At 71.4% G+C, this 55,599-nt stretch carries 49 protein-coding genes and 3 pseudogenes (1 of these 52 cut by a window edge); 20 read left to right on the forward strand and 32 right to left on the reverse strand.

Going from position 1 to position 55,599, the window contains the following annotated elements; genetic code table 11:
- Positions 1-127: 127 nt before the first annotated feature.
- The 7 genes from ACZ45E_RS00020 to xylA form a co-directional block, all read right to left on the reverse strand.
- Positions 128-550, reverse strand: a complete 423-nt coding sequence (locus ACZ45E_RS00020) for a MerR family transcriptional regulator (RefSeq protein WP_468214521.1) — start codon at positions 548-550, stop codon at positions 128-130.
- A gap of 11 nt (positions 551-561) precedes the next feature.
- Complete coding sequence (locus tag ACZ45E_RS00025) at positions 562-1,569, reverse strand: MDR family NADP-dependent oxidoreductase (RefSeq protein WP_468214524.1); 1,008 nt, start codon at positions 1,567-1,569, stop codon at positions 562-564.
- Positions 1,570-1,714: 145 nt separating this feature from the next.
- A complete protein-coding gene (locus tag ACZ45E_RS00030) occupies positions 1,715-3,103 on the reverse strand; it encodes a GH1 family beta-glucosidase (protein WP_468214526.1) in 1,389 nt (462 codons plus the stop codon).
- 8 nt (positions 3,104-3,111) lie between these two features.
- Positions 3,112-3,951, reverse strand: coding sequence for a carbohydrate ABC transporter permease (locus ACZ45E_RS00035; protein ID WP_468214529.1), 840 nt, complete (start codon positions 3,949-3,951; stop codon positions 3,112-3,114).
- On the reverse strand, positions 3,948-4,892 hold the full coding sequence (locus ACZ45E_RS00040) for a carbohydrate ABC transporter permease (RefSeq protein ID WP_468214531.1): 945 nt from the start codon (positions 4,890-4,892) through the stop codon (positions 3,948-3,950). The genes ACZ45E_RS00035 and ACZ45E_RS00040 overlap by 4 nt, the downstream gene beginning before the upstream one ends.
- A 14-nt stretch (positions 4,893-4,906) precedes the next feature.
- Positions 4,907-6,109 (reverse strand): ABC transporter substrate-binding protein, encoded by a 1,203-nt coding sequence (locus ACZ45E_RS00045; protein WP_468215951.1) that lies wholly within the window; start codon positions 6,107-6,109, stop codon positions 4,907-4,909.
- Positions 6,110-6,300: 191 nt separating this feature from the next.
- A complete protein-coding gene (gene xylA, locus ACZ45E_RS00050) occupies positions 6,301-7,470 on the reverse strand; it encodes a xylose isomerase (protein WP_468214534.1) in 1,170 nt (389 codons plus the stop codon).
- Between the two features lie 324 nt (positions 7,471-7,794).
- Here xylA and yicI point away from each other — a divergent pair, with 324 nt between their 5' ends.
- From yicI to ACZ45E_RS00065, 3 genes are all read left to right on the forward strand, one after another.
- Positions 7,795-10,026: an alpha-xylosidase gene (yicI, locus tag ACZ45E_RS00055; protein ID WP_468214536.1), complete on the forward strand. Its 2,232-nt coding sequence runs from the start codon at positions 7,795-7,797 to the stop codon at positions 10,024-10,026.
- Positions 10,027-10,309: 283 nt separating this feature from the next.
- Positions 10,310-11,713 carry a phosphoribosyltransferase gene (locus ACZ45E_RS00060; RefSeq protein ID WP_468214538.1) on the forward strand — a complete coding sequence of 468 codons (1,404 nt, stop codon included), beginning with the start codon at positions 10,310-10,312 and terminating at the stop codon, positions 11,711-11,713.
- A gap of 913 nt (positions 11,714-12,626) precedes the next feature.
- Complete coding sequence (locus ACZ45E_RS00065; RefSeq protein ID WP_468214541.1) at positions 12,627-12,863, forward strand: hypothetical protein; 237 nt, start codon at positions 12,627-12,629, stop codon at positions 12,861-12,863.
- Positions 12,864-12,906: 43 nt separating this feature from the next.
- Here ACZ45E_RS00065 and ACZ45E_RS00070 read toward each other — a convergent pair whose 3' ends face one another.
- The 6 genes and pseudogenes from ACZ45E_RS00070 to ACZ45E_RS00095 all read right to left on the reverse strand — a co-directional run.
- Positions 12,907-13,758, reverse strand: a complete 852-nt coding sequence (locus ACZ45E_RS00070) for an aldo/keto reductase (RefSeq protein ID WP_468214543.1) — start codon at positions 13,756-13,758, stop codon at positions 12,907-12,909.
- 87 nt (positions 13,759-13,845) lie between these two features.
- Positions 13,846-14,832, reverse strand: a complete 987-nt coding sequence (locus ACZ45E_RS00075; RefSeq protein ID WP_468214545.1) for a quinone oxidoreductase family protein — start codon at positions 14,830-14,832, stop codon at positions 13,846-13,848.
- A gap of 199 nt (positions 14,833-15,031) precedes the next feature.
- A complete protein-coding gene (locus ACZ45E_RS00080; protein WP_468214548.1) occupies positions 15,032-16,009 on the reverse strand; it encodes an aldo/keto reductase in 978 nt (325 codons plus the stop codon).
- Between the two features lie 140 nt (positions 16,010-16,149).
- On the reverse strand, positions 16,150-16,989 hold the full coding sequence (locus tag ACZ45E_RS00085; protein ID WP_468214550.1) for an SDR family oxidoreductase: 840 nt from the start codon (positions 16,987-16,989) through the stop codon (positions 16,150-16,152).
- 71 nt (positions 16,990-17,060) lie between these two features.
- Positions 17,061-17,585, reverse strand: a pseudogene (locus ACZ45E_RS00090) (zinc-binding dehydrogenase); the annotation flags it as partial.
- A 15-nt stretch (positions 17,586-17,600) separates the two neighbouring features.
- Positions 17,601-17,750, reverse strand: a pseudogene (locus tag ACZ45E_RS00095) (DUF2255 family protein); the annotation flags it as partial.
- A 257-nt stretch (positions 17,751-18,007) separates the two neighbouring features.
- On the opposite strand from ACZ45E_RS00095, the gene ACZ45E_RS00100 reads away from it, so the two are divergent.
- The 7 genes and pseudogenes from ACZ45E_RS00100 to ppk2 all read left to right on the forward strand — a co-directional run bounded on the left by ACZ45E_RS00100 (position 18,008) and on the right by ppk2 (position 23,429).
- Positions 18,008-18,898, forward strand: coding sequence for a helix-turn-helix transcriptional regulator (locus ACZ45E_RS00100; protein ID WP_468214552.1), 891 nt, complete (start codon positions 18,008-18,010; stop codon positions 18,896-18,898).
- 91 nt (positions 18,899-18,989) lie between these two features.
- On the forward strand, positions 18,990-20,006 hold the full coding sequence (locus ACZ45E_RS00105; RefSeq protein ID WP_468214555.1) for a DNA polymerase Y family protein: 1,017 nt from the start codon (positions 18,990-18,992) through the stop codon (positions 20,004-20,006).
- Positions 20,007-20,182: 176 nt separating this feature from the next.
- Positions 20,183-20,479 carry a hypothetical protein gene (locus ACZ45E_RS00110; protein ID WP_468214557.1) on the forward strand — a complete coding sequence of 99 codons (297 nt, stop codon included), beginning with the start codon at positions 20,183-20,185 and terminating at the stop codon, positions 20,477-20,479.
- A gap of 250 nt (positions 20,480-20,729) precedes the next feature.
- Positions 20,730-21,293 carry a DUF2243 domain-containing protein gene (locus tag ACZ45E_RS00115; RefSeq protein WP_468214558.1) on the forward strand — a complete coding sequence of 188 codons (564 nt, stop codon included), beginning with the start codon at positions 20,730-20,732 and terminating at the stop codon, positions 21,291-21,293.
- 47 nt (positions 21,294-21,340) lie between these two features.
- Entirely contained in the window at positions 21,341-22,186 is an 846-nt protein-coding gene (locus ACZ45E_RS00120; RefSeq protein WP_468214561.1) for a cytochrome c oxidase assembly protein, read from the forward strand.
- 34 nt (positions 22,187-22,220) lie between these two features.
- Positions 22,221-22,346: pseudogene (locus tag ACZ45E_RS00125) on the forward strand (isochorismatase family protein); the annotation flags it as partial.
- A 123-nt stretch (positions 22,347-22,469) separates the two neighbouring features.
- On the forward strand, positions 22,470-23,429 hold the full coding sequence (gene ppk2, locus ACZ45E_RS00130) for a polyphosphate kinase 2 (protein WP_468214563.1): 960 nt from the start codon (positions 22,470-22,472) through the stop codon (positions 23,427-23,429).
- A 21-nt stretch (positions 23,430-23,450) separates the two neighbouring features.
- Here ppk2 and ACZ45E_RS00135 read toward each other — a convergent pair whose 3' ends face one another.
- A complete protein-coding gene (locus tag ACZ45E_RS00135; RefSeq protein WP_468214564.1) occupies positions 23,451-23,726 on the reverse strand; it encodes a DUF3253 domain-containing protein in 276 nt (91 codons plus the stop codon).
- Between the two features lie 217 nt (positions 23,727-23,943).
- Between ACZ45E_RS00135 and ACZ45E_RS00140 the strand changes: the two genes are divergently transcribed.
- Positions 23,944-25,002, forward strand: a complete 1,059-nt coding sequence (locus ACZ45E_RS00140; RefSeq protein ID WP_468214565.1) for a vWA domain-containing protein — start codon at positions 23,944-23,946, stop codon at positions 25,000-25,002.
- 195 nt (positions 25,003-25,197) lie between these two features.
- On the opposite strand, the gene ACZ45E_RS00145 is transcribed toward ACZ45E_RS00140, so the two are convergent.
- Positions 25,198-26,169 carry a TIGR03557 family F420-dependent LLM class oxidoreductase gene (locus ACZ45E_RS00145; RefSeq protein WP_468214568.1) on the reverse strand — a complete coding sequence of 324 codons (972 nt, stop codon included), beginning with the start codon at positions 26,167-26,169 and terminating at the stop codon, positions 25,198-25,200.
- A 374-nt stretch (positions 26,170-26,543) separates the two neighbouring features.
- Here ACZ45E_RS00145 and ACZ45E_RS00150 point away from each other — a divergent pair, with 374 nt between their 5' ends.
- Complete coding sequence (locus ACZ45E_RS00150; protein ID WP_468214570.1) at positions 26,544-27,575, forward strand: hypothetical protein; 1,032 nt, start codon at positions 26,544-26,546, stop codon at positions 27,573-27,575.
- A 36-nt stretch (positions 27,576-27,611) separates the two neighbouring features.
- Here the strand turns inward: ACZ45E_RS00150 and ACZ45E_RS00155 are convergent, their stop codons facing one another.
- On the reverse strand, positions 27,612-28,109 hold the full coding sequence (locus ACZ45E_RS00155) for a GNAT family N-acetyltransferase (RefSeq protein WP_468214572.1): 498 nt from the start codon (positions 28,107-28,109) through the stop codon (positions 27,612-27,614).
- Positions 28,110-28,435: 326 nt separating this feature from the next.
- Here ACZ45E_RS00155 and ACZ45E_RS00160 point away from each other — a divergent pair, with 326 nt between their 5' ends.
- Positions 28,436-29,455, forward strand: coding sequence for a LacI family DNA-binding transcriptional regulator (locus tag ACZ45E_RS00160; protein ID WP_468214575.1), 1,020 nt, complete (start codon positions 28,436-28,438; stop codon positions 29,453-29,455).
- Positions 29,456-29,501: 46 nt separating this feature from the next.
- Here ACZ45E_RS00160 and ACZ45E_RS00165 read toward each other — a convergent pair whose 3' ends face one another.
- Together ACZ45E_RS00165 and ACZ45E_RS00170 are read right to left on the reverse strand one after the other, a co-directional pair.
- Positions 29,502-30,533: a LacI family DNA-binding transcriptional regulator gene (locus ACZ45E_RS00165; RefSeq protein ID WP_468214577.1), complete on the reverse strand. Its 1,032-nt coding sequence runs from the start codon at positions 30,531-30,533 to the stop codon at positions 29,502-29,504.
- Complete coding sequence (locus tag ACZ45E_RS00170; protein WP_468214579.1) at positions 30,530-32,941, reverse strand: glycoside hydrolase family 2 protein; 2,412 nt, start codon at positions 32,939-32,941, stop codon at positions 30,530-30,532. Before ACZ45E_RS00170 ends, ACZ45E_RS00165 begins: the two co-directional genes overlap by 4 nt.
- A 270-nt stretch (positions 32,942-33,211) precedes the next feature.
- On the opposite strand from ACZ45E_RS00170, the gene ACZ45E_RS00175 reads away from it, so the two are divergent.
- The 3 genes from ACZ45E_RS00175 to ACZ45E_RS00185 all read left to right on the forward strand — a co-directional run bounded on the left by ACZ45E_RS00175 (position 33,212) and on the right by ACZ45E_RS00185 (position 36,464).
- The gene (locus ACZ45E_RS00175) at positions 33,212-34,531 is read left to right on the forward strand and encodes an ABC transporter substrate-binding protein (protein ID WP_468214582.1); all 1,320 of its coding nucleotides are present in this window, start codon (positions 33,212-33,214) and stop codon (positions 34,529-34,531) included.
- Between the two features lie 98 nt (positions 34,532-34,629).
- Positions 34,630-35,598: a carbohydrate ABC transporter permease gene (locus ACZ45E_RS00180; protein WP_468214584.1), complete on the forward strand. Its 969-nt coding sequence runs from the start codon at positions 34,630-34,632 to the stop codon at positions 35,596-35,598.
- Positions 35,595-36,464 (forward strand): carbohydrate ABC transporter permease, encoded by an 870-nt coding sequence (locus tag ACZ45E_RS00185; protein WP_468214586.1) that lies wholly within the window; start codon positions 35,595-35,597, stop codon positions 36,462-36,464. Before ACZ45E_RS00180 ends, ACZ45E_RS00185 begins: the two co-directional genes overlap by 4 nt.
- 56 nt (positions 36,465-36,520) lie before the next feature.
- Here the strand turns inward: ACZ45E_RS00185 and ACZ45E_RS00190 are convergent, their stop codons facing one another.
- Entirely contained in the window at positions 36,521-38,752 is a 2,232-nt protein-coding gene (locus ACZ45E_RS00190; RefSeq protein WP_468214589.1) for a penicillin acylase family protein, read from the reverse strand.
- Between the two features lie 271 nt (positions 38,753-39,023).
- Here ACZ45E_RS00190 and ACZ45E_RS00195 point away from each other — a divergent pair, with 271 nt between their 5' ends.
- The gene (locus ACZ45E_RS00195; RefSeq protein ID WP_468214592.1) at positions 39,024-39,680 is read left to right on the forward strand and encodes a SnoaL-like polyketide cyclase; all 657 of its coding nucleotides are present in this window, start codon (positions 39,024-39,026) and stop codon (positions 39,678-39,680) included.
- 62 nt (positions 39,681-39,742) lie between these two features.
- Here the strand turns inward: ACZ45E_RS00195 and ACZ45E_RS00200 are convergent, their stop codons facing one another.
- The 12 genes from ACZ45E_RS00200 to ACZ45E_RS00255 form a co-directional block, all read right to left on the reverse strand.
- Positions 39,743-41,827: an MMPL family transporter gene (locus ACZ45E_RS00200; RefSeq protein WP_468214594.1), complete on the reverse strand. Its 2,085-nt coding sequence runs from the start codon at positions 41,825-41,827 to the stop codon at positions 39,743-39,745.
- Positions 41,828-41,937: 110 nt separating this feature from the next.
- Entirely contained in the window at positions 41,938-42,420 is a 483-nt protein-coding gene (locus ACZ45E_RS00205) for a MarR family winged helix-turn-helix transcriptional regulator (RefSeq protein ID WP_468214597.1), read from the reverse strand.
- Between the two features lie 9 nt (positions 42,421-42,429).
- The gene (locus ACZ45E_RS00210; RefSeq protein WP_468214599.1) at positions 42,430-42,888 is read right to left on the reverse strand and encodes an STAS domain-containing protein; all 459 of its coding nucleotides are present in this window, start codon (positions 42,886-42,888) and stop codon (positions 42,430-42,432) included.
- Positions 42,885-43,994, reverse strand: coding sequence for a cobalamin B12-binding domain-containing protein (locus tag ACZ45E_RS00215; RefSeq protein WP_468214601.1), 1,110 nt, complete (start codon positions 43,992-43,994; stop codon positions 42,885-42,887). Before ACZ45E_RS00215 ends, ACZ45E_RS00210 begins: the two co-directional genes overlap by 4 nt.
- Positions 43,991-45,622, reverse strand: coding sequence for a PP2C family protein-serine/threonine phosphatase (locus ACZ45E_RS00220; protein WP_468214604.1), 1,632 nt, complete (start codon positions 45,620-45,622; stop codon positions 43,991-43,993). The genes ACZ45E_RS00215 and ACZ45E_RS00220 overlap by 4 nt, the downstream gene beginning before the upstream one ends.
- Before the next feature lie 180 nt (positions 45,623-45,802).
- Positions 45,803-46,975, reverse strand: coding sequence for a PP2C family protein-serine/threonine phosphatase (locus ACZ45E_RS00225; RefSeq protein ID WP_468214606.1), 1,173 nt, complete (start codon positions 46,973-46,975; stop codon positions 45,803-45,805).
- Positions 46,976-47,154: 179 nt separating this feature from the next.
- The gene (locus tag ACZ45E_RS00230) at positions 47,155-47,661 is read right to left on the reverse strand and encodes a MarR family winged helix-turn-helix transcriptional regulator (protein ID WP_468214607.1); all 507 of its coding nucleotides are present in this window, start codon (positions 47,659-47,661) and stop codon (positions 47,155-47,157) included.
- A gap of 104 nt (positions 47,662-47,765) precedes the next feature.
- A complete protein-coding gene (locus ACZ45E_RS00235; protein WP_468214610.1) occupies positions 47,766-48,668 on the reverse strand; it encodes an SDR family oxidoreductase in 903 nt (300 codons plus the stop codon).
- A 49-nt stretch (positions 48,669-48,717) separates the two neighbouring features.
- A complete protein-coding gene (locus ACZ45E_RS00240; RefSeq protein ID WP_468214612.1) occupies positions 48,718-50,340 on the reverse strand; it encodes a phytoene desaturase family protein in 1,623 nt (540 codons plus the stop codon).
- The gene (locus ACZ45E_RS00245) at positions 50,333-50,818 is read right to left on the reverse strand and encodes an SRPBCC family protein (protein WP_468214614.1); all 486 of its coding nucleotides are present in this window, start codon (positions 50,816-50,818) and stop codon (positions 50,333-50,335) included. The genes ACZ45E_RS00240 and ACZ45E_RS00245 overlap by 8 nt, the downstream gene beginning before the upstream one ends.
- 171 nt (positions 50,819-50,989) lie before the next feature.
- Positions 50,990-51,256: a DUF4235 domain-containing protein gene (locus ACZ45E_RS00250; RefSeq protein ID WP_468214616.1), complete on the reverse strand. Its 267-nt coding sequence runs from the start codon at positions 51,254-51,256 to the stop codon at positions 50,990-50,992.
- Positions 51,257-51,457: 201 nt separating this feature from the next.
- On the reverse strand, positions 51,458-51,814 hold the full coding sequence (locus ACZ45E_RS00255) for a PRC-barrel domain containing protein (RefSeq protein ID WP_468214619.1): 357 nt from the start codon (positions 51,812-51,814) through the stop codon (positions 51,458-51,460).
- A 262-nt stretch (positions 51,815-52,076) separates the two neighbouring features.
- Between ACZ45E_RS00255 and ACZ45E_RS00260 the strand changes: the two genes are divergently transcribed.
- A complete protein-coding gene (locus ACZ45E_RS00260) occupies positions 52,077-52,280 on the forward strand; it encodes a hypothetical protein (protein WP_468214621.1) in 204 nt (67 codons plus the stop codon).
- A gap of 211 nt (positions 52,281-52,491) precedes the next feature.
- The gene (locus ACZ45E_RS00265) at positions 52,492-53,334 is read left to right on the forward strand and encodes a sensor histidine kinase (protein WP_468214623.1); all 843 of its coding nucleotides are present in this window, start codon (positions 52,492-52,494) and stop codon (positions 53,332-53,334) included.
- A 15-nt stretch (positions 53,335-53,349) separates the two neighbouring features.
- Here ACZ45E_RS00265 and ACZ45E_RS00270 read toward each other — a convergent pair whose 3' ends face one another.
- Complete coding sequence (locus ACZ45E_RS00270; protein WP_468214625.1) at positions 53,350-53,691, reverse strand: GNAT family N-acetyltransferase; 342 nt, start codon at positions 53,689-53,691, stop codon at positions 53,350-53,352.
- Between the two features lie 450 nt (positions 53,692-54,141).
- On the opposite strand from ACZ45E_RS00270, the gene ACZ45E_RS00275 reads away from it, so the two are divergent.
- Positions 54,142-55,599: the 5' portion of a CASTOR/POLLUX-related putative ion channel gene (locus ACZ45E_RS00275; RefSeq protein ID WP_468214627.1), read on the forward strand. The gene runs 465 nt beyond the window's last position; the window shows 1,458 of its 1,923 coding nt (coding positions 1-1,458); its start codon is at positions 54,142-54,144; the stop codon falls past the right edge of the window.

A 55,599-nucleotide genomic window follows, 5' to 3' on the forward strand; every position in this document is an offset into this window, starting at 1 on the left:
GGCGGCGTGCGGCGTGCGGCGTGCGGCGTGCGGCGTGCGGCGTGCGGCGTGCGGCGTGCGGCGTGCGGCGTGCGGCGTGCGGCGTGCGGCGTGCGGCGTGCGGATGGTTGCACCGACCGGTCCCGAATCAGCCCTGCCGCTCGGGCGCACCGCCGTCCCGAGGAGGCGGCGAACCATCAGCCGCACGGGTTCCGCCCGCGGCTGTCGCGAGGCTCTGCCGGAGGCCGGTGAGGCGTGCGATCTCGGTGTCCAGGGTCGCCAGGCGATCGGCCACGACGTCACTGGGCCCGCCGGGGCGGCCGTCGCAGGCCGCCCCGGTCCTGGCCCGCACGAGGAGGTCCAGGTGGTCGGCGCGGCGGCGGATGTCCTCCAGGGTGAGGCCCAGCGCCAGGAGCTCCCGGACGACGCGGACGCGGGCCACGTCGGCGAGGTCGTAGACCCGTTGGCCCGACGTGCTGCGGGGCGGGGGCCGCAGCAGGCCGCGGGCCTCGTACAGGCGCAGGGCGCGCGGGGTCGTCCCGGCTGCCGCCGCCGCGTCACCGATGCGCATGTCCGCTCCGCTCAGTCCCGCAACTCCACGATGGCCGCCCCGAAGGAGCGACCGGCGATCAGTTCCGGCAACGCCGCGGGGGCGCGCTCCATTCCGCGGACCGGGGTGTACGGGAAGGAGATGGCGCCCGTTCGCAGCCACGCCCCGAACTGTGTCTCCCACTCCGCCTCGACGTCCGGGTGGTCCATGCCGCTGTAGCCGGCCAGGGTGATGCCACGGTTCAGCATGCGGTAGGTGTCGAGCACAGCCGGCGCGCTGCCGCCCGCGCGGTCCGGGGACAGCTGTCCGGCCAGCGCTCCCACCAGGGCGATCCGGGCGCCCCGGTTCGCTGTCCTGACGGCTGCCGCCAACTGCTCGCCGCCCACGGTGTCCAGGACGACGTCGATGCCGTCCGGTGCCGCCTTCGCGAGGTGTGCGTCGATCGGGGCCGGTTCGCGCAGCACGGTGGCGTCGTAGCCGAGCTCTCGCTCGAGTCGCCGGGCCTTGTCCGGTGAGCCGGTGCTGCCGATGACGCGGGCGGCGCCCAGCAGCCGGGCGATCTGCCCCGCCAGGGTGCCCACCGCTCCGGCGGCGCCGGTCACGAACACGGTGTCGCCCTCTTGGACCCGGGCCGTCCGGGTCAGCGCGCCGTACGCGGCGGCGCCTTGGGCGAGGTGGGCCACCGGGTCGGGCAGGGTGTCGTCCAGCGGCCGGCAGTCGGCGGCGGCCGGCGTCGCGTACTCCCGCCAGCCCTGGAGGTGCAGGACCTGTCGGCCCTTCTCCAGTGGCCCGTCGACCACCTCACCGATCGCGGGGCCGAACAGGGCGTCGCCGGGGTGCAGCGGCGGCAGCGGGACATCGCGGGTCTCCCCGCCGATGAGGGTGCGCAGGCCGGGGAAGACGAGGAAGTGGGTGTTGCGGACCAGTACCTGGCCGGCCTCGGGGCGGGGCACGGGGGCCTGGACCAGGGTGAAGTCGTCCGGGGTGGGCAGACCGGCGGGTCGGCGGACCAGGCGGACGAGGCGATGCGTCGTGTTCATGCGCGGACGCTAGGCCCTGCCCCATGGGTCAGGGGCAAGGCCCGGCGCGGGCGACGGCTCGGACCGGCCGGGCCGACGGTTCGGTCCTGCCGACGGCCCGGTTCGGCCCGGTTCGGTCCGGCCCGGGCCGTGGTCGGCCGGTGGGTCAGCCCCGGTGCGCCGCGATCATCTTCCGGTACCAGTGGTAGCTGTCCTTGGGCGTCCGCTGCTGGGTGTCGTAGTCGACGCGGATGATGCCGAACCGCTTGGCGTAGCCCAGCGCCCACTCGAAGTTGTCCAGGAGCGACCACACGTAGTAGCCACGTACGTCGACGCCCTTGTCCATGGCCGCGCGCAGCGCCGTGAGGTGACCGTGCAGGTAGGTGACGCGGTCGGTGTCGTGCACGGCGCCGTCCTCGGCGACCACGTCGTGTTCGGCGGAGCCGTTCTCGGTGATGTGGACGGGCGGCAGGGCGTCGCCGTACCTGGCCTTCAGGTCGGTCAGCAGGTCCGTGAAGGACTCGGGGACGACCGGCCAGCCCATGGCCGTGTGCCGCACGTCGGGGTACGCCACCTCCGTGTACCGGTTGTCGGTGGCGACGCGCGCCGCCGGGTCGGGCTCGCGGTGCGGGGCGTCGGCGACCACGATGGGCCGGTAGTAGTTGATGCCGAGGAAGTCCAGGGGCTGGGCGATCAGTTCGAGGTCGCCGTCGCGGCGGAAGTCCTGCCGCGTGATCAGTTCGCCCCAGGTGTCCTCGTCGGAGGCGGGGTAGCGGCCGGCCAGGATCGGTTCGGTCCAGACGAGGTTGTGCTGGGTGTCGGCGCGCAGCACTGCGGCGCGGTCGGCGGCCGAGTCGGTGGCGGGGATGTTGCGGTCGAGGTTGAGGGTGATGCCCGCCTCGCGCACCCCGGCGGCGCGCAGGGCCCGCATCGCCAGGCCGTGGCCGACGAGCAGGTGGTGCGCGGCGGCGAGGGCTCCGGTGCCTTCCTGCGCTCCGGGCGCGTGCCGGCCCACGGAGTAGCCGAGGAAGGCGCTGCACCACGGCTCGTTGAGGGTGATCCAGCGCGGCACCCGGTCGGCGAGGTGCTCGGCGACGATCGCCGTGTACTCGCCGAACCGCTCGGCGGTCTCGCGGACCCGCCAGCCGCCCTTGTCCTCCAGGGCCTGCGGCAGGTCCCAGTGGTAGAGGGTGGCGGCCGGTTCGATGCCGGCCTCCAGCAGTTCGTCGACCAGGCGGGAGTAGAAGTCGAGGCCCTTGCGGTTCGCGGGCCCCTCCCCCGTGGGCTGGATGCGCGGCCAGGCGATGGAGAAGCGGTAGGAGTCCACGCCCAGGTCGCGAAGGAGCGCCACGTCCTCGGGGTAGCGGTGGTAGTGGTCGCAGGCCACGTCACCGGTGTCGCCGCCGTCCGTGCGGCCCGGTGTGTGGCTGTAGGTGTCCCAGATGGAGAGGCCGCGGCCGTCCTCGCCGGCGGCGCCCTCGATCTGGTACGAGGCGGTGGCCGCGCCGAAGACGAAGCCTTCGGGGAACACGGGGAAGGGGTTCGAGTCGCTCATGAGTGGCCTTACTTGACGGATCCGCCGGTGATACCGGCGGCGATGTACTTCTGGGCGAGGACGAGCAGCACGGCCGCCGGGATCGCCGACAGGACGGACGCGGCCATGACGGAGCCCCAGTCGCCGACGTGGGCGCCGATGTACTGGTAGATGCCGAGGGTGACGGGCTTGACGTCGTCGGTCGTGTTGAGCGTGAGGGCGAACATGAAGTCGCTCCACGCGTACAGGAAGGAGAACAGGCCCGCCGTGATCAGGGAGTTGCGGCTCATCGGCAGCACGACCTGGACGAACGTGCGCAGCTTGCCCGCGCCGTCGACCTCGGCGGCCTCGATGACCTCCTTGGGGATGGCCAGCATGAACGAGCGCATGAGGACGATGGCGAACGGGATACCGAGCGAGGCGTCGGCGAGCATCAGGCCGAAGTAGGAGTTGACCAGGCCGAGATCGACGTACGCGCTGTACAGGGCGTTGGCGATGACGATGCCCGGCACCATCTGCGTGATGAGGGTGCCGAAGACGATGGCGCGGGCGGCGCGCAGCCGGAACTGGGCCAGTCCGTACGCGGCGGGCGCGGCGATCGCGAGGCAGATGACGACGGCGCCGAGCGCGACGGCGAACGAGGTCAGCAGGTGGCCGCCCTGTTCGCGGACGGCGGAGGTGAAGCCGGACAGGTCGAGCGAGTGCGGGACGGGCGAGACTTCCAGCAGCCCCGACTCGGGTTGCAGAGCCGTGTTGATCATCCAGTACAGCGGGAACAGCATCACGCACAGGATGACCAGGCCGGCGATGGTGGCGCCCCAGCGGCGCCCGGGCCTGGTGGTGGCGGAGACGGTCGCCATGCCGGTCACTTCCCCTCGGAGCGGTTGGCCCGCAGGTAGAACACCGCGAAGACGGCGGAGATCAGGATCAGGATGTTGCCGACGACGGCGCCCGCGCCGAAGTCGAGCTGGACGAACGAGTTCTGGTAGGTGAGGGTGCCGAGCGTCTGGGTGGAGTCGGCGGGGCCGCCGTCGGTGAGGGCCAGGATCAGGTCGAGGATCTTCACCGTCGACATGAAACCGAGGACGAGGACGACCGTGATCACGGGCTTGAGCAGCGGCAGCGTGACGGAGCGGAAGGAGCGCCAGGCCGAGGCGCCGTCCAGGGACGCGGCCTCGTACAGCTCCTTGGGGATCTCCTGGAGTCCGCCGTAGAGGATGACCATGTTGAACGGGATGCCGATCCAGATGTTCACCATGATCACGGAGAACAGGGCCATGCCGGGGCTGGTCAGCCACGGCGTGTGGCCGCCGAGGCCGAGGGTGTCGAAGAAGGAGTTGAGGACGCCCGTGTCCTGGTCGAGGATGCGGCGCCACACGATGCCGGAGACGACCATCGGCACCAGCCAGGGCAGCAGGATCAGCGAGCGCAGGACTCCATTGAGCGGGAACCTCTTCGTGAAGAAGACGGCGAGCGCGAGACCTATGCCGAACTGGCCCAGCAGGGACCCGACGGTGAAGACGATGGTGTGCCACAGCGCCTTGCCGAAGAGGTCGTCGTGGAAGACCTTGCTCCAGTTGTCGGTGCCGTTGAAGGGGGATTTGCCGTCGAAGAACGTGGACGGTGAGAAGTCCTGGAAGCTCATCACGACGTTGCGGACGAGCGGGTAGCCGAAGAACAGCAGCATGAAGAGGACGGCGGGGGCGATGAAGCCCCACTGGGAGAGCCGTCGGCGGCGGCGCGGGTCGCGCTGTTTCACGGTGGCGGCGGGCGCCGGGCGGGTGGTGGCGGAGGCCGTGGTGGTCGACATGGTGGTGAGTCCCCTCAGTTCCCGCTCGTGGCGCGGCTCTGCGCCTTCTTCAGCGCGGCCTCGCTGGACTGGCCGGTGAGGGCCGACTGGAAGGCGCTCTGCAGGGCCAGCGACACCGACGACCAGCGCGCCCCGACCTTCGCGGTGCGGGAGCGGGCGGTGGCCACCTGGTCGGCGAGGGCGTCGAGTTCGGGCACTTCCTTGCGCCAGATCGCGGCGGCCTTCTCGTTGGCCGGGACCATCCAGGAGTTGCGCGCGTAGGAGATCTGCTCCTTCTCGCTCGCCATGCAGTCGATGATCTTCGCGGCGGTCTTCTCGCGCGCGGTCTCACCGGTCTTCGGCACGGTCAGGACGGCGCCGCCGAGCGGACCGACCGACTTGTCGCCGGTCTCGGGGACCGGGATCTGCGCGATGCCCCAGTGCAGGTCCTTCTTGGTGTTGAGCGTCTCCACCTGCCAGGGACCGTTGATCATCATGGCGGCGTTGCCCGCCATGAACTGGTCGTTGACGTCGGCCTGGGTCCAGTTGACGGTCGACTTGGACAGCGAGCCGTCCTTGAGGAGGCTCTTCCAGTAGTCGAGGGCGTGGGCCACGTCGGGCGTGGCGAGGTTCGTCTCGTCGCCGCCGTTGGACCACATGAACGGGGTGAACTGGAAGACGCCGTCCTCGGCGCCGCCCGCGCTCAGGGCGATGCCGTACTGCTTGCCCCGCGTGAGCTTCTTCGCGGTCTCCTGCATCTCGGCCCAGGTGGTGGGGACTTCAAGGCCGGCCTTGTCGAGGATGTCCTTGTTGTAGAAGAGGGCGAGGGTGTTCACCGTGCGCGCGGCGCCGTAGTACGTCCCCTTGTACGAGCCGAAGTCGACGATGCCCTCGGGGATGTCCTTGGTGGACAGGCCCAGCGTGCGCAGGTCGACGAGGCCGCCCGCCTCGGCGAAGGTCGGCATCTCCGAGGCGTCGAACTGGATGACGTCCGGGAGCGACTTCGACGAGGCCATGCGCAGCGACTTGGTCATGACCTGCGCCGCGGGCACGCTCTGCTGCTCGATGGTGATGCCCAGTCGCTTGCTGCACCGGGTGAGCGTGGCCGCGTCCCAGCCGTGGTAGGAGTCGTCGGTCGAGGAGTTGAGGACGGTGTAGACGTCGTCGTCGCGCTGCCCGCCGCAGCCGGCGAGTGCCGCGGTCGCGACGAGTGCGGAGACAACGGTGAGCGGGACCATGGCCCGCCGGCCGGGGCGGCGGCGCCTGGTGCGCGTCGCGTCCGGTGGAAGAACTGGTGTCACGGTGGTTGCCCTTGCCTGGTGAGGGGTGGCCGGCCCGGCGGAACTCCGGTGTTCCGCGGGAGGGTTCGCGTGCCCCGGTACGGCTCCGGCCCGTGCCGTGGGGACTGCCGCGCGAAAGGTGCCGGGCGTCAGCCGACGCCGAGCAGGTGCTCCATGGCGAGCTGGTCCAGCCGCTCGAAGGCCATCCCGCGCTCGGCGGCGGCGTCGGCGTCGAACTCCTCGAACGCGGCCTTGTCGGCGAGGAGTTCGGCGAGGCCCCCGGCCGCGGTGGGCCGTGCGAGCTGGTCGAGCCGGGAGGCCCGCAGCGCCTCCTGAACCTCCGGGTCGGCGCGGAATGCGGCCGAACGCTCCTTGAGGATCAGGTAGTTGCGCATGCAGTTCTTCGCGGACTCCCACACGCCGTCGAAGCCGTCGGTGCGCACCGGCTTGAAGTCGAAGTGGCGCGGCCCCTCGTACCCGGCGCTCTCCAGCAGGTCGACGAGCCAGAACGCCTGGCGCAGGTCACCGGCGCCGAAGCGCAGGTCCTGGTCGTACTTGACGCCGGACTGGCCGTTGAGGTCGATGTGGAAGAGCTTGCCGGACCACAGGGCCTGCGCGACGCCGTGCGGGACGTTGAGCCCGGCCATCTGCTCGTGGCCGACCTCCGGGTTGACGCCGTACATCTCCGGGCGCTCCAGGCGCTCGATGAACGCGAGGGCGTGGCCGATGGTGGGCAGGAGGATGTCGCCGCGCGGCTCGTTCGGCTTGGGCTCGATGGCGAACCTGAGGTCGTAGCCCTGTTCCGTGACGTAGTCGCCGAGGAGGTCGAACGCCTCCTTCATGCGGTCCAGGGCGGCGCGGACGTCCTTGGCGCCGCCGGACTCGGCGCCTTCGCGGCCGCCCCACGCGACGTACGTCTTCGCGCCCAGTTCGGCGGCGAGGTCGATGTTGCGGATCGTCTTGCGCAGCGCGAAGCGGCGGACGTCACGGTCGTTGGCGGTGAAGCCGCCGTCCTTGAAGACCGGGTGGGTGAACAGGTTCGTCGTGGCCATCGGAACGACCAAGCCGGTCTCGTCGAGGGCGGCGCGGAACCGCTTGACGATCGCCTCGCGCTCGGTGTCGGACGCGCCGAAGGGGATCAGGTCGTCGTCGTGGAACGTCACTCCGTACGCGCCGAGCCCGGCCAGGCGCCGCACGGACTCGACCGGGTCGAGCGCAGGCCGGGTGGCGTCCCCGAACGGGTCGTTGCCCCGCCAGCCGACGGTCCACAGACCGAAGGTGAACTTTCCGTCAGGGGTGGGAGTGAAGCGATCGGACATGGTGCGGCCCTTTGCTGCTGCGCGACGACCCGGCGTCCACCGAGTGTTTGTTTTCTTCCTTGACTAATACGCCATGGCGCGTCGAAGCGCTAGACCTTTCGGCCCAGATCTCCCCCTCCGTACCCGCTGTGACCAGGTGGCAACAGCGTCGAAGCGCTTCGACAAATCACCCCCATGGGCCGCTTGCTCTTTTGTTTTCCGTGCGATCAAATGACGTCGGCAGCCCGCCCTCTTCCACCGGCGCCGCCGCACTCGCCGTCGACGTCCTCGGCCGGGCGACGTCCGCCCTGCTCATCTGAACCGCCTCTGCTCCCAGGGAAGATCATGAAGTTCACCGACGGCTTCTGGCTGATGCGCGACGGGGTCCACGCCTCGTACGCCACCGAGGTCCGCGACGTCCGTACGGGCGTCGGCCGCTTCACCGCGTACGCCGCCGTCAAGCGCGTCGAGCGTCGCGGCGACACCCTCAACTCCCCCCTGCTGACCACCGACTGCTTCTCCCCCGCCGAGGGAGTGATCGGCGTCCGGACGACCCACCTCGCGGGCGCCCGGCAGACCGGTCCGCACTTCGCGCTCACCGGCGCCACGGACGCCTCCGCCGCCCAGGTGCGGCGGGACGGCGACCTCGTCGAGCTGACGAGCGGCCCCCTGACCGTGCGCCTGGACGCGGCCGAGCCGTGGACGCTGTCCTTCCTCGACGCGGACGGGCGCGAGGTGACCCAGGCGGGCCGCAAGGGCACGGCCTTCTTCACCACCGGCGACGGCGCCCACCACATGGCCGGTCAGCTGCGGCTCGGCGTCGGAGAACAGGTCTACGGCCTCGGCGAGCGCTTCACCCCGTTCGTCAAGAACGGCCAGGTCGTCGACATGTGGCAGGCCGACGGCGGCACCAGCAGCGACCAGGCGTACAAGAACGTCCCGTTCAGCCTGCACATCTCCCCCGCCGGCGCGTACGGCGTGTTCGTCAACCACCCCGGCCGGGTCAGCTACGAGATCGGCTCCGAGGCCGTCGGCCAGATGCAGTTCAGCGTCGAGGACCAGGCGCTGGAGTACTACGTCGTCGCGGGCCCGACCCCCAAGGACGTACTGCGCCGCTACACCGCGCTCACCGGCCGCCCCGCGCTCCCGCCGGCCTGGTCGTTCGGCCTGTGGCTGACGACCTCGTTCACCACGCAGTACGACGAGGAGACCGTCACCTCGTTCGTCGACGGCATGGCCGAGCGGGACATCCCGCTGAGCGTCTTCCACTTCGACTGCTTCTGGATGCGCGAGTACCAGTGGTCGGACTTCACCTGGGACCCGGACGTCTTCCCCGACCCGGCCGGCATGCTGGCCCGGCTCAAGGAGCGCGGCCTGCGGATCTCCCTCTGGATCAATCCGTACATCGCCCAGAAGTCCGCCCTGTTCGACGAGGCCGCCGCCCGGGGTTACCTGGTGAGGAAGGCCGACGGCGACATCTGGCAGTGGGACCTGTGGCAGGCGGGCATGGGGCTCGTCGACTTCACGAACCCCGACGCCTGCGCCTGGTTCCAGGCCAAGCTGAAGGTCCTCCTCGACCAGGGTGTGGACTGTTTCAAGACCGACTTCGGCGAACGCATCCCCACCGATGTCGTCTGGCACGACGGCTCCGACCCGGAGCGCATGCACAACTACTACACGCACCTGTACAACCAGGTCGTCTTCGAGCTCCTGGAGAAGGAGCGCGCCATCGGCGAAGCCGTCCTGTTCGCCCGGTCGGCGACGGCGGGCGGCCAGCAGTTCCCCGTGCACTGGGGCGGCGACTGCTGGTCCTCGTTCGGCGCCATGGCCGAGTCGCTGCGCGGCGGACTCTCCCTCTCCCTGTCCGGCTTCGGCTTCTGGTCGCACGACATCGGCGGCTTCGAGGGCACACCCGACCCGGCCGTCTTCAAACGCTGGCTCGCCTTCGGCCTGCTCTCCTCGCACAGCCGGCTGCACGGTTCGAGCTCGTACCGGGTGCCGTGGGAGTTCGGTGACGAGGCGGTCGACGTGGCCCGCAGGTTCACCAAGCTCAAGCACCGCCTGATGCCGTACCTGTACGGGGCCGCGGCCGAGGCGCACGCCACCGGTGTGCCCCTGATGCGGCCGATGCTCCTGGAGTTCCCGGGCGATCCGACCGCCCGCGCCCTCGACCGGCAGTACATGCTCGGCCCCGACCTGCTGGTGGCGCCCGTCTTCACCGCCGAGGGCGACGTCGAGGTGTACCTGCCGGAAGGCACCTGGACCCACCTGCTGACCGGCGAACGGGTCCAGGGTCCTGCCTGGCGCCACGAGACACACGGGTACGACAGCCTGCCGCTGTACGTGCGCCCCGGCGCGGTGCTCCCCTTCGGCGCGGACGAGCAGCGACCCGACGGTGACTGGACCGACGGTCTGACCCTGCTGGTCGCCCCGGACGCGCACGACGTGACCGTCGGCGTCCCCGACCACCACGGCCGGCAGGCCGCCGCGTACCGGGTGACGCGGGACCCGGACAGAGGCGCCGTGACGGTGTCGGCCTCCGACGGGGCTCCGGAGCCGACGATCACGGAGCTGTGACTCCGGGTCTCCGTCTCCGAAGGGTGGGACCGGCTCCGGGCGGCGGCGACAGGGGTGGGTCGGCTTCGAGCGGCGGCGACAGGTGTGGGCTGCGTCGCCGTCGAAGGACTGCCACCGTCGGTCGTTTTCAGGGTCGGTCGGCCCCTGGCCAGGGGCCGACCGTCTCCTGTCCACCGGCACCCTGACGCGCTGGAATGAGAGGAGAGAACCACAACTCCCTTCCGTGCGGCGCTGGTTGGGGGCAAGCCGACTCCGCGGCGGGGCCGGGGGAAGGCGGTGTCCCGTGCGTTTCGACGACCGCAGGGCGGCCGGACGGCGTCTCGCCCGGCATCTGACGTCTCTGCGCGACCGGCACGCGGTCGTGCTGGGCCTGTCACGCGGTGGAGTGCCCGTGGCGTACGAGGTGGCGCGGGAGCTGGACGCGCCCCTGGACGTGCTCGTCGTGCGCACGCTGGGCGTTCCGTGGCGGCCGGAGTTGGGGTTCGGCGCGATCAGCGAGAACGGGGCGCGCGTTCTCGACGAGGACGTGGTCCGGCGCACGGGGTTGCCCTCCGCGACGCTTTCGGCCGTCGAACAGACCGAGCGGGCCGCGCTCGAACGCCAGGTGGACCGTTACCGCGCGGCCCGGTCCCCCGTCCCGTTGGCCGGGCGCTCGGTCGTGATCGTGGACGACGGGCCGGCCGGCGCGGCCGGTGCCGAGGCCGCCTGCGCCGCCGCCCGCCGCCGGGGCGCGGCCGGGGTCGTCCTGGCCATGCCTGTCGCCCCGGTCTCCGTGCTCGAACGGCTGCGCCCCGGGGTCGACGACCTTTTCTGTCTGCAGGCCGCACACGGGCTCGGCCCGGCCGGCTCCTGGTACGACGACTTCACCCGTACCTCCGACGACGAGGTCCTTGCCCTGCTCGGACGGTCCGCGCGTCCGGCCCCCGCGCCGCGGCCGTCCGACGCGTTCGTTCCCGCGCGGGCGGGCCGGGAGGTCTCCGTCCCGGCCGGCGGGGCACGTCTTGCGGCACACCTCGCGGTGCCCGTCGCCGCGACGGCCGTGGTGGCGTTCGCGCTGGCCGGCAGCGGCGGCAGGAACAGCCCCCGCAACCGCTACCTCGCGGCCACCCTGAACCGGGCCGGCATCGGCACGCTCCTGCTCGACCTGCTCACCGAGGACGAGGAGGCGCGACCCGGCGCCACCCTCGACATCGGCCTGCTCTCCCGGCGCCTGCACACGGCCTCCCTCTGGCTGCGCCGCGAGACCGCCCTGCCCCTCGCCTACTTCGGCGCCGAGACCGGGGCCGCGGCCGCCTTGGAGGCAGCGTCGGTATCCGGTGCCGATGTCCTCGCCGTCGTCGCCCGAAGTGGCCGCCCCGAGCTGGCGAGCCCTTCGAAGCTCGCCGGTGTGCGCGCCCCCGTCCTCTTCATCGTCGGCGGTCAGGACCACGAGGCGCTCGACACCGGCCGCCTCGCGACCGACGTACTGCGCGGCGAGTGCGGGCTCGCCATGGTCCCCGGCGCGTCACACCTGTTCACGGAGCCGGGAGCGCTGTCCGCGGCCGCCGAGCTGGCCAGGGACTGGTTCGCCGCGCAGCTCGCCCGGCCGGTCCTGGCGGCGCTGCCGCGGCGGCCGGCGTCGCACCGGCCGCAGAGCAGGGAACGAGCCGGCCAGCCGTCCTTCCGCCCGGCTCCGTCGCGGGGCTGAGGTCGTCGCTTCGCGACGGTGTCATCTCCCGTCACAGGTACGACGCCCGTGCACCTACGCGTACGGGGGCGGCGGGCGGCACACGTGTGTCAACCGTCCTTCGCGCGGAGGGCCGTGTCGCCCTCGCCGCCCGGTGTGCGCATCAGCACCGCCCACCCGACGCGCCCCGTTGAGCGGGCTCCGGTCATCCCCGCCCACGGCGGTCCAGCCGTCATGTCCGGCGGGATCCGGACCGGCGGCACATCCGCTCGCGCGCGGGCCTCGATGCCTGGCCGGAACCGGTCCTAGCGTCTCCGGTCAAGACCTTCGTCGAGGCGGTCCGCACCGGTGGATCGAGGCGGTCCCCACCGGCAGGCATAGGCGGCCCCCGCCGGTAATCGGAACCGAACTTCGGCGGGGGCCACCGAGGAGAACAGAAGCACGGCTCCCCTTCGCGCGCTTCGTCCTCCACTCCATCCGGCGGCATCCGGGGCACGCGGGAGTATGCCCCGATCAGCCGGCGCTGCGGATGGAGGACCGGAACCGCTTGTGTCGGCGATGCGGTTCCAGTCGACTGTGCATCGGCGGCCCAGGGGCTGGGGGGCACCGCGAGGGCGTCACCCCTCGTCCGGGTTGCCACGCTATGGCAATTGCCAGAACGGGCTCAAGTCCCTTTCTGGCCGCAACTTCCCAGCCTGAGCACACGCCAATGGCACATGCCCCGGGCGGTGCCCTCCTGGCGCAGGCGTGCACCGCGGTCGGAGCGGGGCCGCAGCTTCGTTCGCCTACGCAAGTGGCGAGATGCCGAGGGCGGAGCGGCGGCCCCGGGCGAAGAAGCCCCGCGGGTGTCCCCGCACCGTGGTCGTCGCCGTACGGCGGCGTCGAGCGTGGGCGGCGCCGCCTGTCCGGTTGCCCGCCGGGTAGCCGGTCCCGTATGAGCCGATGGAGAGGGTACGCGGGGCCGGCTGTCGTGTACGGCGGATGCATGGGCCTGGGCCGGGCCCTGTTCGAGGGGTGGAACCGGGACGCGGCGCTGTACGCCGTGATCGTCACCGGCGTCTGGCTACTGCTCGTCCCGTACCTGGACCGGCGCGGGCGGTTGACGTGGTCGCGCGCGGAGCAGGACCGGCGCCGCGCGTCCTACGAGGCGCGCGGCAAGGGGAGTACGTGATCCTCCCGGAGGTCCGCGACCCACGCTTGCGGCGGCGCGTGGTTCAGGCGTCGAGGCGGCGCTTGGCGAGCCAGCTGACCATCTCCGGGTCGCGGTGGTCGAAGAACAGTGACGCGCCGGTGTCCAGGGTGGCGATCTGCGCCATGTGCTCGGCGGTGAGCTCGAAGTCGAAGACGTCGAGGTTCTCCGCCATCCGCTCGGCGCGCACCGACTTGGGGATGGCGACGACGCCGCGCTGGGTCAGCCAGCGCAGGACGACCTGGGCCACCGACTTGCCGTACTCCTTGCCGACCTCGGTCAGGAGCGGGTTGGTGAACAGGTTGTTCCTGCCCTCGGCGAAGCCGCCCCAGGACTGGATCTGCACGCCGTGCTCGCGCATGAGGTCCTGGTAGTCGGCGCGCTGGAAGAAGGGGTGGGTCTCGATCTGGTTGACCGCAGGGGCGACCTCGTTGTTGATGATCAGGTCGAGGAGCCGGTCGGGGTAGAAGTTGGCGACGCCGATCGCCTTGGCGAGCCCTTCGCGGTTGGCCGCTTCCATGGCGCGCCACTGGCCGTAGACGTCACCGAAGGGCTGGTGCATCAGGTACAGGTCGAGGTGGTCGAGGCCGAGTTTGGCCAGCGAGGTCTCGAAGGCGCGCCGGGTGTTCTCCTCGGCCGGGGCGTCCTGGACCCACAGCTTGGTGGTGACGAACAGTTCCTCGCGGGCGATACCACTGGACTTGATCGCCCGGCCCACGGCTTCTTCGTTGCCGTAGGCGGCGGCCGTGTCCAGCAGCCGGTAACCGGCCGCGAGGGCGTCGGAGACGGCGCGCTCGGTGTCATCGGCGGGGATCTGGTAGACGCCGAAGCCGAGAATCGGCATCTCGACACCGTTGTTGAGGGTGACGTGCTGCATGAGAACGGTGTCCTTTGCTGGGTGCGGGTGAGGCGTTGCAGGTGAGGGGTGAGGGGTGAGGGGTGAGGGGTGAGGGGTGAGCGGGCGCTAGGGAACCGTGAGGACGATCTTTCCGTGGGCCTGGTGGGAGCGGAGCCGCTCAGCGGCCTGGGCCGCGGTGTCGAAGGACAGGGTGGTGTCGATCAGGGGCCGTGCCCGTCCGTCGGCCACGGCGGGCAGCAGCGCGTCCGCGGCGGCGGAGATGACGGCGCCCAGTTCGGCGGCGCGGGAGAAGCCGAAGGAGACACCGGCGACGCGCAGGTGCCGATAGGAGAGGGCGTCCAGGTCGATGGTGGCCTCGGCGGTGTCGAGGCGGCCGATGTTGACGAGCGCGCCGTCGGTGCGGGTGGCGGGCAGGCAGTCCGCGAAGGTCCGGCCGCCGACGTGGTCGAGGGCCACGTGCACGCCCTGGCCGTCGGTGGCGTCCAGCACGGCCCCGGTCAGGGCTTGTTCGGTGGTGACCACGACCGTGTCCGCCCCGGCCTGTTCGAGCAGGTCCCGCTTGGCGGCGCCGCGGGTGGTCGCGATGATCCGGCTCGCGCCGAGCACGCGGGCGATCTGGACGCCGATCAGGCCGATGCTGGAGGTGGCGCCGGTGATCAGCACCGACTCCCCGGCGCGGAACCCGGCCACGGTGAGGGCGCCGTGCTCGGTGAGCAGGCCCGTGGGCAGGGCGCACGCCTGCTCCGGTCCGAGCGCGTCGGGGACGGGCAGGACGTGCCGGTGATCGGCCAGGACGTACTGGGCGAAGCTGCCCGGGGTCGTGCCCATCACCCGCTCCCCCACGGCCGGCGCGGTGACACCGTCGCCGACGGCGTGGACCTCCCCGGCGAACTCGAAACCCGCCTGGTACTCCTTGCCGGTGCCGCCGGAGGTGGGGTCGGCGTCGGCGAGCATGGCGGCGTCGGCGTTGTTCAGGGCGACTGCCCGGGCCCGGACCACGATCTGCCCCGGGCCGGGCTCGGGGGCGGGGATGTCGCGGGGTGTCCAGTCGGGGCCGGTACCGCCGAACAGGGCGGTCATGGTTGCGGGCATGAGCGGTCTCCTTCGCCTTCGGGGTGGTCGGTCGGTGGGATCGGGTACGGGCCCCGGCGTATCGCGCGCCTATGACGTGCCCGAGCCAGGCCGTCCGGGACGAGCGGTGCCGGTCGGCCGCGCGGGGCCTGGCGGTGCGCGGGGCCTGGCGGTGTGCGGGGCCTGGCGGTGTGCGGGGCCTGGCGGTGTGCGGGGCGGGTCAGCGTTCGAGCATGCTGAGGCCGGCTTCGGTGTGGGTGTCTCCGGCGGCCGGGGGGAGGCTGGAGAGCTTCTCCAGGACGTCGGCGGACAGCTGGAGGCTGTCGGCGGCGGTGTTCTCCTCGACGCGGGTGACGCGCTTGGTGCCGGGGATGGGGGCGATGTCGTCGCCCTGGGCGAGCAGCCAGGCGATCGCGACCTGCGCGGGCGTGGCGCCCACCTCGGCGGCGATGGCCTGGACCTCGTCGGCGAGCGCCAGGTTCCGCCGGAAGTTCTCTCCGGTGAAGCGCGGGTTGCCGCGGCGGAAGTCGCCTTCCTCGAAGTCGTTCTCGCTGCGGACCGTGCCGGTGAGGAAGCCGTGCCCGAGCGGGGAGAACGGGACCAGGCCGATTCCGAGTTCACGCAGCACCGGCAGGACGCGGTCCTCGATGCCGCGCGTCCACAGGGAGTACTCGGACTGCACGGCGGTGACGGGCTGGACGGCGTGAGCGCGGTGGATGGTGTCCGGGCCGGCCTCGGACAGGCCGAAGTGGCGGACCTTGCCCTCCCTGATCAGTTCGGCGACGGCGCCCGCGGTCTCCTCGATGGGCGTGTTCGGGTCGACGCGGTGCTGGTAGTACAGGTCGATGTGATCGGTGCCGAGCCGCTTGAGGGAGCCCTCGACGGAGGTACGGATGTTGGCGGGGCTGGAGTTGAGGTTCCAGGGGCCGGCCCCGCCATGGTCGATCATGCCGAACTTGGTGGCGAGCACGACCTGGTCGCGGCGGCCCTTGAGCGCCTGGCCGACGAGGTCCTCGTTGACGTACGGGCCGTAGATCTCGGCGGTGTCGACGAGGGTGACGCCGAGTTCTATGGCGCGGTGGATGGTGCGGACGGATTCCGCGTCGTCGCTGCCGGCGCCGGTCAGGCCGTGGGACATGCCCATGGCGCCCAGGCCGATGCGGGAGACGTCGAGGTCGTTCAGCTTGATGTGCTTCATGGTGGGGGTGGTTCTCCTGTCGGGTGGTCGGGTTGCACGTGGGATGGTCGGGTTGCACGTGGGGTGGCCGGGTTGCCCGTGGGGTGCTCGGGTTGCACGTGGGGGGGTCGGCTCCGCCGAGCGTTTTCGGGCAGGGGCCGTCATTCACCTGCGGGGAAGTCGGTGGAGGCCGCCAGCTCGCGCTGTGTCTCGAAGTCGTCGACGCGCTTGCGCAGCACGCCGAGCGTGGACTCCAGCGCCTGGGAGCCGAGCACCATCCGCAGCGGGGCCGGGTCGGTGTCCGCGGACTCGATGATGCGGGCGGCCATGCGCCGCGGGTCGCCGGGGGCGAGGCCGTTCGCCGGGTCGAGCATGGCGTGGAAGGCGTGGGCGGGGTTGCCGTCGTAGGCGTCGATCGGGTCGGCGACCCGGGCGCTGCCGTAGCGGAACTCGGTGCGGGCCCCGCCGGGCTCGACGAGGGTCACCCCGATCCCGAACGGGGCGACTTCCTGGGCGACGGACTCGGCGAAGCCCTCGATGCCCCACTTGGTGGCGTGGTACATGGAGTTGCCGGGGAAGGCGACCTGCCCGCCGTAGGTCGACATCTGGACGATGCGTCCGCCGCCCTGGGCGCGCAGGTGCGGCAGCGCCGCGCGGATCAGGGTGATCGATCCGGTGAGGTTGGTGGCGATGATGTGGTCGACCTGGGCGTCGGTGATCTCCTCGGCTGCGCCGAACAGGCCGTAGCCGGCGTTGGAGACGATCACGTCGACGCGGCCCGCCGCGAACGCCTCGTCCACCGTCCTGCGGAGAGCGGCGGCGTCGGTGACGTCGAGGATCCGCGGGCGGAAGCTGTCGGGGTACGTCGCAGCCAGGTCGGCGACCTTGCCCAGGTCACGGACGGTGCCGATCACGCTGTCGCCGCGTTCCAGCAGCTGCGTGGTCAGGGCGTGGCCGAAGCCGCTGCTGACGCCGGTGATGAGCCAGGTCCGGGTCGTCATGGTGTGTCCTTCGTCGTCGAGGTGGCATGGAGGCGGACGCGCGGTGGGGTCCGGGGGTCAGAAGTGGGCGCTCAGGGGCGGACGAGGACCTTGAGGGCCTCGCGGTCGTTCATCGCGCGGTAGCCGTCGGCGACCTCCTCCAGCGCCACGGTGCGGTCGAGGACGCGGCCGGGGCGGATCGAGCCGTCGAGGATGTGCGGCATGAGTTCCTCGATGTGGGCGCGGGCGGGCGCGACGCCGCCGGTGAGGGTGATGTTGCGCAGGAAGTCGCCGAAGCCGAAGGGGACGTCGGGGTACTGCGGGGCGCCGACGCGGCTGATGGTGCCACCGTCGCGGACCACCCCGAAGCTCTGCACGAGGGCGTCCTTCAGCCCGACGCACTCCAGGACCTTGCGGGTGCCCTCGCCGCCGGTCAGCTCCCTGACGCGGGCCACGCCTTCCTCGCCGCGCTCGGCCACCACGTCGGTGGCGCCGAACTCCCGGCCCAGGTCGGTCCGTACGCTGTGGCGGCCCATGAGAACGATCCGCTCGGCGCCCAGCAACTTGGCGGAGATCACGCCCGCCAGGCCCACGGCACCGTCGCCGACCACGGTGACCGGGCCCTGCGGGCCCCTGACCGAGCGGACGTACAGGTCGTCCCCGGCGCGGACGACCCACGTCGTCACCGGATCGCGCAGCGTGCCGTCCGCACGCTCGGACGAAAGAGCGAGTTCTTCCGCGGCGCCGATCCTCTCCAGTGCGGCGGTGTCCCACTGCGTCATCGACGGCTCCTCTCTCTCCGCGCGGCCGCGGGTCGGGACTGCGACCGCTGTGCCAGGACCACCGTCGCCCGGTTCCCCGGGGCTCGCCACGGGACGCGCACGTCCCCGCGAGGGAGGCCCTCGCCCGCCGGGGGCAACGGGCGACACACTTCAGGTTGCCGCGCCGCGCACGGGACAGGCAGGCCGAGATGTGCCAGGGAGTGACAGGGCCCCCCTCGGCGGGCGTGTCACCGTGGTGGCGGAGCGACACTGGGCCCATGGCAGCAGAGCAGCACAGCGGCGGCGACGAACTGGGACGTTTCCTGCGTGCCCGCCGCACCCGGACCAGCCCCGAGAGCGCCGGACTCACCCCCGGGCCTGGCGTCCGCCGCACCCCCGGCCTGCGCCGCGAGGAGCTGGCCACCCTGGCCGGGGTCAGCATCGACTACTACACGCGCCTGGAGCGGGGCAAGGAGACCCGGCCCAGCCCCGCCGTCGTCGATGCCCTGGCCCGCGCCCTCCGCCTCGACGACGCCGAGCGCCAGCATCTGCGCAACCTGGCCATCCGCGCCGCGCGCTACGCGCCCGAACCCGCCCCGCCCCCCAGCCGCACCGTGCGGACCCATCTGAAGCTGCTCCTGGAGACCGTGCGGCCCAGCCCGGCGTACATCGTCAGCCGCAGCATGGACGTCCTCGCCACCAACCCCGGCGGGCTCGCCCTCTACGCCGGCATCGACGCCTGGCCCGCCAAGCAGCGGAACCTCGCCCGCTACCTCTTCCTCCACCCGGCGGCCCACGACCTCTTCCCCGACTGGGACAACCAGATCCGCGGCTGCGTCGCCCGCCTGCGCGCCCTGGCCGGGACCGATCCCGACGCGCCGGACCTCGCGGTCCTGGTCGGCGAACTGCTCCTCAAGAGCCCCGCCTTCGCCGGTCTGTGGGAGCGCTACGAGGTCACCGGCAGGAAGCCGGCCGCCAAGACGTTCCAGCACCCCCAGGTCGGCAAGGTCACGCTCTCCTTCCAAGGCATGGCCCTCGAAGGCAGCCCTGGCCACCGCATGGGCGTCTACACCGCCGAGCCCGGCACCCCGGACCACGACGCGATGCTCCTCCTCGACATGACCGCGCAGCCGTCGCCCGGTTCCGCGCGGCACGGCGCGCAGACCTGACGACCTGACCTCGCCCGTTCGCGGGGCGCCGACCGCGCAGACTCGCATGTTCGAATTTACGTTCGATATTGTAGGGGTGGGAGGTGCTGAGATGACCAGGACCGATGAAGTGGCCTCTACCGACGGAGTGGCCTCGGTGATGCACGTACGCGTGCCGACGGGTCTGGCGGAGCCTGCCTACCGGGAGGTGCTGGAGCTGCTCGCGGAGATCTCTCCCGTGGTGCAGGCCCTCCCGCCGGGCGCCGCCGTGGTGGAGCTGCGCGGCGCGCTGCGTTACTTCGGCGTTCCGGCCGTGCGGCTGTGCGAGCGGGCCCGGGTCCGCTCACTGGCCCGGCTCGGCGTCGACCTGCGGATCGGCCTCGCCCCGACCTGGGCGCTGGCGGCGACCGCCTCCGCGCGGGCGCCGGAGCACGGCGGCATCGTGGCCGTCGAGGCCGACCAGGTCGCCGACTTCCTCGCCCCGCTGCCTGTGGACTCGCTCCACGGCATCGGGCCGGTGCAGGCGGCCGCGCTGACCGACTACGGCGTCCACACCGTCGGCATGCTCGCCACCCTGCCGCCTGCCACGATCCAGCGGGTACTCGGCGGGCGCGCCGGGCGCATGGCCTCCGACCGGGCCCGGGGCGTCGATCCACGTCCGGTGACACCGACGTCCCTGCCCATGTCGGCGGCCGTGCGGCACCGTTTCGAGCGGCAGGAGATGGACGGCGCGACCGTACGGGCCCGCCTCCTGGACCTCGTCGTGCGGCTTGCCGCCACCCTGCGCGGCCGAGAGCAGGTCGCCCGCGGTCTCACCCTGCAACTCGACTTCGCCTCGGGGGCCCGCTGGACCAAGACCCTGCGCCTGCCCGAGTCCTCCGCACACGACGAAGACCTGCGCGCCGCCGCCTACCGGCTCATGGACCGCGCCGGCCTCCAGCGCGGCCGCCTCGTCGGACTGCTCGTCCGGGCCGAGGACCTGGTCGCCGTCGGCGCCACGGCGGAGCAGATCAGTTTTGATCGCAGCCGCGAGATGCGCCTGCGCGCCGAACAGGCCATCGACCGCGCCAACGAGCGCTTCGGCCACGGCAGCGTCAAACCCGCCGCCCTCCTGAACAAGGCCGCGTGACACCGCGGAACACGAGAACCGGAACGCTGCGCGACACCGCTGGAGACACTGACCGGCAGGCCGGGAGGAACGGGGAACACCAGGAGCGGAACGTCGGTTCGGCTGACTGGAACAGGGCGTCCCGAACCGTCCGATTCACGTCGGTGATCGCGGGATTAGGGGGTACACGGCCCCGCATGACAGCTAACACCGAGCCCTCCGCGCGCGTGTCGGCGGAACAGGGACTGCGCCGTATCCGCGTCTTCTACACGGGAGGAACCGTCCTGTGGGCCGCGTCCGCCGCGTGGACGGGGTGGCTGCATCCAGGCAGCAGGCAGATGTGGGTGTCGCTTCTTCTCCTGGCCGTGTTCGGCGCTCTCCTGGCCGCGACGTCCCTGTGGCTGAGCAGGTCCGAGCCCGCGCCGGCCCGTGCGGTGCCGGCTCGGAACCGCCAGGTGCGGCCCCGGGCGACCGCGACCGCGGCCCGGTCGTGACCGGGCCCGTGGCGGCCATGACCATGCGTCGGCGGTGACGTTCGGCCGAAAGGGCGCCCGTTCCCGAAGGGGCGGGACAGGCCGGGTCGCGGCGGGAAGACGTAGTGCTTCGGGCTCAGGCATCCGGTTCGATATCGGGCTCACGCATCCGGCCCGGTACGGAGCTCAGGCATCAGGCCCGGTATCGGCTCACGCATCCAGCTCCAAATCGGGCTCACGTATCCGACGGACAGAGCAGACGGGACACGCGATGGCCACCACGGGTCACTCACGAGCGGGCGCGACGCCCGCGACCATTCGACTGCCGGGAATCGTGCTGGGGGTGGGGCTCGGCGGGTTCGTGGACGGCATCCTGCTGCACCAGCTGCTGCAGTGGCATCACATGCTGACCAGTACCGACCATGACCGTATCGGCGTGAAGTACTACCCCGCGAACACCGTCTCCGGGCTGGAGATGAACACCGTGTGGGACGGCATCTTCCACGCCGTGTGCTGGGTCGCGGTCATCCTGGGCCTGGGCATCCTGTACTCCCGGGTCACCCACCACCGCAGGCAGGTGTGGACCTCCCCGGTGCTGTGGGGATGGATCCTCGTCGGCTGGGGGCTGTTCAACATCGTCGAGGGCCTCCTGGACCACCAGATCCTCGGCATCCACCACGTCCACGGCGGCCCGCACCAGGTCTGGTGGGACATGGCCTTCCTCCTCCTGGGCCTCCTCCTGATCATCGGCGGGCACCTGCTCCAGCGCACCGGCCGGCCCGTCTCCCCCGACGCCTCCGGCATCGCTTCCGAGCGGGCCGCCGGGCCCGCCTGATGGGCACCGGCCCGCACGACCACATGCGGAACCCCATGCATGACCACATGCATGACCACATGCACGGCGGAGGCCCGGGCGGCGCGATGTGGGAGACGCTGCTGCCCGCGGCCGCCGTCGTCCTGCTCGCCGCCGCCTACCTGCTGCTGGCAGGCCGGGCCCGCCGCCGCAACCCCGTCCAGGGCTGGGGGCGCCGCAGGACCGTGAGTTTCCTGGCCGGCTGCGCCTTGCTGGCCGTGGCGCTGCTGCCGCCGCTGGCCCCCTTCGCGCACGGGGACTTCCGCGGGCACATGGCCCAGCACCTGCTCATCGGCATGTACGCGCCCCTGGCCCTGGTCCTCGGCGCACCCGTCAGCCTGCTGCTGCGTGCCCTGCCCACCGCCCGCGCCCGCGCGCTGACCGGAGTTCTGCACAGCCGCCCGGCGAAGGTGTTCGCCCATCCGGTCATCGCCCTGGTCCTGAGCACGGGCACGCTGGCGGTCCTCTACTTCACCCCGCTCTACAACGCGACCCTGGAGCGGCCCGTACTGCACTGGCTGATGCACGCCCACTTCCTGCTCTCCGGCTGCCTGTTCGCCTGGGTCATCGCCGGTCCCGACCCCGCCCCGGCCAGGCCCGGCGTGCCCGCCCGCCTCGTCGTCCTCGGGGTCGCGGTCGCCGCCCACGCCACGCTCTCGCAGCTCATCTACGGCGGCTTCCTCATCGACGTGCACGCACCCGCGGCGCAGGTCAGGGGCGGCGCCGAGATCATGTACTACGGCGGTGACATCGCCGAACTGCTCCTCGCGGCGGCCCTCGTGACCACGTGGCGGCCCGTACGCGAGCGGCGCCGGCGTCCGCTGTCCGTACATCAGCCGACCGTCGTACGGGCAGGGCCGGTCCAGGAACACTGACCTCATTCCTGGAGACGACATGAGCAGCGCACTCGAGGTCGCGCCCCTCCCCGGCGACGTGGTGGTCACCAAGAGGCGGGCGGGCGCGTTCTCGGGGAGTGATCTGGCCGTGGTGCTGCGCTCTCGCGGTATCGACAGCCTGGTACTCAAGGCCCTGGCGGCTCGGTAGCGGCAGGGCGGACACTCCCGGTACCGGCGGCGAATTCCGGACGGACTGCGGGGTCAGCCGTTTCCAGAGAGGGTAGTGGTGCGGTCAGCACACTGTCTGCCCCGTCAGGAGGCCATGTTGAGCGGCAAGAACGAGGAAGATCTCCTCGACGGACTGCGGGTCGACGACTCCCAGCCCGAGCGGCCGATACTCCTGGACGAGAACGGGCGCCCGCTGCGCACCTGGCGGGAGAACTACCCGTACACCCAGAAACTGGGCCGCAAGGAGTACGAGCGCGGCAAGCGTCTCCTGCAGATCGAACTGCTGAAGCTGCAGAAGTCGGTCCGCGACCAGGGGCGGCGCGTCGTGGTGCTCTGCGAGGGCCGCGACGCGGCCGGCAAGGGCGGCACCATCAAACGCTTCACGGAGCGGCTCAATCCGCGTGGGGCCCGGGTCGTCGCGCTGGACAAGCCGACCGAGCGGGAAGCGAGTCAGTGGTACTTCCAGCGTTACGTGGCGCACCTTCCGGGCGCCGGGGAGATCGTCTTCTTCGACCGTTCCTGGTACAACCGCGCCGGCGTCGAACCCGTCATGGGCTTCTGCACACCGCAACAGCACCAGCAGTTCCTCCAGCAGGCACCGTTGTTCGAGAAGATGCTCACCGACGACGGCATCGTCCTCATCAAGTTCTGGTTCTCCGTCTCCCGCGCCGAACAGCGCACGCGCTTCGCGATCCGGCAGGTCGACCCCGTACGGCAGTGGAAACTCTCTCCCACGGACGTCGCCTCGCTGGACCTGTGGGACGCCTACACCAAGGCCAAGGTGGAGATGTTCCGGTCCACGGACACCGACCACGCTCCGTGGACCGTGGTGAAGACGAACGACAAGCGCCGCGGCCGTCTGGAAGCCATGCGCCATCTGCTGCTGCGGTTCGAGTACGAGTCCCGGGACGAGGCCGCGGTCGGGAAGGCCGACCCCCTCGTCATCGGGCCCGCCGACACGCTCCTCGAATCGGGTGAGGACCCGACGGACCTCTCTCCCAGCAGGCTCGCCGACTATCACGAGGGCCGCGGTCAGCATCCGCGGCCCACCTGACGGAACCGTCAGGGGCGTCCGTCAGCGGGGGCGGCGAATGCGGATCGGGCCGTGGATCTCGGTCGACGTGACGGGGCGACCGCCTTGGGTGATCTCGACCTCGCCGGCCGCGGCCAGCCGCCGGGCGGCGCGGCGGGTCGGTTCCATCAACGCGCGCCAGCCGTCGTCGTCGCCCTTGTACACCGCCCGCGCGGCGTCGGAAGGGCAGATCGACGAGGTGGGCTCGCGGCGTTCGAGCAACTCCAGGATCGCCTGCTCCAGGCGTCGTTCGTGCCGCGCTTCGCTGTCGTCCGTCACGGTCCCAGTGTCACACCGGCGCCCGAACTCGGCACGCTCCGGCGGACCGGCCACGCTCCAGCCGGTCGTGCGGCCGTGCCCCGTTCCTTCAACGAACACCCCGGGTCGAGGACCGGGCCCCTCGACGGCGTCGGGCGTCGGACGTCGGGCGTCGTTGTCAGTGCCTCCCCATAGAGTGAAAACATCACTCGGAGAGTATCGGAGGGGGAGCAGAATCATGTCCGCGAAGAGGATCCAGCACAAGGTGAATCACGTCGCGCTGGTGGTGGACTGTTCGGGTTCCATGCGGCCGCACGAGAATCAACTGGTGCGTGTGGTGGACGAGTTCGTCGCAGGGTTGAAATCCGAGTCGGACAGCCTCGGCCATGAGACCCGCATCAGTCTCTACTCCTTCGACCACAGGGTGGAGAACCTGGTCTGGGACATGGATGTGAAACACCTTCCGTCCATGCGGGGGCTGTACCAGGTCAACAATGGGGCCACGGCGCTCATCGAGGCTTCACTGAAGTCCTTGGACGACCTGGAACACATATGGGAGGAGTACGGCGAGCACAGCTTCCTCCAGATCGTGGTGACGGACGGCGAGGAGAACGCGTCGGGGGGAGACCGGCGACACAACGGCGACATGACCATCCTCGGCCCCTGGCTCGACAGGATCACGGCGAAGATGGGCGGGCTTCCGGGCCACTGGACCTCCGCGATCCTCGTGCCGAACTCCCTGGCCAAGCGGACCGCCCAGAACTACGGGTTCCCGGCCGGGAACATCGCCATCTGGGACGCGGATTCCCAGCAGGGCGTCGAGGAGGCGATCGGCACGGTGCGCGCGGCCGCCACCAGCTTCCTGCGGGGCCGGGAGCAGGGGGTGCGCGGCACGAGGAACCTGTTCGCGGTCGGCCAGGACATATCGGTCGACGAGGTGCGGGCGAACCTCGAACCCGTTCCGGCCGACAAATACCGGCTCCTGAAGGTCGACAAGGAGATCGAGATACGCCCCTTCGTCAATTCCCATCCAGGGGTGAGTTACGAACGCGGCGCGTGCTATTACCAGTTGGGCGCCCGGGTCCAGGTCCAGCCGGACAAAGAAGTCATCGTCGTCGAGAAGGACACCGACCGCGCTTATACGGGGGACGCGGCACGCGCCCTTCTGTTCGGTACGGGTATTCACGGAACTGTCTCCGTGAAGGCGGGGAACAACCCCGAGCTGGAGGTCTACGTACAGAGTCGTTCGGTGAACAGGAAGCTCAAGCCGAAAACGCGTCTGCTCATCATGCTCTGACTTCTTTTCATGCCCTGCCTCATGCCCTGACTCCTGCCCCGACCCACCGGCCCTGCGTGCCGGTGTCCGACGTACGCAGGACACCGGCGAGGTCGACCCCGGACTGGACGCCGACCGGAGGGCGGCCGGACGGCGACCGTGCTCGTCGCCGCGGTACAGGGCGGCGTCACATCCCGGCGCTACTGCCCACCCGGACTACGCGGAGGGGCTGAGCGAGCGCAGGCGCTGGTCCAGTTCCCGCTGGTAGAAGTCGATGAAGCCGTCGGGGTCAGGGCCGGCGTTCTGCATCACCAGCCGGTCGTAACCGGCGTCGACGAACGGCTGAGCGACCTCGGCGTAGCGCGCGGGGTCGGGGCCGCACGCGAACTGCTCCAGGATGTCCTCCTTGCGGACCGTGGTCGTGGCGGCCTCGAAGTTGACCGGGTTGGGCAGCTCGCTCATGACCTTCCACCCGGTGACCGCCCACCGCGACGTCTTCAGTGCCGCCTGCGCGGCGGTGTCCTCATCGGCGGCCCACGCCATGGGGACCTCCGCGTAGCGCGGGCCGTCGCCGCCCGCGGCGCGGTAGGCGTCGGTGATGTCGCCCCTCGGCTCGGTCACGAAGAGGCCGTCCCCGAGCTCCGCGGCGATGCGTGCCGACAGGGGGCCGCCGGAGGCCACTGCGATGAGCGGTGACTCCTGCGGCAGGTCGAAGACCCGGGCGTCGTCCAGGCTCAGGTACTGGCCACGGTACGACTGGTAACCGCCCCTCCAGAGCAGCCGGATGATCTCCAGCGCCTCGCGCAGCCGGGCGTGGCGCTCCGGCACGGAGTTCGGGAACCCCTGACCGACGACGTGCTCGTTGAGCCGCTCGCCCGACCCCACACCGAGAGTGAAGCGACCGTCGGAGATCAAGGCCAGCGTCGCGGCCGCCTGGGCGATGATCGCCGGGTGGTAGCGGACGGTCGGGCACGTCACGCCGGTGGCCAGTCCGATGCGCTCGGTCTTCGCCGCGATCGCCCCGAACACCGTCCACGTGAAGGAGGAGTGCCCCTGCACGTCCAGCCACGGGTGGTAGTGGTCGCTCATCTCCACGAAATCGAAGCCCGCCTGCTCGGCGAGGACGGCCTGACGTACCAACTCGTCAGGACCGAACGCCTCCGAAGCCAGCTTGTAGCCGATCTGCACCAGTTCCTCTTTCCCGCCGAAGCCCTTGGCCCCTGCCGAGACCGCCTGCCCATCCGGGGGAAGAGGCCCGCCGCCGTACCGTTCTGCGGGGCGGGTGCTGCGGACCCTGCCCCGGATCGCCGACGGCGTAGTCGGCCAGAGGTCCCGCACATGCTGGCAGCCGGGTCCCGGGCACCGGGCCGCCACGCCGACGGGCGCGACCGGGTCACCGGGATGGACGCCTCCCCCGGCCTCGCCCGAACAGCCCCCTCCGCGCACGTTTCACGGCCCTGTCCGGTGGCAAGGCGCCTCGACGACGATCAGCACGACTAGCGTCGCGGCACGTGGTAGGCGGCACGCGGCAAGCCGCTCGGCGGCGGGACGGGAGGTGCGAGGTGCGGAAGGACAGCCACAGCGGCTGCACCCACCAGACGGACGGCACGGGCGCGGACACGGGCGGCACGCGCCGACGCGCGCTGTTCGCCGCGGGGGCCGCGGGCGTCGCCGCGCTCGCCGCGGGCTGCGGCACGTCCGACGCCCAGGACAGCGCACCGGGCGGGAAGGACCCGGCCCCGCCCCGCTCCCCGGACACGTCACGTACCGGCTCACCGAAGGCCGCGCGCCGCCGCCCCGAACTGCCGCGCGGCGGCCGCCGGATCTTTCCCGAACACCGGCTCGTCGGATACTGCGGGCTGCCCGGGGCCGCCGCCCTCGGACGGCTCGGCACCGGGAACCTGGACGACCGCGTCTCGGAGATCGAACGTCGGGGCCGCGCCTACGCGGACGGCCGCACGGTACTGCCGGTCCTCGAACTGCTGGCCGTCGTCGCCAACTCCGCTCCCGGGCCCGACGGTACGTATCGCAGCCGGGTCCCGGACACGACGGTCCGCAGGCACCTCGACGCCGCCCGCGACCACAAGGCGCTGCTCCTGCTGAACATCCAGCCGGGCCGCGCCGCGCCTCTCGCCGAGGTGAAGGCCCTTCGAAAGTGGCTCGTCCACCCGGATGTCGGCATCGCCCTCGACCCGGAATGGGAGATGGGCTCCGGCCAGGTGCCCGGCGACACCTACGGCCGCACCAGCGGCGCCGAACTCACCCGCGTCGCCGCCTACCTGGCCTCGCTCGTCGAGGAACACGACCTCCCGGAGAAGGTGTTCGTCTACCACCAGGTCGCCGAGTCGGTCGTCCGCGACGAGCACCTGCTGAAGATCCCCCAGGGGGTCGCCGTCATCAAGAGCGCCGACGGGATCGGCACACCGCAGCTCAAACGCGAGACCTGGAAGCGGCTGGTCGACACCGTGCCGCCGGGCCTGCACACCGGTTTCAAGCTGTTCTTCGAGGAGGACGCCGAAGGCGGCAGCCGCATCATGACGCCCGACGAGGTGCTGGCCCTGACCCCGCGTCCGTCGTACGTCATGTACGAATGACGGAGGCGGGCCTGCTCGGCGGGCGCCGGGACGAGGTCAGGTGACGGGCGGCAGCGCCAGCCACTCCTGCCAGGAAAGGTCGCGGCCCACGTAACGGGGCTGCCGCAGCGGCCAGTCGGCGGCGATCCACCGGGGCACCAGCGCGTCGAGCGCGCGCTCGGCCGCGCTGCCGACGAGCTCGTCCACCACCCACCAGGAGATCTCGGCGTCCGCGCCGGTGCGCTCGGGCGGGTCGATGTAGACGCAACCCAGCAGTGCCGCCTCCGCCTCGTCCAGCAGCGCGTAGTTGAACGACTGGTGGGCGGCTATCTCCTTCTCGTGACGGAGCAGGTCGACGCGGTCCGCTTCGTACGTCATCGTCTCCGCGGGCCAGCCCCAGGCGGGCCCGAAGATCTCCCACAGGCGCTCTCGGGAACCCATCACGGCCGGGTAGTCGATCGGGGCGTCCGCCTCCCGGATCGGCCGCAGGTGCAGTGCGGTCGTGGGGACGGGTACGTGGACGGGGTGGACGAAGTCGTCCGGCAGCCAGCTCATGAGGGGTGAGCGTACTGCCGACCGAGGCGGGACAGGCCGGGCTTCGCGGACACGTGTGAGGTGGCGTGAAGTGATCAGCGCCACACCCGGGCGGACACCTTCGCAGGATTAGCCGGCCGGTTCGTGGACACACAAGAGCAGGATGTGCTGCGGGGGCGGTCATTATCACTGGGGAGTGTCAGACCGCCCCCGCGCCGTTCCCGTTCAAGCCCCCGGAGCCGTCGGCTCGCGACTGAACCGTGGTTCAGTGACCGGACACCAGGTCGTGGGCGGCCGCCCGATAGGGTCGGCCGGCCAGGAACGGAACCGGTCCAGCTGGAGGGCGCATGAAACGGCCGACGATCGCGGACATCGCGCGGCGGGCGGGAGTCTCCAAGGTCGCGGTCTCCTACGCCCTGAACGACAAGGCCGGGGTCTCCCCGCAGACCCGGGCCCGGATCAAGGCCATCGCCCAGGAGGTCGGCTGGCGGCCCAGCAGCGCGGCCCGCACTCTCAACGGCGCCCGGGCCCGCGCGGTGGGCCTCGCCGTGTGCCGGCCGGCCCGCACGCTGAGCGTCGAGCCGTTCTTCATGGAGCTGATCAGCGGCATCGAGTCCGAACTCGCGCCGCGCTCGATCGCCCTGATGTTGCAGGTCGTCCCCAGCGATCACGACGAGATCGAGCTGTACCGCCGCTGGTGGGGCGAGGGCCGGGTGGACGGGGCCCTGCTGGTCGACCTGCGCGACGACGACGCCCGCGTCCCGGCGCTCGCCGCGCTCGACCTGCCGGTGGTGGCGCTCGGCCCGCCCCGGGCGGCCGGGCCGCTGCCCGCCGTGTGGTCCGACGACGGGGCGAGTGTGCACGAGACGGTCGCCTACCTGGCCGCGCTCGGCCACCGGCACATCGCCCGCGTGGCGGGGCTGCCGGGGCTGGCGCACACGACCGTGCGCGATGCCGCGTTCGAGGCGGGCTGTCGCACGGCCGGGCTGCCCGAGCCGGTCGTGGTGCACACCGACTACTCGGGGGACGAGGGCGCACGGGCCACCCGGCGGCTTCTCATCGCCGAGCGGCCGCCTTCGGCGATCGTCTATGACAACGACATCATGGCGGTCGCCGGTCTGTCCGTGGCGCAGGAACTGAACCTGGACGTGCCGCGCGACCTGTCCCTGGTGGCCTGGGACGATTCACCCGTCACCCAGGCCGTACGTCCCCGGCTCACCGCTCTCACCAGGGACATCGCCGCGTACGGCGCGTGTGCGGCCCGCACTCTGCTGGCCGCTGTCGACGGTGGTCCTGCCGAGGCGAGCCGGGTGGCGCCGGCCCGGCTCGTCCCGCGCGCCAGTACCGCTCCGCCGCGCTCGCGGTGAGGGTGTGACCCCTGCCGGAGCGTGGGTCACACCTTCTCTGCCGGGTTCACCGGACGCGCGGGGCGGCGGTGGAGGCGCGCGGGGTGAGGGACGGCATGGGCACCGGGTGGGACGTGACCGTCCTGCCCTCGATGAGGTCGAAGAGCACACGTGTGACGTCCGCGCCGAAGCCGTGCACGTCATGGCTCATCGCCGACAGGGTCGGATGCGTCAGGCGGCACAACTGCGAGTCGTCCCAGGCCAGCAGGGACAGCTCGGCCGGCACGGAGACGCCCATCTCGGCGGCGACCCCGAGACCGGCCACCGCCATGATGTCGTTGTCGTAGACGATGGCGGTGGGCCGCTCCGCGCGCAGCAGCAGCGACCTGGTGGCCCGGGCGCCTTCCTCCCCGGCGAAACCGGACGTCATCTGGAGCGATCCGTCGAGCCCCAGCGTCTCCAGCGTCCGCCGGAAGGCCGCCTCGCGGATGGCGCTGTGCCCCAGGGCGGCGGGGCCGCCGACCCGGCCGATCCGGCGGTGGCCGAGGGCCGCCAGGTAGCGGACGGCCTCGGCCATGGCGGTGGCGTCGTCGGTCCACACGGACGGGATGCCGCCGGTGAGGTCCGGGTGGCCGACCGCCACCGCCGGGATGCCCAGCTCCTTGAGCGGCCCGATGCGGGGATCGTCCTGGTCGAAGTCGACGAGCACCGACCCGCCGACCTGCCGCTCGCGCCACCAGGTCTGCTGGAGCTCGATCTCCTCCTCCCTGCTGCTGACCAGGCGCAGCAGCAGGGAGCACGAGCGCTCGGCCAGCACGCTCTCGATGCCGGAGATGAACTCCATGTAGAACGGTTCGAGGCCGAGGAGCCGCGCCGGGCGGCAGATGGCCAGGCCGACCGTGTCCGTGGTCTGCCGGGAGAGGCTTCGGGCCGACGAGTTCGGCGCCCAGCCCATGTCCCGGGCCACCGCGAAGATCCGCTCCCGGGTCGCTTCGGAGAGGCCGGGCTTGTGGTTGAACGCGATCGAGACCGCGCCCTTGGAGACGCCCGCGGCGGCGGCGACCTCCTTGATGGTGACCCGCTGCGTGGGTGCGCTCACGCGGGTTCCACGCAGAAGAACGCGGCGCGGACGGTGTTGGCTCCGGCGCCTTGCGTGCCGTGCACGCGGATCCGGGTGCGCTCGCCGGGCAGCAGGGTGACGAGCCCCTGCTCGGCCCGGGCGTCCGGGGCGATGCGGTCGGCCTGGAGCAGCAGGTCGCGTACGAGAGTCTGGGCGGTCACCACGACCTCGACTGTATCCCGCTCCTGGCCGATGGTCTCCACGGCGATCTCGAAGCGGGGCTCGGGGTAGTCGAACTCGCGGTCCCGGGCCTCGAAGTGGAGCGCGCGCAGGCCGTCGGCGTCGGCCACCAGGTACTCCTTGGCCGAGCCGGTCGCCGGTGTCACCTCGGGCGGGACGGGCAGCCGCACGACGTCCCGCGCGGGCGCGGTCAGCCCGAGGGAGACCCGTGCGGCCAGGGTGCCGTCGGCACGCATCAGACGCAGCGTCACATCGCAGGTCCACGGCTCGCCTCCCTGGTTGGCCAGGACGAGTTCGGGGCCGTCGGCGCCGGGTTGCAGGGTGAGGAGGCGGTCCGCGTAGAGGCGGCGCAGTTCGTGGTAGAGGGGCTTGGGGCGGCCGTCGCCGTCGATCGCCGCCCAGGAACTGACGGGCCAGCAGTCGTTGATCTGCCACACGATGGTGCCGGCGCAGCGTGGCCAGTTGGCGCGCCAGTGCTCGATGCCGGTGGCGACGGCGCGGGCCTGGACCACCTGGGTGAGGTAGTGCCAGCGGTCGAAGTCGCCCTCGGGCAGGGCGAAGTGGCGGGCCACCCCGCGGTTCAGCTTGCCGTTGCCGTCCTCGGCCTTCTGGTGGTGGAGCATGCCGGGCGAGTCGGGTGCGAGGTCCTCGCCGGGCAGGGCGCGGCGCAGCGTGGCCATCGTCGGGGGCGCCTGCCAGCCGAACTCGGAGACGAAGCGCGGCACATCGGCGCGGTACTCGGTGTAGTCCTGCCGGTTCCACACCTCCCACGAGTGGTAAGTGCCGTGGTCGGGGTCGTTGGGGTGGTGGTTCCAGCTACCGGACCAGGGGCTGCCCGCCATGTAGGGGCGGGTGGGGTCGAGTTCGGCGACGACGCGTGGCAGGAGTCCGAGGTAGTAGCCCTCGCCCCAGGACTCGCCGGCGAGTTCGGCCTCCCAGTCCCAGTCGCGAAAACCCCACAGGTTCTCGTTGTTGCCGTTCCACACGACGAGGCTGGGGTGCGGCATCAGGCGTACGACGTTGTCTCGGGCCTCGGCCTCGACCTCGCCGCGCAGCGGCTGTTCCTCGGGGTAGGCGGCGCAGGCGAAGAGGAAGTCCTGCCACACCATGAGGCCCAGTTCGTCGCAGGTCGCGTAGAACGCCTCGTCCTCGTAGATGCCGCCGCCCCAGACGCGGACCAGGTCGACATTGGCGTCGGCCGTCTGCCGCAGCCGGGTGCGGTAGCGCTCGGGGGTGACGCGGGAGGGCAGTACGTCGTCGGGGATCCAGTTCACTCCGCGTACGAAGATCCGCTCGCCGTTGACGACGAAGGTGAACCCGGTGCCGTGGGTGTCGGTACCGCGGTCGATCTCGATCGTCCGGAAGCCGACCCGGTGGTGCCAGACATCGAGCGGCCCGCCCTCGGCCGAGAGGGTCAACTCCACATCATAGAGCGGCTGTTCGCCGTGGCCTCGCGGCCACCACAGGCGTACGTCGGGGACGTCGAGCACCAGCGTGACGGTGTCGCCGTCCGCTTCGGCCCGGGCCGCGATCCCGGCCACCGTGGCCTGCGCGACGAGCCGTCGGCCGGCGCCGGTGGCCGTGCGCTCCAGGTCGACGCGCAGCTCCACGCGTCCTCGTGTCCCGTCCACGGTGACCAGCGGGCGGACCCGCGCGATCCGCGCTGTCGACCAGCGTTCGAGCCGGACAGGACGCCAGATGCCGGCGGTGACCACCGTCGGGCCCCAGTCCCAGCCGAAGCTCGCCGCCATCTTGCGGATGTACTGGAACGGTTCGGGATAGGCGTTGGGCCGGTCCCCCGTCGACGCCCGTACGGCCTCCGCCTCTTCGTAGGCGGAGGCGAAGGCGACGCTCAACTCGCCGGCCCGGCCGGTGACATCGAACCTGTAGGAGCGGTGCATGTTGCGGGTGCGGCCCAACTCCACGCCGTCCAGGGTGATGTGGGCCACGGTGTCGAGGCCGTCGAAGACCAGGTCCGTCCGTTCGTGGGTGTCGCCGGATGTCTGCGCCGCCGCCAGGTCACGGGTGTAGGTCCACGCGCGGCGGCCCACCCAGGCGATCTCCTGCTCGTTCCGTCCGATGAACGGGTCCGGAATCAGGTCGGCGGTGAGCAGGTCGGTGTGGACGCAGCCGGGGACCTGAGCGGGAACGCGCGCCCCGTCGTGTTCGAGACTCCATCCCTCGCTGAGCTGGGCGGTGTCCTTCATAGTGCGGCTCCAATCGGACGGACGCGGGCCCGTTTCGTATGAGACGACCGCCAACCTAACCTCTGATTCATGAACCGGTCTAGTCCTCAGCGCATATCCCGATCTCTCGTAACAGCGCTGGTAGAGCGGGCACTTGACGGAGCAACCAGGAGGGGCGGGTAACGATTGAGTATCGCGGCGGAAATCTGGGCTTTACCGGTTCATAGATGGCTGACATAGTGCCGTCAGCCCGCTGGGCCTGAGCCGTAACCCTTGAAAGGAGTTGGGCACATGAGGACGAAGCCGCTGAGCGCGATGTTGCTTGCCGCCACACTGCTGACCGTCGCGGGGTGCGGCGGTGGAGGGGACTCCTCGGGGGAGGCGGCCGACTCCCCCTCCGACCCCGCCAAGGTGACGGGCACCATCACCGTGCTCACCAACCGGACCGACCTCGTGCAGGACGGCACGATGGGGAAGTACGCCGCCGCGTTCAAGAAGACGTACCCCAAGGTGACGGTGGAGTTCCAGGGCATCACCGACTACGAGGGGGAGGTGAAGATCCGGATGAACACCGACAACTACGGTGACGTCCTGCTGATCCCCGCGGCGATAGCCAAGGGCGACTACCCGAAGTTCTTCGCCCCGCTCGGCTCCACCAAGGACATGGCCAAGACGTACCGCTTCACCGGCAAGACGGATGTCGCCGGCAAGACGTACGGCATCGCCAACTTCGGCACCGCCAACGGCTTCGTCTACAACAAGGCCGTGTGGAAGAAGGCCGGCATCGACGACTGGCCCACCACCCCCGCGCAGTTCCTCGACGACCTCAAGCGGATCAAGTCGCGGACCGGCGCGGTGCCGTACTACACCAACTTCAAGGACGGCTGGCCGCTGAGCGGCGCCTGGACCAACAACGTCGGCTCGGTCAGCTGCGACGGCGACGCGTGGGACGCGCTGGCCAAGGCCGACAAGCCGTGGAGCGCCGGCAGCGAACTCAACATCAACGACAGGCTCCTCTACGACATCGTCCACGAGAAGCTCTCGGAGAAGGACCCCACGACCACCAACTGGGAAGCGTCCAAGACCCAGTTGGCCAAGGGGAGGATCGGCAGCATGCTGCTCGGCTCCTGGGCCGTCAACCAGATGCGCGCCGCCGCGACGACGGCGGGTGAGAACCCGGACGACATCGGTTTCATGCCGTTCCCGGTCCAGAAGAACGGCGCCTACTGCGCGACCCTCGTCTCCGACTACCAGCTGGCCGTCAACACGCACTCCGACCACAAGCCGGCCGCCCGCGCCTGGATCGACTGGTTCACCGAGAAGTCCGGCTTCGCCGCCAAGGAGGGCGGGGTCTCGGCCCTGACGTCCATGAGCTTCCCCGCTGTCCTCAAGCCCTTCCAGGACAACGATGTCAAGCTCGTCGAGCGCTCGGAGGCCAGGACCGAGCAGGTCAACGCCATCGACAACGCCTCCGAGATCGGCCTCTCCAAGCCGGACTACCGGCAGAAGCTCATCGACATCGCCCGCGGAGCCCAGAAGGGCTCCCCGCAGGAGTACTTCGCCGAGCTGGACAAGCGCTGGGGCGAAGCGGCCGCGACCGCCGGGAACTGACCGACCCGCACCCGTGCACGGGGCCCGCGCCGCCCGCCGGGGCCGGGCCCCCCACGTCTGCCAGCCGCTCGTCGCGGACCACGAAAGGGCCGTCCCGCATGACTGACACCACATCGAAGGCACCACCGGCACCGGAGCCGCGCGCCGCGCCCGCCCGGCGCCGCCCCCGCCACAGCACCCCCCTGGTGCGGTCCTGGCGGGACCACCCCCTGCGCAAGATCACCCCGTGGCTGTTCCTGCTGGCGCCCCTCGCGTTGCTGATCACGTTCACGTACGTCCCCGTGGCCAACATGGTCTACTACAGCTTCACGGACTGGGACGGCGTGAGCCCCGACCGGAACTTCACCGGTGTCGAAAACTACACGCAACTCTTCACCCGCCCCGAGCTGTTCCGGGTCTTCTTCGTCAGCTTCTACTACCTTGCCGCGTCGGCCGCGCAGATCGTCATCGCGCTCTACTTCGCGACGATCCTCAGCTTCGACCTGCGGTTCCGCAATCTCTTCAAGGGGATCCTCTTCTTCCCCTACCTGATCAACGGTGTCGCGATCGGGTTCGTCTTCCTCTACTTCTTCCAGGACGGCGGCACCCTCGACTCGATCCTGTCCTGGTTCGGCGCCGGCGGCGACCACGCCTGGCTCGGCGATCCGGACTCCGCCAACACCTCGCTCGCCGGGGTCTCCGTGTGGCGGTACACGGGTCTGAACTTCGTGCTCTTCCTGGGGGCCATCCAGTCGATCCCCGGTGAGCTGTACGAGGCCGCCCAGCTCGACGGCGCGAGCCGCTGGCAGCAGTTCCGGCACATCATCGCGCCGGGCATCCGGCCCGTCCTCAGCCTCAGCGTCATCCTGGCGATCTCCGGCTCCCTGGCCGTCTTCGAGATCCCGTACATCATGACCAGCGGCGCGACCGGCACCTCGACCTTCGTGATCCAGACGGTCAAACTCGCCTTCCAGTTCAACAAGACCGGCCTGGCCTCGGCCTGCGCCGTGGTGCTGCTCCTGATCATCCTGCTCGTCACCTGGATACAGCGCCGGCTCGTGCCCGACGACAAGGTGGACCTCGTATGACCACGCTCACCACTGACGACCGGCCCGCCGCCGCACGCGGCCGGCTCCGCATCGGCACGGCGCTGACGTACCTCTCGCTCGTCGCCGCCTCGCTCGTGGTCCTCGTACCACTGGTCGTCGTCTTCCTCACCTCGCTCAAGTCGTCCGGCGAAGTCTCCGACGGAGGCGGCGCGCTGAGCCTGCCGGACGACTGGTTCAACCTGTCCAACTACGCCACCGCCTTCAACGACGGACACATGCTCCGGGCGTTCGGGAACACGGCGTTCATCCTGCTGTTCTCCATCACCGGGACCGTGCTCATCGGCTCCATGACGGCGTACGCGATCGACCGCTTCGAGTTCCGGTTCAAGAAGACCGTGATGGCGCTCTTCCTCATCGCGACACTCGTGCCCGGCGTGACGACGCAGGTGGCGACCTTCCAGGTGGTCAACAGCTTCGGCCTGGTGGACTCGCGCTGGGCGCCGATCCTGCTGTACACGGGCACCGACATCGTGTCGATCTACATCTTCCTCCAGTTCATCCGGGGCATCCCGGTCTCCCTGGACGAGGCGGCCCGGCTGGACGGGGCCAACACGTTCACCATCTACCGCAAGATCATCCTGCCGCTGCTCAAACCCGCGATCGCCACCGTCGTCATCGTCAAGGGCATCACGACGTACAACGACTTCTACATCCCGTTCCTCTACATGCCCTCCGAGGACAAGGGCACGATCTCCACCGCCCTGTTCCGGTTCAAGGGACCCTTCGGCGCGCACTGGGAGTCCATCTCGGCGGGGGCGATCCTGGTGATCCTGCCGACCCTGCTCGTCTTCCTCTTCCTTCAGCGCTACATCTACAACGGCTTCGCGCAGGGGGCCACCAAGTAGCTCCGCCGCCGTGCGGGACGAGGCGGCGCCCGAACCCTGCCCGGGCGCCGCCGGGTTCAGCTGCCCGGCCGGTACCTCCGCTCGACGTGGCCCTCCAGGTCCTCGGGGTAGAAGTAGACCGGCCGCAGCCTGCCTTGGGCGTAGCGAGCGGCCTGGTCGTCGAAGTGCGGTGAGTCGGGGTGGCCGCTGGCGCCGCCCGCCGTCACCGCCCATGCCCGCAGTCGCGGCCCGAACTCCACCACCGCCACGAAGCTGTTGCCGCTCGTGCCGTAGTACCGCTTGGTCCCCGGGTACGCCTTCGCCCCGAACGAGGCGAGGGAGCCGCAGCGTGAGGAGGCGAAGGGCACGGGGATGCTCGGCCGCGCGTCGCTGAACCGCTGGACGATCGCTCCGTCGTTGCGCTGGTAACGGTTGATGTCACCCCACGGCACCCGCCAGTCGCCGAAGTCCCTGGTCAGGCGCCGGGTCGCCGTTTCGAGCGCGGTAAGCCGCTGCGCGTCGCTCGCGCGGTCGTCGATGTAGTCCCAGACCGACATTCTGGCGTCCGCCGCCGCCACGGAGGTGAGCGCCCACATGTCCTCCCCCCAGAACACGGCCACCGACGTCGCGGTCGACTCCGCCGCCCACCGGTGGTCCCAGCCGCGCAGCAGCCCGACCGGGCCGGCCAGCCCGTCCTTGCGCCCGTCGTCCGCGGGGAGCCGGTCCCATGCCGCGACGAGCCCCGGCAGCAGCCGCGCGAAGGCGGTCAGGTACGGATCGAACGCGGCCTCGATCAGCGTCCGCGGCGTGAAGTCGTCCCGCGCGGACAGCACACGCACCGCCTGCGGCCCGCGCGGGTTCTCACCGACCTTGTCGAAGTAGCGCGGGTAGTCGGCCGCGTCGGGGCTGTCCGCTCCGGCGGCGGTCCACGGCCAGTTGTTGGTGTTGAACGCCCAGCCGTTCTCCGGGTTCACGACGTGCGGCATGCTCTCCAGGCTGTGCCGGCCGTGCCAGTCGGTCGCCGGGTCACTGCCGTCGACGGGCTCGAGATGGTCGAAGCGGTCGTCCCGCACCGGCATGAACTGGGGCATCAGGAAGGCTATGTCGCCCCGGGAGTCGGCGAAGAGCGTGTTGTTGGAGCTGTTCGCCTTCAGGCCCGCCACCCGCAGGTACTCCGCGTAATTGCTCGTCGTGGTCCGCAGGAAGCTCTGCTTCAGCGCCTCGACGGGCCTGTTCATCAACGCGCACGTGACCCACTTGCCGTCCGCCTCGCGCACCACGGGGCCGTGGTGGGTGGCGAACGTGGTGAAGCCGCGCCGCTGTTGCCCGCCGTCCTCGGTGCGGAAGGACAGGGTGATCCTCTTCGTGGTGAGGGGGCGCAGTTCGTCGCCGTAGCGGTAGTGGCGCGAGCCGTCGGGCCGTACGACGACGGTCTCGGCGAACTCGTCGATGTTGTCGGCGCCGCTCGTGGTGTGCATCCAGCCGGTGTGTGCGTTGAAGCCCTGGTAGATGAAGAACTGGCCCCAGGTGGCGGCGCCGTAGACGTCGAGTCCCTCGCGGCTCGTCACATGCTGTTCCGAGCGGAAGAAGAAGCTGGTGTGCGGGTTGATGAGGAGCAGGGCATGGCCGTCGCGCGTGTGGCTCGGCGCGACGGCGAACCCGTTCGAGCCCGTGGGTTCGCGCAGGACGAGTCCGCGCTCCTCGTCGGTCATCGGCACGTCTCGGCCGGTGTAGAAGGCTTCGAGCCGAGTGAGCAGGACCGACTCGATGTCGCCGCCGATGCTGCCCTCCGAGAAGCTCAGCGGCATCCACGGCTCGAACCGGTCGAGCACCCGCGGCCGCACCTCGGGGTGGGTGGCCAGGTAGTAGTTGAGTCCGTCCGCCCAGGCTCGCATCAACTCGCGCAGCCACGCCGGGCACTTGGCGTACTCCGTCTTCAGCGTCGCCGGGTCGAGGAACAGCCGCTGTCGCAGGTCCTGCCAGATCGCGCTCTCACCCTCGGCCTCGGCCAGGCGGCCCAGGGAGACGAGGTAGTTCTGTTCGATCCGGTGGAAGTCGTCCTCGGCCTGGGCGTACATCATCCCGAACACCGCGTCGGCGTCGCTCTCGCCCACGATGTGCGGCAGGCCCCAGTCGTCCCGCGTGATCGTGACCCGGGCGGTGTGTCTGCGCCGGCGTGCCTTCTCGGGAGGTGTCCGCTCCGCCGCGGACGCGGTTCCGGTCGGTGCCGCCGCCGCGGCCGCGGCCATTCCGGCCGCCGTGCCCAGCACCCGCCGTCGGCTGACCGCCGTCTTCCGCGTCTGACTCATGAGCCGCTCCCTCGCACAGAGGTCGGGTGACCACTCTCACCGAGAGTCCTATCCACCACGCGCCCCACTGACAAGGCTTTGATCGAGAGCGCGGTCCCTCGAACGCGGACGGGCCGCGTGGGGTGACGTCGCACGCAGTACATACGAATGGGTTGTGTAGAAAGTGTGAGCGAATAAGGATGGGGGTCGACGTCCTGCAGGCGTTTGTCGACCGAACTCGGTCTGAATCCGATCGCCGCACGTCCACTTTCTCTCCCTGAAGGGTCTCGACATGCCGGAAGCTCTGCCTCCGCTCTGGCTCCAGGGCCGGTCCGCGGTGATCGCAGCCGCGGACCCCGCCGACTGGCGCGAAGGCGTACCGGACTATCACCTGTCCCACACGGTGATGCCCGGTCAGCGCACCACCGAGCACGCCCCCGGCTCCCTCGAGGCGATCGTCGAAGGAGTCGTGCAGGTCTTCGAGATGGAGGTCTCGCACAAGCACTCCCCCGCGACGTGGGTGTCGATGGTCGCGGACCGGTTCCGCACCCGGATCAACGGCGGGCCGTGGGCCGACTCCGAGGAGATCGCGGATCGCGGCAGCTACAACGTACTGATCGGCGACAGCGTCTTCTACGGTGCGGAGTCCTTCCGCTCCTCGCACGACGTCTTCCACGAGGCCTTCCCCGGCGGGTTCTACTGGGAGGTCACCGAGGTGCTGTCCGGGCCGCCGACGATCGCGTTCAAGTGGCGGCACTGGGGCGCGTTCGAGGGCGCGTACAAGGGGTTCGCGGCGACCGGGGAGAAGGTCGAGATGTACGGGATGAGCGTGGCCCGGGTCGACGACGAGCTCCGGCTGCTGGAGGTGGAGCACTACTACGACCCGAACGCGTTCCTCGGGAAGCTGACCGGGGGATGCCCGGTCGTCGGGACCGGCAGCGGGGAATGAGCGCGCCCGGACGATGGCCTGCCGGGCGGGGCGGCGCCCGCCCGGCAGGCCGGATCGGCTCGTCAGTCCGCGCGGCGGCTCAGGCTCCCGGGCCACCAGGCCTTCGGGCCGATGTCCCGGACCAGCGCGGGGACCAGCAGCGACCGCACGACCAGCGTGTCGAGCAGGACGCCGAACGCCACGATGAACGCGATCTGTACGAGGAACGCGAGCGGGATGACCCCGAGGGCGGCGAACGTCGCGGCCAGCACGACACCGGCCGATGTGATCACTCCGCCGGTGGCGACGAGGGCCTTGAGGATGCCGTCGCGGACGCCGTGTTCCAGTGACTCCTCCCGGGCCCGGGACATCAGGAAGATGTTGTAGTCCACGCCCAGCGCGACGAGGAACACGAACCCGTACAGCGGCACGGAGGCGTCGGTACCGCTGAAGCCGAGGACGTGCTGGAAGACGAGCGAGGAAATGCCCAGCGTGGCAAGGAAGTTGAGCGCCACCGTGGCGACGAGCAGCAGAGGCATGAGGACGGAGCGGAGCAGTCCGACGAGGATGCCCAGGATGATGAGCAGGACCACGGGGACGATCAGTGTGCGGTCGCGTTCCGCGGTGTTCTGGGTGTCGTACTGCTGCGCCGTGTAGCCGCCGACCAGCGCGTCGGCTCCGTCGACGTCGTGCAGTGCGGAACGCAGCCGGGAGACCGTGGCCTTGGCCGCGTCGCTGTCGGCGGGGTCCTTCAGCGTGACGTCGATCCGTACCTTGCCGTCCACGACGCGGGCCGGTCCGGCGCCGGGCCGCCCCTGCTCGGTCACGGCTGCCGCGTCGGCCACGCCTTCGGTCGCCTCGGCCCGGGCGGTGATCTCCCGCTCGTGCCGCGCCTCGGCGATCACGACGGCCGGGTTGCCGGAGCCGCCCGGAAAGTGTTCGGCCAGCGTCGCCTGCGCGGCGACCGACGGCGCGTCGTTGACGAAGATCTCGTCGAGCGGTACGCCCTTGGAGTCCAGGCCGGGGGCGAACGCGGCGCACACCAGCAGCGCGCCGAGCGCCACGGCCCAGATCCTGCGCGGCGCCTTCCGCACCGCGTGGGCGACGCGGGCCCACAAGCTGTGGCCTCCGCCCGCCGCGTCGGCCGGGCGCGGACGTGCGGGCCAGTAGGCGGCGTTGCCCAGCAGCACCAGCACGGCGGGCAGGAACGTGAGGGTGCTCAGTACGGCGCAGACGATGCCGATCGCGCCGACAGGGCCCAGGGCGCGATTGTTGGTGAGGTCGCTCAGCAGGAGGGCGAGGAGACCGAGGGCGACGGTCGCGGCGCTGGCGACGATCGCCCCGGCCGACCGGCGCAGCGCGGCCCGCATCGCGGTGAACCGGTCGGTGCGGGCGGCGAGTTCCTCCCGGTAGCGGGCGGTCAGCAGCAGGGCGTAGTCGGTGGCCGCGCCGATCACGAGGATGGAGAGGATGCCCTGTACCTGTCCGTCGACGCGGACGACGCCGTGGTCGGCGAGGAAGTAGACGACGGCGCACGCCACCCCGAGGGCGAAGACCGCCCCGAGGATGATCACGAAGGGCAGCAGGACGCTGCGGTAGACCAGCAGCAGGATCACCAGGACGGTGACCAGGGCGACCAGGAGCAGCAGTCCGTCGATACCCGCGAACGCGCCGGAGAGGTCCGCCTGGCTCGCCGCGGGTCCCGCGACGGCGACCGTGGCACCCGTGACACCGTCCGCCACCCGCTCGACCCGGTCGAGCGTGGGCGAGAGCTCGTCGCCGAGGTCGGGCCGGAGCTGCACGACGCCCTGAAGGGCCTTGCCGTCCTTCGAGGGCACCGCGGGCGACACCTTGCCCACGACTCCGGGCGTCCCCCGCAGCCGGGCCAGTGCGCGGGTGGCCTCTTCTTGCCGGCCCGCGCCGATCCGGCCGTCGTCGTCAGCGGTCCATACGACGATCGCCGGCAGGGTCTCGTCCTCCTGGAAGGCGCGCTGCGCGTCGATCACGCGGGTCGACTCGGCATTGCGCGGCAGGAACGCGGCCTGGTCATTGGTCGCGACCTCTCCGAGCCGCCCGGCGAAGGGCCCCAGCGTGCCGCCGACGGCGAGCCAGACGATCAGGAGGACGAGGGGCACGAGCCAGCGTGTGCCTCGCGTGGTGCGGGACATGGATCTCCCAAGGCAGACAGGGGGAACGGACGGCGGGAAAACAAACTCAATAGAAAAGTATCTTAATGATTGAGTTAAATGCGACCGCCCCCTCCGCTCCTCCGGGTCGGCTAGGTCCGCGGCCTGCTCGTCTCCCCGAGTTCCTCGTTGAGGTCGCTCAGAAACCTCAGCACCACGGCCAGTTCGGGCGCGCTGTAACCGCTGCGGACCCGGTCGGCGGCCTCCGCCAGAGGGCCGAAGTACGTCCGCGCCTTCGCCCGCGCCCCTGTCACGTAGTGCAGGTGGACCACTCTCCTGTCCGCGCTCTCGCGGACCCGGTTGATGTGTCCCGCGCGCTCCAGCCGGTCCACGCACGCGCTGACGGCGCCGGAGGTGAGACCCAGACGGTGACGCAGCACACCGGGGGTGAGCGGAGCCTCGGAATCCAGGATGGCGGCCAGCGCCTGGACGTCCGTGGGGTGCAGGCCCTGCCCGGCCGCGAAGCCGTGGACCAACCGGTTCAGCTCGCCGTTGAGACGGCGCAGTTGTACACCGAGTGCCTGCAGATCGCGGTGGGGGTCCGCGGGGGTCCTGTCTGGTTCACGACTTTCCACGCGGACACCCTATCGACGCTCCTGAGGGCGCTGCTGCCGACGCTGATCAGCGCCGTTGGACTCCGTCTCCGTCCCGGCACCGGTCCCCGACTCGGCGCCGGCCAGCTCCTGCTCGGTCTCCGCCGCCTCTGCGGCGCCGACGAGGTGGTCGAAGGTCCCGGTGATGGTCAGCAGCCGGTCCAGACGCGGCGGGCGTCCGGTAATGCGCAGGGTCGCGCCGGTCGCGCCGGTCGCGTCGAGTCGGCGGCGCAGTCCGAGGAGGACGGCCAGCCCCATGGAGTCGACACCGCTCAGCCCGGCACAGTCCAGGCTCAGGACGCGCATCGCGGGGTGGTCGGCCAGGACCCGGTCCACGTGCTGGGTGAAGTAGCCGCTGGTGTCGTAGTCGAGGGGGCCATCGACGTGCAGGACGAGCACGCCGTCGCGCGCTGCGGAGAGGGTGAGTTTCAAGGCGGCGTAAGCGCTCATATGGGCCGTCCGGGTCCGGGAACGGTCAGGGTCTTGCGGGCCTCGGCAAGGATGCCGACGGCGCGCGGAAAATCGTTCAATTGGTACAGCAGTGAGTCCAGGGCCGGCAGCAGCGACCGCGCGGGGACACCGCGGGCGTCGAGTATGCCGGCGGTCCAGGCGACGAAGGTCGTGAACAGCTCGGCGTCGTCGACGTAGAGAGCCGTGACCAGGTAGGTGACGATGTGGTCGATGTCCTCGGCGGTGCGCTCCCGTTGGGGCTCGCTGTAGGAGCGCATCGGCGGGAACGCGTCCTCGACATCGACGAGCGTCTGCTTGGTCAGCCGCCGTTTCGTCTGCCTGACGAGGGTGTACTCCTGGTCGGAGAGGTGGGGCAGGTCCAGGTCCGGCAGCCGGGCCGCTTCGACGGTGGGCCGCGGAAGTCCCCGCGTCAGCAGGGTGTCGGCGCCGACGGCGTCCGGGGCCCAGGCCGCGCGCATCCGGCGGGCGTAGCGGCCGTCCGGGCCGAACGCGGCGCCGCCCGCCATGACGGGCGTGCCGGTGGTCTGGCAGGCACTGATCGCCGTATGCGCCACAGGCAGCCGGGAGGGGATCGAGGAGGACAGCAGCACGGCGTCACAAGCGCGCTGGTGGAGATGGGCTATCAAGTGCTCGGTGGGTACCTGCGCCCCGAGGTGGTCGACGGTCCACCCGCGCAGGCGCAGGACCTCGGTCACCAGACGGGCGGGCAGCGCGTGCCATTCGCCGTCCACGCACGCCACCGTCACCCGGCCCCGGGCCGGGGCGGTGAGGGCGGGCGCCGCCGCGTCGGCCACCGCGGCGACACATCGCTCGTTGATCGCGGTCGCCGCGTGCTCCTGCGCGACCGTGATCCGGTCGGCCGCCCACTCGATGCCGACACGTTCCTGCACCGGGGCGATCAGTTCGAGGAGCACCCGCTCGGCGACCGCGGGAACCTGCTCGGGCGCGCCGTCGTCCACGGCGCCGCGCACCAGCGCGACGGCCCGGCTCTCGTCGCAGTCGAGCAGGGCCTGCCACAGCCGCTCGCGCACGTCGCCGCGGACCGGCGCCGCGTGGACGCCCACGGTCGTCTCTCCTGTCGTCATGCTGTGAACCTGCCCCGAGTATGGCCGTCCACCGCGGTGAGGTGATTGTTGCGCGGCGCGGTGATGGCCAGCAGCGCCATGTCGTCGTGCGGGCCGCCGTCGATCCACTGCGAGGCGACCATCTGTACGTACTCGGTGACCGCTTCGGCCGGCAGGCCGGCGCAGCGGGCCAGCGTGTCCCGCAGCCGCTGCTCACCGAACATGGTGTCGCCGAGCGGGCCGCCGCGCGCCTCGGTGATGCCGTCGGAGTAGAGCAGGCACGTCTCCCCCGGCGCGAGCTCCACGGCCGCGGTGGTGACCTTGAGCATGTTCGTGGGAAGGGCGCCGATCAGCATGCCCTGGGTGTCCGCCTCCTCGACCCGCCCGTCGCTGCGCACGATGAGCGGCGTGGGGTGTCCGGCGCTCGACACGCGCAGCCGCACCCGGCTGCCCGCGCGCTTCACGGAGGCCAGGGCCAGGGTCGCGAACCGCGTGTGGTGCGAGGTCAGCAGCGCGTTGTTCAGCAGGGTGAGCACGCGGTGGTGGTCGGCCGCGAACGGCAGGAGCGCCTCCAGCGTGTTGCGGATCTTCCCGGTGAGCACGGCTGCCTCGAGCCCCTTGCCGCACACGTCACCCAGGACCGCGAAGGTCTCCGCATCGTCGCTCTCGCCGGGGTGGACGTCGTAGAAGTCGCCGCCGATCCGTTCGCTGGCGGCGGCCGCCCGGTAGCGGCCGGAGAAGTCGATGCCGCGCACACCGTGCAGCACCGGCGGCAACAGCTCCCGCATCAGCACCTCGGTGATGTGGCTCTGCTCGGCGTATATCCGGGCCGCCGACAGTGCCGCGCCGGCGCGGGCGGCGAAGAGCCGGGCGAAGGCCTCCTCACCGTCGGTGAACGCCGCTTCCCGGCTCCTGCGCATCAGCACGAGAGCCCCGGCGGGCAGGCCGTGCCCGGGCAGGGGGACCACGACGACCGAGCCGATCCGTCCGCTCCCGGCCAGGAACTCCGCGGGGACCACCCACTCCGGGACCTGGCCCGGGTCGATCCAGCGCGAGGGCACCGGCGGGAAGCCGAGGAGCGCCTCCGACAGGCCCGACAGTTCGGTGGGGTCGAGCGTCATCCGCTCCTGGGTCACCGCGCCCTGGGCGGTGCAGCGGGTGACGGGGTACGTACGGCCGGAGCGGACGCCGACGATGACGGCCGCGTCCGCGAGGTGCTGCGCGGCCATCCGGGCGGTCACTTCCATGCACCGGTCCGCGTTCAGCGAGGCCAGAAGCTCGCTTGAGACCTCCTGGAGCACGCGTGAACGGGTCCGCTCGCTCTCCAGCTGGTCGCGGGCGAACCGCAGGTCACCGTCGTCGACCAGCCACCAGGAGACCGCGCCGTCGGGCTCGCGGCTGGGGAAGGCGTCCACCGTCCTGTCGTTGACCAGGCCCGAGGCGGCGGGCAGTCCCGGGCCCTCGCTCTCCAGCACGCGGGCGTGCGCCTCGGCCAGCCAGGCAGGGGCCGCGTCCGACAGCAACGCGCCGGCCCGGAGCCCTTCGAGGAGCGCCCCGGCCTGGTCGTTGCAGGACAGGATCCGGCCCGCCTTGTCCGCGGTGACCGTCGGATACGGGACACGCGGGCCGGCGACGGTGCCCACGTCCACCTCTCGGGTCCTCAGGAGAGCGACCGGCTCGGTGTGCGAAGGACCGGTAGGGGTCCCGGGGCGGCATGACCAATAACAGTTTCCATAGGGCAACAGTTGCACGCTCAGGGGTGCCCCGGCAACCACCGGCCGCCCCGACGTGCGTCCGGCCGATCCACCGGGTACCGCGAACTGTGGATCTCATGCCTCGGTGTCGCGGCCGAACCAGTCCAGGCAGACCACGAGGGCGTCGTCGTCGGCGACCGCGTTCACGTAGGCCGCCAGTTCCCGCAGGATCGCGCGGGGCACCGCCGAGGCGGGCAGGAGGCTCGCGGCGTGGATCGCGCGCGCGAGCATGCGCTCGCCGTACTCCTCCCCCGTCTCGGACAGCGCGGCGTAGACGCCGTCGCTGATGAAGAGCAGGCGGTCACCTCGTCGCGCCTCGAACTCCTGCACTACGTAATCGGTCTCCTCGAACATGCCCAGGGGCAGCTGGGCCTCGAAGGGGACCTGCTCCACCGTCCTGCCGCGCTGTCGCCACAGCTGCGGGGAACCGGCGTCCACCACCCGCACCCGCCCCGTGCCCAGCTCGAAGGAGAGGAGCAGGGTCGAGACGTACTCCTCGCCGCGGTGCTGCGCGTAGAGCGCCTGGTCGGCGAGGGCCGCCTGGTCGGCGATGCCGAGACCGGCCCTGCGGGCGTTCCGCAGCGCGTTGACCGCGAGGTTGGTCAGGAGCGCGGCCCCGATCCCCTCCCCCATGCCGTTCGTGATCGTGAGGTTGAGCGACTCGCTGGTCACGGCCCAGTCGAAGTTGTCGCCGTGGATGGCGTACGCGGGCTCCAGCTGGGCGCCGATCGCGTATTCGGTACGGGTGGACGACCGGCCCGGCAGCAACTGCCACTGCATCTCGGCGGCCAGGGTGAGCCGGGTGGCCCGGCGGGCTTGCAGATACACGTCGGTGTCGCGGTCGGCGACGACGAGCTCACGGCCGAGGATCTCCGCGAGGGCGCTCAGCTCCTCGACCTCTTCCCGCGTGCATCTTCGTTCCGGGACCCGTACGGCGAGGATGCCGAGTCTGTCGCCGCGGACCGTCACCGGCAGGAACAGATCCACCGCTCCCCCGCCGTTCACCGCGTGCCGGTACGCGTCCTGGCTGTCGAAGGCGCGACCGGCCGGACTGTCATGGACGGGCAGCGGTTCGGAGGTGTGCGGCAGCTCCGTCACGGGCTGCAGGACGGTGAGGCCGTAATCGGCCAGCAGCAGCTCGACGCTCAGGGCGTCGTAGTGCTCCTTCAGTGCCGCGCGTGCCGCCTCCAGCAGTTCGAACGGCTCGGCAGTGCGGACAGCACGCTCCACAGCCAGAAAGTTCTTCACAGCAGCCTTCTTCAAAGTCGGGCCGGCTGCCGAGCGGGAGACGAGAACGGGCGTCCTGCCCCACCGCATCACGCACCGCGCCTACGCCGGGCGGGAACGCAAGGACAAAACCGTTGCCATACAACAACTGTCGAAGAATTGTATCCCGCGCGCGCGGCCGCTCAGCGGCCTCAGCCCGGTCAGGCGATGGCCTCCGAGGAGCCGCCCGCCTCGTCCTGGGCGCTCGCCGGGTCGATATGGGCCGCCGCCGCGTCCTGGAACCGCTCCAGCCCCTCGGCCAGCGTTCGCAGGTGGGCGGGGGACATGGTCCGCAGGACCGCCTCGATCTCGCGGGCGCGGGACGCCCGGAAGTCGTCGAGGACGGCTGACCCGCGACGGCTCAGATGCAGATCGACTTCCCGGCGGCTGGTGGGACTGGCCGCCCGCTCCACGAGCCCGGCGGCTTCCAGCCGGTCGCACAGGCGGCTCACCGAGGACGGACGCGAACCGAGCGCCTCGCCCAGGGCCCGCTGATTGACCCCCTGCTGGTCCTCGATCACCGTCAGCGCCCGGAACTGCGAAGGCGGGAGCGGCCCGGCCGCGGCGGCTTCCTGACCGCGCCCCCACAGAACCTCGAGCAGCTCCGACACATGCCCCGCGACCTGCGCCACTTGCTCAGCGCTGCGGAAGGGCAGACTCCGGGACATCCCAGCACCCTCCGGTCCAAAAGTGAGGTCGACAGAGCACGAGCCTACCGCCGATAGCGGGTGCGGGTCAGCCGATGCGTCCTGCGCGCTCACCGACATCGCGCCTACCGGTCCGTACGGTCCGTCCAGCTCGTGCCTTCCGCCGGTGCGTGGTCGGCGAGCCCGCCCTTGCCCAGCGGGCCCGACTGCTGTAGCGGGCGGTCCGTCGCGCGGTGCGCGAAGTGGACCCGGGCGACGCGGCTGATGACGGGCGGCAGCAGCCCACGCCCGGCCTGCGCCCAGCGCACCCAGCCCGGTACGTAGACGGAACTCCGGCGGCGCTCCACGGCCTCGGCGAGCCGCCGGGCGACCGGCCCCACCGGCTGCATGCGGCGGGCCGGAGGCGGCAGCATGTCGCGCAGGTCCTTGAGCGCCGGGTGATCGTCCGCGTCGTGGATCATGTCGGTGTCGACCCAGTTGAGATAGGCGACGCCCACCGCCACGCCTTCGTGGGCCGTCTCGGTCCGCAGCGCTCGCGCCAACGCCTCCACGCCGGCCTTGGAGGCGCAGTACGCGCTCATCATCGGCACGGCCCCCAGCGCCGCCAGAGAGGCGATCTGCAGGTAGTAGCCACGGGTGTGCACCAGGTCCGGCAGGAAGGTCCGCGCGGTGAACGCGCTGCCCGTGAGGTTCACGTCGACGACCCGGCGCCACGACCCCGGGTCCGCCGTGCGCAGCGGGCCCGCTTCCGCGATGCCCGCGTTGGCGACGACGGCGGACGGCCTGCCGAGCCGGGTCCGCACGGTGTGGGCCGCGGCTTCGAGCGCCTCGATGTCGGTGACGTCCGTCTCGATGGCGAGCGCCGGTGTGGGCAGGGACGCCGCCACCCCTTCGAGCGCCGCCTTCTCGTGGCCCAGCAGGGCGATCCGGGCTCCGCGCCCGGCGAGTTCCCGGGCGAGGGCCGCGCCGATGCCCCGCGCGGCCCCGGTCACCACGACCGTACGGCCGCTCAGCGGGCTGTCGTGCATGGCTCTTTGCCCTTCGTCGACGCAGCGGGGGTCCGGCGGCCCGCTCCTGTCACCGGTTCTTGTGGCCGGTACGGTCGCGGCGTGCCAGCATGCGCTGCGCCGCGGCCAGCGGGGCCGGCCCCCGGCGGCGCAGTGCGGCCCGCGCCGCGTTGGCCCCCGGCGCCCCATGGACGCCGCCGCCCGGGTGGGCGCCGGCGGAGGCGAGGAAGAGGCCGGTCACGGGGGTCTCCGCGCGGCCGGTGCCGGGCGCGGGCCGGAAGACGAGTTGCTGGTGCATGGCCGCGGTGCCGCCGTTGATGGCGCCTCCGTGCAGATTGCGGTCGAGAGTCTCCAGGGTGGGCGGCGCCAGGATGCGGCGGGCGCGGATCTTCGCGCGGAAGCCGGGTGCGAAGCGCTCCACCTGCTGTTCGACCCGGTCGGCCATGACCTCCTGCTCCCGCTGGTCCCAGGCTCCGGTGAGCTTCTCGACCCCCGCGTCTCCCCGGATGCGCTGCGGCACATGGGTGTAGGCCCAGGCCGACTCGGTTCCGGCGGGTGAGCGGGAGGCGTCGGAGGTCGTCATCTGGCCGAACAGAAGGAAGGGCCGGTCGGGCACCTGCCCCATGGCGATCTGCGCGGCGAACCGGGTGAGCTCGTCCACGCCGTCGGCGAGGTGGACGGTACCGGCCCGGGCCGCCTCGGCCGCCTGCCAGGGCACACCGCCGTCGAGCGCCCAGTCCACCTTGAAGGTGCTGAAGTCCCACTGGAAGCGGCGCAGGTCGTCCATGAGCTGGGCCGGCAGGTGCTCGGGGGCGACCAGACCGCCGTACAGCGCGGGCACGGACACGTCCGCGAGCACGGCGCGTGCCGCCGGTACGGCCTCGCCGTCCGCGGTGCGCACCGCGACGGCCCGGCCGCCCCGCACCACGATCTCCTCCACCCGGCGGCCGCACTGCACCGTCCCGCCGTGCGCTTCGAGCCGCGCCACCAGGGCCCGGACCAGTTCGCCCGCCCCGCCGACCGGTACGGGAAAACCGTAGGTCTGGCCCAGCATCGCCATCAGCCAGCCGAACCCGCCGCTGCCCGCCGCCTCGGGGGCGAGGTCGGCGTGGAGCGCGTTGCCCGCGATCAGGATCCGGCCGCCCTCACCGACGAACTCCTCCTCGCCGAGGCGGCGTGCCGGGAGCACCAGCGAGCGGGCCAGGCGCAGTCCGCCGCCCGACCGGAGCCGATAGGCGAGACGCGCGCCCGAACGGACGGGCGGGAACGGGGTGAACAGCGCCCCCAGGATGTCGGGGCGGACGTCCTCCCACACGTCGTGCAGGCGCCGCCAGGCGTCACCGTCGCCCGGTGCGAAGCGGTCGAGCGATTCGGCCGTGACGTCGACCCTCCGGTCGAGAACCGCGCAGCGGCCGTCGGTGAGGGGGTGCGCCAGCACGTGCGGCGCGTGGCTCCAGCGCAGGCCGTGCTCGTGCAGGCGGAGCTGTGCCAGGGCGGGGGACGCCGCGGCCAGCGGGTAGAAGGAGCTGAAGAGGTCGTTGACGAAGTCCGGGTGCACGCCGCGGTCGTGGCGCACCGCGCCGCCGGCCTCGGGCTGTTCCTCCAGCACCGTCACGCTCCAGCCGGCGTCGGCCAGCAGGTTGGCCGCCACGAGCCCGTTGGGGCCGGCGCCGATCACCACGGCGTCAGGCATGGACCTCTCCGCTCTCGCTGTCCCGTGCGGTGTCCGCGGGGCGCGCCTCCTCGGCTTCGCAGACCCGGGCCAGGCGGGCGAGCATCGCGCGGTGGCGCAGCTGGATCACCGCCTCCGCCCCGAAGTTGTGCAGCTTTCCCGCCACGCCGTGCAAGGGGTGTTCGTCGACGGTCACCAGGCAGCTCCCGCCCCACGGCCGCAGCTGCAGGGAGATCCGCGCGGTGCCCAGGGGGCCCGCCTTCGCCTCCAGCTCCAGCAGGGTGCCTCCGTCGCTGTGGCGGACGATCGTCTCGTTGGTGAGACATACCGGGCCCAGCCGTATCTCGTACTCGAGGGCCGCCCCGACCTCGGGCCACCGTCCGCGTACGGGCTGGGACGACGAGGTGCCCACCACCCAGTCCGCGTACCGGCTGCCATCCGCCAGGACGGCCCACACCGCCGCGGGGCTCGCCTGGACCACTCGATGACGCCGTGCCATTACTGCCTCCCGCGTTGGTATGGACGGTCCGGTTCTGCCGCCGCTCCCGCCGAGGGCCCCGGTCCTACGTCTCGGCGGCGCGTTCCGCCGAGCGGCGCCGGTGGCCGCATTCCAGTAAGGCACGGCCTGATCGGGGCCGCACATTCCCGCCGGGGCGTGGCTGTGGGTTCGTCAGTCGGGCCAGACGCCGGTGAGCCGCTTCGTGGTCCGTGCGCCGCCTCGTTCGACGGCGGCGCGCACGACGGCGAAAATGGCGCCCTGGAGGGCGGCGGCCACCAGGATCTCGCGCCAGTGGCGCTGCTCGTCGGTGGCGTCGGGAGCGTCCTCCTCGTGCCCGAGCCGCTTCCACACCTGATCGAAGAGGGTGCCCGCCACCGCGCCCGCCGCCATGCCGAGCCCGATGCCGAGCGGCTTGTAGGCGATCTTCACCACGTTCATGCTGCCTCCGTTTCCCTGTCGCTCATACTGCGGCCCACCGGCCTGGGCGGCACGTCCGCGGGGCCGTCCGGCCGCCCCCACCGCGTGCCCCGGCCCGTTCCGTTGACACCGAACCCGAACGACCGGGCGGGGGCGGCTCAGCTCGCCGCGTAGGGCAGCTGGTGGTCGGCGTCGTCGTGGGCGCGACGGGCCGTACGCCCGTCAGTGCGCGAGTTCCTCGCGGTAGTGGTCGTCGATCCGCGTGCGGTAACCGGCGTCGGTGACGCGCATGTCTCTGTCGAAACGCGGGGCCTCCTTGATGTGGTCCCGGTCGCGGGCCACATGGAGGGTCCTGTTCACCTCGTCGACGCGTGCGATGACCCAGCGCGGGAGCACCACCTTCTTGCTGAGCAGCGGCCCGCCCGTGTCGACGACGAGGTGGTGCGGGCCCACCTCCTCGGTGTGTGCGTCGATCGTGCCCACCGGGCCGTCGCTCGCCTCGACCGCGTAGTCGATGAGGTCCAGGTGGGTGAGGTGCCCACTCGTGGTGCCGGGGGTGTGGACGCTGTCGTTCGTCATGGGTCCGGTCCTCTCCACCGCGTGCAGTGTCCGCGGTCCGTGTCGCAAGCTTCTTGAGTCGGCTGCGTGGAACTCCCGCATGTCCGCGCGTGCTCCGCCGAAACGTCCTCCGGCGGGTGACAACAGCACGCTCCGGCGGGTGACTTGGCAGAGGGGTGGATACGCCGTGAACGTGCGCGTTGCACCATCTTCACACCGTCGTACCGATGAAGGCGGGGACGAGGGGCAGTCGAGCAGGGACGCTGCGGGGAGGTCACCGCCGATGCTGACTGTCGCTGTACTGCTGTTGCCCGCCATGGGGCTGCTGCTGATCTGCATGGACCGGATCGAGGACCGGATGACCGGCGCCGCGCGACCATCCACCGGCCGGCACCGCGTACGCCACCTGCGGCTCGTCCCCGGTCACGGGCGAGCGCAGCGCCGGGAGGCACCGGCCCCGGAGCGCCGTCACGGCAAGGCGGCCTGACCCAGCGTTCGCGCGGTGCGGTACGTCAGAGCGCCGACGCCACCCGCACCTGACCCCCCCGCGTCGGCCGCGGCCCCAACTGTGCGCACCGGCGCGTACTTTCGAAGCGAACTTCCCTGTATGCCCCTGGTGTGCGCCGATATGATGCGGGCGGCCGCACATACTCTCCGGTGGGGTTTTTGTGCGCCCTCCGGACCGACAGGAGTGTGCTGTGAAGTCACCGGCCGATCCCTGGCATGCACTGACCGATACCGATGGCGACACCGTGGGGTGGCAGTTCCAGCAGCCGGGTCTCGCGCTGCGGGCTGTGCCGTTCGGACTGGTCGCGGTGGTGACCATGGTCAGCGTCCTGGTGCCGGACGTCGGCGTGGAGTCCTGGCTGAGCTACCTGTCGAGCGTCGCCCTGCTGTGCGTGTGCGCCGGGGCCTTCCTCCTGCCGTGGCAGCGGATGCCGGCGTGGACCCCGGTCCTGGTGCCGCTGCTCTACGCGGGGTCCGTACTGGAGCTGATCCTCTCCTCCGGCGTCACCTCGGGCGTGGGGCTGGTGCTGCTGGTGCCGCTGATCTGGTCGGTGCTGTTCCACCGGCCGTGGGAGTCGGCGTGCGTGGTGGTGGCGGTGATCGCCGTCCAGGCGGCGTCGACCGCCGTCCAGGGGACGCCCGGCGCCGTGATCGGCAGACGCGTGGTGCTCTGGAGCGCCCTCAGCGTGCTGATCGCGGTGGCCACGCACGGGCTGCGGGACCGGATCCAGGGCTCGCTGGTGGCCAACGCGGCGCTGGAGGCCGAGGTGCGCGAACTCTCCCTGGCCCGGGAGCGGGACCGGATCGCGGCCGATCTCCGGGAGAGCGTGGTGCGGAAGATCTTCGAGGCCGGGCTGGACCTGCACAGCACGGCCGCGATGATCGGCGAGGGCCCCGCCCACATCAGGCTGATGCGTGGCGTGGCCGAACTCGACGGGGTGATCCAGGCGCTGCGCGAGAGCGTGTTCGACCTGGGGGACGACGCCGACCCCACGATCGCCGTCGCCGCGGACCCCGAGCCCGGCGAGCGCTGACGGCCCGCGCGCCCGTCAGTGCTTGAGCTGACCCTCCAGCCACTCCAGGACCTCGGGGGTCACGGGGTCGGTGATGTCGGCGTACTCCTCGTGCTTCTTCAGGAACTTCGCCACGTACGGGCAGACCGGCACGATCCGCCGGCCCGCACGGCGTACGTCGTCCAGCGCCTCCCGGACGAGGATCGAGGCGAGGCCCTGCCCGGCGTAGGCGTCGTCGATCTCGGTGTGGAAGAAGACGCGCCGGTCGTCGCGGTCGCGGTACGCGGTGAAGCCCGCGGTGACGCCGTCGACCTGGATGGCGTAGCGGTGCCGGGCGTCGAGGCGTTCGACGGTGGGCGGGGTGGCGGGCTGGGTCATGGTGGGGCCTCTCAGTGCTCTCGGTGCCGGGGCGGGTCCCGGCGCGGGGTGACGGTGGCGTGCGGGGAGGCGGCCGGCGCTCCGCAGTGCGGGCAGGCGCCCTCCTGCGCCCGGCGGGCCTCGACGACGTCCTGACTGCGGCCGACGAAGTTCCACCGCGTAGAGAGTACTTCGCTGCTTTACGCAGGTCAGATGGGTCAGCCCGCACCTGCGCGGGCGCCGGCCGCACGACGCGGCTGGGGGCTGGAGGGGCGGCCGGTGCGGTGGGTGGCGATGCGGTCGACGCGGAGGGGTTCGTCGGACCAGCGCTACGACCGCAGGTCGGCGGCGAACCCGAAGGAATGAACGCCGCCCGAAGCCCGTTCGCCGCGGCGACGGATCATCAAGACTGCGACATACGTATCCACATCCGTGTTTTCCGCCGGCGCGGCCCTGCGGGAGTTCGACGCGATGAAGGATGAAGGGGGCAGGGTGGCGCGGCGCTTTCCGCTCGGTGACCGGGCGCGTTACTGGTTCGACCGCACGCTGGCTCGTGGCGCCGCCGCTCTCGTCGGCTGGATGGCGTTGCTGTGCCTGATCGTCGTCGTCCCGGCCAACGCGGTGCTGGTGTGGACCGACCCCGACGCGCCGGTGTCCCTGACGGACCGGTTGGCGCAGGTGTGGCTCCTCACCGGTCGGACGCTCCGGCTGGGTGGTGGGACCGGGCCACCGCTGCGGGTGACACTCTCCCTGTTGCTGGCTCTCGTCGCCCTGTTGTACGTCTCGACGCTCGTCGGTCTGATCACGACGGCGCTCACGGAGCGCCTCACCGCGTTGCGGCGCGGCCGTTCCACCGTGCTCGAACAGGGGCACGCCGTGGTCCTGGGCTGGTCCGAGCAGGTCTACACCGTGGTGAGCGAGCTGGTGACGGCCAACGCCAACCGTCCGCGGGCCACGGTCGCGGTACTGGCCGACCGGGACAAGACCCTCATGGAGGAGTCCTTGGCGATGAAAGTGGGGTCGTTCGGCCGCATGCGCCTGATCTGCCGCAGCGGCCCCACCACCGATCCGGCCGTACTCGCCCTGACCAGCCCCACCACAGCGGGGGTCGTGCTGATCCTGCCGCACGACGAGCCCGACGGCGACGCCGAGGTGGTCAAGACGCTCCTGGCGCTCAAAGCGACCCTGGCCAGGGAGGGGACGCGTCCACCCGTCGTCGCCGCCGTCCGGGACGACCGGTTCCGCCTGGCCGCCGGTCTCGCCGCCGGACCGGGCGGCACCGTCCTGGAGAGCGATGCCATCACCGCCCAGCTGATCGTCCAGGCCGCGCGCAGCCCCGGGCTCTCCGTCGTCCACCAGGAACTCCTCGACTTCGCGGGCGACGAGTTCCATCTCGTCGCCGAACCGGCACTGACCGGCCGCCCGTTCGGTGACGCACTGCTGTCCTACCCGACATCGAGCGTGGTCGGAGTGGTGCGAGGAGAAACCCCTCTGCTCAATCCGCCGCCGGAGATGCCCCTTGCCCCGGGCGACCTGCTCGTCGTCGTCTCCCGGGACGACGCCTCGGCCTGGGCCAGGGACTGCGCGGAGTGGGTCGAGGAGGCGGCGATGGCCACGGGCCCCTCGACACCGGCCCGGGCGGAGCGGGTGCTCCTCCTTGGTTTCAATCGCCGAGCGCCGCTCATAGTCGACCTGTTACGCCGCCGCGCCCGGCCCGGATCGACCATCAGCCTGGTGGCGGGCCACGACGACGCGGCGACGAGCGGCCTCGACGCCGACAGCGGTACCGGCCTCGACGTGACACTGCACTACGGGGACGTCACCCGCCTCGAAACCCTGCGCGCCCTGGACGTCCACTCCTATGACAGCGTCATCGTCCTCGGACCGGACCCGGTCTCCCCGGACCCCGTCTCCGGAGAGCGGGTGGGC

The sequence above is a fragment of the Streptomyces sp. NPDC030991 genome (assembly GCF_055571235.1).

What these genes read in the sequence shown, in the direction of transcription:
- ACZ45E_RS00120 (WP_468214561.1), top strand. Translation starts at nt 21,341, where the DNA reads ATGCATGACCACATGCACGGCGGAGGCCCGGGCGGCGCGATGTGGGAG.
- ACZ45E_RS00175 (WP_468214582.1), top strand. Translation starts at nt 33,212, where the DNA reads ATGAGGACGAAGCCGCTGAGCGCGATGTTGCTTGCCGCCACACTGCTG.
- ACZ45E_RS00070 (WP_468214543.1), bottom strand. Translation starts at nt 13,758, where the DNA reads ATGCAGCACGTCACCCTCAACAACGGTGTCGAGATGCCGATTCTCGGC.
- ACZ45E_RS00250 (WP_468214616.1), bottom strand. Translation starts at nt 51,256, where the DNA reads ATGAACGTGGTGAAGATCGCCTACAAGCCGCTCGGCATCGGGCTCGGC.
- ACZ45E_RS00100 (WP_468214552.1), top strand. Translation starts at nt 18,008, where the DNA reads ATGGCAGCAGAGCAGCACAGCGGCGGCGACGAACTGGGACGTTTCCTG.
- ACZ45E_RS00255 (WP_468214619.1), bottom strand. Translation starts at nt 51,814, where the DNA reads ATGACGAACGACAGCGTCCACACCCCCGGCACCACGAGTGGGCACCTC.
- ACZ45E_RS00040 (WP_468214531.1), bottom strand. Translation starts at nt 4,892, where the DNA reads ATGTCGACCACCACGGCCTCCGCCACCACCCGCCCGGCGCCCGCCGCC.
- ACZ45E_RS00030 (WP_468214526.1), bottom strand. Translation starts at nt 3,103, where the DNA reads ATGAGCGACTCGAACCCCTTCCCCGTGTTCCCCGAAGGCTTCGTCTTC.
- ACZ45E_RS00065 (WP_468214541.1), top strand. Translation starts at nt 12,627, where the DNA reads ATGAGCCGATGGAGAGGGTACGCGGGGCCGGCTGTCGTGTACGGCGGA.
- ACZ45E_RS00190 (WP_468214589.1), bottom strand. Translation starts at nt 38,752, where the DNA reads ATGAGTCAGACGCGGAAGACGGCGGTCAGCCGACGGCGGGTGCTGGGC.
- ppk2 (WP_468214563.1), top strand. Translation starts at nt 22,470, where the DNA reads ATGTTGAGCGGCAAGAACGAGGAAGATCTCCTCGACGGACTGCGGGTC.
- ACZ45E_RS00105 (WP_468214555.1), top strand. Translation starts at nt 18,990, where the DNA reads ATGACCAGGACCGATGAAGTGGCCTCTACCGACGGAGTGGCCTCGGTG.
- ACZ45E_RS00270 (WP_468214625.1), bottom strand. Translation starts at nt 53,691, where the DNA reads ATGACCCAGCCCGCCACCCCGCCCACCGTCGAACGCCTCGACGCCCGG.
- ACZ45E_RS00110 (WP_468214557.1), top strand. Translation starts at nt 20,183, where the DNA reads ATGACAGCTAACACCGAGCCCTCCGCGCGCGTGTCGGCGGAACAGGGA.
- ACZ45E_RS00230 (WP_468214607.1), bottom strand. Translation starts at nt 47,661, where the DNA reads ATGTCCCGGAGTCTGCCCTTCCGCAGCGCTGAGCAAGTGGCGCAGGTC.
- ACZ45E_RS00115 (WP_468214558.1), top strand. Translation starts at nt 20,730, where the DNA reads ATGGCCACCACGGGTCACTCACGAGCGGGCGCGACGCCCGCGACCATT.
- xylA (WP_468214534.1), bottom strand. Translation starts at nt 7,470, where the DNA reads ATGTCCGATCGCTTCACTCCCACCCCTGACGGAAAGTTCACCTTCGGT.
- ACZ45E_RS00080 (WP_468214548.1), bottom strand. Translation starts at nt 16,009, where the DNA reads ATGAAGCACATCAAGCTGAACGACCTCGACGTCTCCCGCATCGGCCTG.
- ACZ45E_RS00240 (WP_468214612.1), bottom strand. Translation starts at nt 50,340, where the DNA reads ATGCCTGACGCCGTGGTGATCGGCGCCGGCCCCAACGGGCTCGTGGCG.
- yicI (WP_468214536.1), top strand. Translation starts at nt 7,795, where the DNA reads ATGAAGTTCACCGACGGCTTCTGGCTGATGCGCGACGGGGTCCACGCC.
- ACZ45E_RS00180 (WP_468214584.1), top strand. Translation starts at nt 34,630, where the DNA reads ATGACTGACACCACATCGAAGGCACCACCGGCACCGGAGCCGCGCGCC.
- ACZ45E_RS00025 (WP_468214524.1), bottom strand. Translation starts at nt 1,569, where the DNA reads ATGAACACGACGCATCGCCTCGTCCGCCTGGTCCGCCGACCCGCCGGT.
- ACZ45E_RS00160 (WP_468214575.1), top strand. Translation starts at nt 28,436, where the DNA reads ATGAAACGGCCGACGATCGCGGACATCGCGCGGCGGGCGGGAGTCTCC.
- ACZ45E_RS00200 (WP_468214594.1), bottom strand. Translation starts at nt 41,827, where the DNA reads ATGTCCCGCACCACGCGAGGCACACGCTGGCTCGTGCCCCTCGTCCTC.
- ACZ45E_RS00245 (WP_468214614.1), bottom strand. Translation starts at nt 50,818, where the DNA reads ATGGCACGGCGTCATCGAGTGGTCCAGGCGAGCCCCGCGGCGGTGTGG.
- ACZ45E_RS00215 (WP_468214601.1), bottom strand. Translation starts at nt 43,994, where the DNA reads ATGACGACAGGAGAGACGACCGTGGGCGTCCACGCGGCGCCGGTCCGC.
- ACZ45E_RS00195 (WP_468214592.1), top strand. Translation starts at nt 39,024, where the DNA reads ATGCCGGAAGCTCTGCCTCCGCTCTGGCTCCAGGGCCGGTCCGCGGTG.
- ACZ45E_RS00235 (WP_468214610.1), bottom strand. Translation starts at nt 48,668, where the DNA reads ATGCACGACAGCCCGCTGAGCGGCCGTACGGTCGTGGTGACCGGGGCC.
- ACZ45E_RS00045 (WP_468215951.1), bottom strand. Translation starts at nt 6,109, where the DNA reads ATGGTCCCGCTCACCGTTGTCTCCGCACTCGTCGCGACCGCGGCACTC.
- ACZ45E_RS00140 (WP_468214565.1), top strand. Translation starts at nt 23,944, where the DNA reads ATGTCCGCGAAGAGGATCCAGCACAAGGTGAATCACGTCGCGCTGGTG.
- ACZ45E_RS00260 (WP_468214621.1), top strand. Translation starts at nt 52,077, where the DNA reads ATGCTGACTGTCGCTGTACTGCTGTTGCCCGCCATGGGGCTGCTGCTG.
- ACZ45E_RS00185 (WP_468214586.1), top strand. Translation starts at nt 35,595, where the DNA reads ATGACCACGCTCACCACTGACGACCGGCCCGCCGCCGCACGCGGCCGG.
- ACZ45E_RS00075 (WP_468214545.1), bottom strand. Translation starts at nt 14,832, where the DNA reads ATGCCCGCAACCATGACCGCCCTGTTCGGCGGTACCGGCCCCGACTGG.
- ACZ45E_RS00155 (WP_468214572.1), bottom strand. Translation starts at nt 28,109, where the DNA reads ATGAGCTGGCTGCCGGACGACTTCGTCCACCCCGTCCACGTACCCGTC.
- ACZ45E_RS00210 (WP_468214599.1), bottom strand. Translation starts at nt 42,888, where the DNA reads ATGAGCGCTTACGCCGCCTTGAAACTCACCCTCTCCGCAGCGCGCGAC.
- ACZ45E_RS00170 (WP_468214579.1), bottom strand. Translation starts at nt 32,941, where the DNA reads ATGAAGGACACCGCCCAGCTCAGCGAGGGATGGAGTCTCGAACACGAC.
- ACZ45E_RS00085 (WP_468214550.1), bottom strand. Translation starts at nt 16,989, where the DNA reads ATGACGACCCGGACCTGGCTCATCACCGGCGTCAGCAGCGGCTTCGGC.
- ACZ45E_RS00020 (WP_468214521.1), bottom strand. Translation starts at nt 550, where the DNA reads ATGCGCATCGGTGACGCGGCGGCGGCAGCCGGGACGACCCCGCGCGCC.